General features: G+C 41.2%; 55 protein-coding genes and 1 tRNA gene (2 of these 56 cut by a window edge). 18 read left to right on the forward strand and 38 right to left on the reverse strand.

What is annotated here, in order from left to right; translation table 11 throughout:
* The 3 genes in view from B9T24_RS12985 to B9T24_RS12995 are tightly spaced (at most 36 nt apart) and all read left to right on the forward strand, a layout consistent with a single transcriptional unit that may run on beyond the window.
* Positions 1-565 carry the 3' portion of a glycosyltransferase family 25 protein gene (locus tag B9T24_RS12985; protein WP_086166161.1) on the forward strand. Its footprint begins 281 nt before the window's first position, so only the last 565 of its 846 coding nucleotides appear in the window; its start codon lies beyond the left edge, outside the window; its stop codon occupies positions 563-565.
* A gap of 1 nt (position 566) precedes the next feature.
* Positions 567-1,673 (forward strand): glycosyltransferase, encoded by a 1,107-nt coding sequence (locus B9T24_RS12990; RefSeq protein ID WP_086166162.1) that lies wholly within the window; start codon positions 567-569, stop codon positions 1,671-1,673.
* A gap of 36 nt (positions 1,674-1,709) precedes the next feature.
* Entirely contained in the window at positions 1,710-2,600 is an 891-nt protein-coding gene (locus tag B9T24_RS12995) for a hypothetical protein (protein ID WP_086166163.1), read from the forward strand.
* On the opposite strand, the gene B9T24_RS13000 is transcribed toward B9T24_RS12995, so the two are convergent.
* From B9T24_RS13000 to B9T24_RS13040, 9 genes are all read right to left on the reverse strand, one after another.
* Positions 2,601-3,635 carry a glycosyltransferase gene (locus tag B9T24_RS13000; RefSeq protein ID WP_086166164.1) on the reverse strand — a complete coding sequence of 345 codons (1,035 nt, stop codon included), beginning with the start codon at positions 3,633-3,635 and terminating at the stop codon, positions 2,601-2,603.
* Positions 3,632-4,411 carry a glycosyltransferase family 2 protein gene (locus B9T24_RS13005; RefSeq protein ID WP_086166165.1) on the reverse strand — a complete coding sequence of 260 codons (780 nt, stop codon included), beginning with the start codon at positions 4,409-4,411 and terminating at the stop codon, positions 3,632-3,634. Before B9T24_RS13005 ends, B9T24_RS13000 begins: the two co-directional genes overlap by 4 nt.
* The gene (locus tag B9T24_RS13010) at positions 4,405-5,160 is read right to left on the reverse strand and encodes a polysaccharide deacetylase family protein (RefSeq protein WP_213032953.1); all 756 of its coding nucleotides are present in this window, start codon (positions 5,158-5,160) and stop codon (positions 4,405-4,407) included. Before B9T24_RS13010 ends, B9T24_RS13005 begins: the two co-directional genes overlap by 7 nt.
* Positions 5,157-6,185 carry a glycosyltransferase gene (locus B9T24_RS13015; RefSeq protein WP_086166166.1) on the reverse strand — a complete coding sequence of 343 codons (1,029 nt, stop codon included), beginning with the start codon at positions 6,183-6,185 and terminating at the stop codon, positions 5,157-5,159. Before B9T24_RS13015 ends, B9T24_RS13010 begins: the two co-directional genes overlap by 4 nt.
* A 5-nt stretch (positions 6,186-6,190) precedes the next feature.
* Positions 6,191-7,081, reverse strand: a complete 891-nt coding sequence (locus B9T24_RS13020; protein WP_086166167.1) for an ELM1/GtrOC1 family putative glycosyltransferase — start codon at positions 7,079-7,081, stop codon at positions 6,191-6,193.
* A 101-nt stretch (positions 7,082-7,182) separates the two neighbouring features.
* Positions 7,183-8,109, reverse strand: a complete 927-nt coding sequence (locus B9T24_RS13025) for a branched-chain amino acid transaminase (protein WP_086166168.1) — start codon at positions 8,107-8,109, stop codon at positions 7,183-7,185.
* 25 nt (positions 8,110-8,134) lie between these two features.
* Entirely contained in the window at positions 8,135-10,885 is a 2,751-nt protein-coding gene (gene glnE / locus B9T24_RS13030) for a bifunctional [glutamate--ammonia ligase]-adenylyl-L-tyrosine phosphorylase/[glutamate--ammonia-ligase] adenylyltransferase (RefSeq protein ID WP_086166169.1), read from the reverse strand.
* Positions 10,886-10,968: 83 nt separating this feature from the next.
* On the reverse strand, positions 10,969-12,240 hold the full coding sequence (locus B9T24_RS13035) for a sensor histidine kinase (RefSeq protein ID WP_086166170.1): 1,272 nt from the start codon (positions 12,238-12,240) through the stop codon (positions 10,969-10,971).
* Positions 12,241-12,480: 240 nt separating this feature from the next.
* A tRNA-Leu gene (locus B9T24_RS13040) sits at positions 12,481-12,567 on the reverse strand.
* A 195-nt stretch (positions 12,568-12,762) separates the two neighbouring features.
* Here B9T24_RS13040 and queA point away from each other — a divergent pair.
* The 7 genes from queA to secF all read left to right on the forward strand — a co-directional run bounded on the left by queA (position 12,763) and on the right by secF (position 20,291).
* A complete protein-coding gene (gene queA / locus B9T24_RS13045) occupies positions 12,763-13,800 on the forward strand; it encodes a tRNA preQ1(34) S-adenosylmethionine ribosyltransferase-isomerase QueA (protein ID WP_086166171.1) in 1,038 nt (345 codons plus the stop codon).
* Between the two features lie 25 nt (positions 13,801-13,825).
* Complete coding sequence (locus B9T24_RS13050) at positions 13,826-14,854, forward strand: hypothetical protein (RefSeq protein ID WP_086166172.1); 1,029 nt, start codon at positions 13,826-13,828, stop codon at positions 14,852-14,854.
* Between the two features lie 28 nt (positions 14,855-14,882).
* The gene (locus tag B9T24_RS13055) at positions 14,883-15,449 is read left to right on the forward strand and encodes a LemA family protein (protein WP_086166173.1); all 567 of its coding nucleotides are present in this window, start codon (positions 14,883-14,885) and stop codon (positions 15,447-15,449) included.
* 346 nt (positions 15,450-15,795) lie between these two features.
* Entirely contained in the window at positions 15,796-16,926 is a 1,131-nt protein-coding gene (tgt, locus tag B9T24_RS13060; RefSeq protein WP_086166174.1) for a tRNA guanosine(34) transglycosylase Tgt, read from the forward strand.
* Between the two features lie 102 nt (positions 16,927-17,028).
* Complete coding sequence (yajC, locus tag B9T24_RS13065; protein WP_004650211.1) at positions 17,029-17,358, forward strand: preprotein translocase subunit YajC; 330 nt, start codon at positions 17,029-17,031, stop codon at positions 17,356-17,358.
* Between the two features lie 51 nt (positions 17,359-17,409).
* Positions 17,410-19,311 carry a protein translocase subunit SecD gene (gene secD, locus B9T24_RS13070; RefSeq protein WP_086166175.1) on the forward strand — a complete coding sequence of 634 codons (1,902 nt, stop codon included), beginning with the start codon at positions 17,410-17,412 and terminating at the stop codon, positions 19,309-19,311.
* An 8-nt stretch (positions 19,312-19,319) separates the two neighbouring features.
* The gene (gene secF / locus B9T24_RS13075) at positions 19,320-20,291 is read left to right on the forward strand and encodes a protein translocase subunit SecF (protein WP_086166176.1); all 972 of its coding nucleotides are present in this window, start codon (positions 19,320-19,322) and stop codon (positions 20,289-20,291) included.
* Positions 20,292-20,403: 112 nt separating this feature from the next.
* Here the strand turns inward: secF and B9T24_RS13080 are convergent, their stop codons facing one another.
* The 23 genes from B9T24_RS13080 to cysM form a co-directional block, all read right to left on the reverse strand.
* The gene (locus B9T24_RS13080; RefSeq protein WP_086166177.1) at positions 20,404-20,838 is read right to left on the reverse strand and encodes an excinuclease; all 435 of its coding nucleotides are present in this window, start codon (positions 20,836-20,838) and stop codon (positions 20,404-20,406) included.
* Between the two features lie 21 nt (positions 20,839-20,859).
* The gene (locus tag B9T24_RS13085) at positions 20,860-22,080 is read right to left on the reverse strand and encodes a beta-ketoacyl-ACP synthase (protein ID WP_086166178.1); all 1,221 of its coding nucleotides are present in this window, start codon (positions 22,078-22,080) and stop codon (positions 20,860-20,862) included.
* Positions 22,080-22,805 carry a 3-ketoacyl-ACP reductase FabG2 gene (locus tag B9T24_RS13090; protein ID WP_086166179.1) on the reverse strand — a complete coding sequence of 242 codons (726 nt, stop codon included), beginning with the start codon at positions 22,803-22,805 and terminating at the stop codon, positions 22,080-22,082. Before B9T24_RS13090 ends, B9T24_RS13085 begins: the two co-directional genes overlap by 1 nt.
* Positions 22,802-23,239: a 3-hydroxylacyl-ACP dehydratase gene (locus B9T24_RS13095; protein WP_086166180.1), complete on the reverse strand. Its 438-nt coding sequence runs from the start codon at positions 23,237-23,239 to the stop codon at positions 22,802-22,804. The genes B9T24_RS13090 and B9T24_RS13095 overlap by 4 nt, the downstream gene beginning before the upstream one ends.
* Positions 23,236-24,435 (reverse strand): beta-ketoacyl-[acyl-carrier-protein] synthase family protein, encoded by a 1,200-nt coding sequence (locus tag B9T24_RS13100; protein WP_086166181.1) that lies wholly within the window; start codon positions 24,433-24,435, stop codon positions 23,236-23,238. The genes B9T24_RS13095 and B9T24_RS13100 overlap by 4 nt, the downstream gene beginning before the upstream one ends.
* Before the next feature lie 12 nt (positions 24,436-24,447).
* Positions 24,448-25,005 (reverse strand): DUF3261 domain-containing protein, encoded by a 558-nt coding sequence (locus B9T24_RS13105; protein WP_086166182.1) that lies wholly within the window; start codon positions 25,003-25,005, stop codon positions 24,448-24,450.
* Between the two features lies 1 nt (position 25,006).
* Positions 25,007-26,305 carry an NAD(P)/FAD-dependent oxidoreductase gene (locus B9T24_RS13110; protein WP_086166183.1) on the reverse strand — a complete coding sequence of 433 codons (1,299 nt, stop codon included), beginning with the start codon at positions 26,303-26,305 and terminating at the stop codon, positions 25,007-25,009.
* Positions 26,306-26,316: 11 nt separating this feature from the next.
* Complete coding sequence (locus tag B9T24_RS13115; protein ID WP_086166184.1) at positions 26,317-28,650, reverse strand: MMPL family transporter; 2,334 nt, start codon at positions 28,648-28,650, stop codon at positions 26,317-26,319.
* On the reverse strand, positions 28,625-29,272 hold the full coding sequence (locus tag B9T24_RS13120; protein WP_086166185.1) for an outer membrane lipoprotein carrier protein LolA: 648 nt from the start codon (positions 29,270-29,272) through the stop codon (positions 28,625-28,627). The genes B9T24_RS13115 and B9T24_RS13120 overlap by 26 nt, the downstream gene beginning before the upstream one ends.
* Positions 29,273-29,277: 5 nt before the next feature.
* On the reverse strand, positions 29,278-29,697 hold the full coding sequence (locus B9T24_RS13125) for an acyl-CoA thioesterase (protein WP_086166186.1): 420 nt from the start codon (positions 29,695-29,697) through the stop codon (positions 29,278-29,280).
* Between the two features lie 10 nt (positions 29,698-29,707).
* Positions 29,708-31,249: an HAL/PAL/TAL family ammonia-lyase gene (locus B9T24_RS13130; RefSeq protein WP_086166187.1), complete on the reverse strand. Its 1,542-nt coding sequence runs from the start codon at positions 31,247-31,249 to the stop codon at positions 29,708-29,710.
* Positions 31,249-32,145 carry an acyltransferase gene (locus B9T24_RS13135; RefSeq protein WP_086166235.1) on the reverse strand — a complete coding sequence of 299 codons (897 nt, stop codon included), beginning with the start codon at positions 32,143-32,145 and terminating at the stop codon, positions 31,249-31,251. Before B9T24_RS13135 ends, B9T24_RS13130 begins: the two co-directional genes overlap by 1 nt.
* Positions 32,146-32,185: 40 nt before the next feature.
* Complete coding sequence (locus tag B9T24_RS13140) at positions 32,186-32,920, reverse strand: glycosyltransferase family 2 protein (protein ID WP_086166188.1); 735 nt, start codon at positions 32,918-32,920, stop codon at positions 32,186-32,188.
* Between the two features lie 12 nt (positions 32,921-32,932).
* The gene (locus tag B9T24_RS13145; protein WP_086166189.1) at positions 32,933-34,603 is read right to left on the reverse strand and encodes an AMP-binding protein; all 1,671 of its coding nucleotides are present in this window, start codon (positions 34,601-34,603) and stop codon (positions 32,933-32,935) included.
* An 11-nt stretch (positions 34,604-34,614) separates the two neighbouring features.
* Complete coding sequence (locus B9T24_RS13150) at positions 34,615-35,169, reverse strand: septation protein IspZ (RefSeq protein ID WP_086166190.1); 555 nt, start codon at positions 35,167-35,169, stop codon at positions 34,615-34,617.
* Positions 35,166-35,414: an acyl carrier protein gene (locus B9T24_RS13155; protein WP_086166191.1), complete on the reverse strand. Its 249-nt coding sequence runs from the start codon at positions 35,412-35,414 to the stop codon at positions 35,166-35,168. Before B9T24_RS13155 ends, B9T24_RS13150 begins: the two co-directional genes overlap by 4 nt.
* A gap of 9 nt (positions 35,415-35,423) precedes the next feature.
* Positions 35,424-35,684: a phosphopantetheine-binding protein gene (locus B9T24_RS13160; protein WP_086166192.1), complete on the reverse strand. Its 261-nt coding sequence runs from the start codon at positions 35,682-35,684 to the stop codon at positions 35,424-35,426.
* A complete protein-coding gene (locus B9T24_RS13165) occupies positions 35,668-36,480 on the reverse strand; it encodes a lysophospholipid acyltransferase family protein (protein WP_086166193.1) in 813 nt (270 codons plus the stop codon). Before B9T24_RS13165 ends, B9T24_RS13160 begins: the two co-directional genes overlap by 17 nt.
* On the reverse strand, positions 36,474-37,112 hold the full coding sequence (locus tag B9T24_RS13170) for a beta-ketoacyl synthase chain length factor (RefSeq protein ID WP_086166194.1): 639 nt from the start codon (positions 37,110-37,112) through the stop codon (positions 36,474-36,476). The genes B9T24_RS13165 and B9T24_RS13170 overlap by 7 nt, the downstream gene beginning before the upstream one ends.
* Positions 37,113-37,503: 391 nt before the next feature.
* A complete protein-coding gene (locus B9T24_RS13175; RefSeq protein ID WP_086166195.1) occupies positions 37,504-39,810 on the reverse strand; it encodes a RelA/SpoT family protein in 2,307 nt (768 codons plus the stop codon).
* A gap of 17 nt (positions 39,811-39,827) precedes the next feature.
* Entirely contained in the window at positions 39,828-41,231 is a 1,404-nt protein-coding gene (rlmD, locus tag B9T24_RS13180) for a 23S rRNA (uracil(1939)-C(5))-methyltransferase RlmD (protein WP_086166196.1), read from the reverse strand.
* 6 nt (positions 41,232-41,237) lie between these two features.
* Positions 41,238-42,059 (reverse strand): 3'-5' exonuclease, encoded by an 822-nt coding sequence (locus B9T24_RS13185; protein ID WP_086166197.1) that lies wholly within the window; start codon positions 42,057-42,059, stop codon positions 41,238-41,240.
* 23 nt (positions 42,060-42,082) lie between these two features.
* Entirely contained in the window at positions 42,083-43,012 is a 930-nt protein-coding gene (cysM, locus tag B9T24_RS13190) for a cysteine synthase CysM (RefSeq protein WP_086166198.1), read from the reverse strand.
* A gap of 153 nt (positions 43,013-43,165) precedes the next feature.
* On the opposite strand from cysM, the gene B9T24_RS13195 reads away from it, so the two are divergent.
* The 5 genes from B9T24_RS13195 to rsfS all read left to right on the forward strand — a co-directional run bounded on the left by B9T24_RS13195 (position 43,166) and on the right by rsfS (position 49,101).
* Positions 43,166-45,976, forward strand: coding sequence for an ATP-binding protein (locus tag B9T24_RS13195; protein WP_086166199.1), 2,811 nt, complete (start codon positions 43,166-43,168; stop codon positions 45,974-45,976).
* A gap of 126 nt (positions 45,977-46,102) precedes the next feature.
* Entirely contained in the window at positions 46,103-46,891 is a 789-nt protein-coding gene (locus B9T24_RS13200) for a crotonase/enoyl-CoA hydratase family protein (protein ID WP_074947412.1), read from the forward strand.
* A 36-nt stretch (positions 46,892-46,927) separates the two neighbouring features.
* Complete coding sequence (locus B9T24_RS13205; protein ID WP_086166200.1) at positions 46,928-47,794, forward strand: NAD(P)-dependent oxidoreductase; 867 nt, start codon at positions 46,928-46,930, stop codon at positions 47,792-47,794.
* 33 nt (positions 47,795-47,827) lie between these two features.
* Entirely contained in the window at positions 47,828-48,622 is a 795-nt protein-coding gene (locus B9T24_RS13210; protein ID WP_086166201.1) for a hydroxypyruvate isomerase family protein, read from the forward strand.
* Between the two features lie 77 nt (positions 48,623-48,699).
* Complete coding sequence (gene rsfS, locus B9T24_RS13215) at positions 48,700-49,101, forward strand: ribosome silencing factor (RefSeq protein WP_074947409.1); 402 nt, start codon at positions 48,700-48,702, stop codon at positions 49,099-49,101.
* Positions 49,102-49,207: 106 nt separating this feature from the next.
* Here the strand turns inward: rsfS and B9T24_RS13220 are convergent, their stop codons facing one another.
* From B9T24_RS13220 to B9T24_RS13240, 5 genes are all read right to left on the reverse strand, one after another.
* On the reverse strand, positions 49,208-49,816 hold the full coding sequence (locus B9T24_RS13220; protein WP_086166202.1) for a hypothetical protein: 609 nt from the start codon (positions 49,814-49,816) through the stop codon (positions 49,208-49,210).
* A gap of 11 nt (positions 49,817-49,827) precedes the next feature.
* Complete coding sequence (locus tag B9T24_RS13225) at positions 49,828-51,165, reverse strand: ammonium transporter (RefSeq protein ID WP_086166203.1); 1,338 nt, start codon at positions 51,163-51,165, stop codon at positions 49,828-49,830.
* Between the two features lie 450 nt (positions 51,166-51,615).
* Positions 51,616-53,070: an NAD(P)(+) transhydrogenase (Re/Si-specific) subunit beta gene (locus tag B9T24_RS13230; protein WP_086166204.1), complete on the reverse strand. Its 1,455-nt coding sequence runs from the start codon at positions 53,068-53,070 to the stop codon at positions 51,616-51,618.
* Complete coding sequence (locus tag B9T24_RS13235; RefSeq protein WP_004650250.1) at positions 53,071-53,397, reverse strand: proton-translocating transhydrogenase family protein; 327 nt, start codon at positions 53,395-53,397, stop codon at positions 53,071-53,073.
* Between the two features lie 11 nt (positions 53,398-53,408).
* Positions 53,409-54,536, reverse strand: coding sequence for a Re/Si-specific NAD(P)(+) transhydrogenase subunit alpha (locus B9T24_RS13240; RefSeq protein WP_086166205.1), 1,128 nt, complete (start codon positions 54,534-54,536; stop codon positions 53,409-53,411).
* A gap of 975 nt (positions 54,537-55,511) precedes the next feature.
* Between B9T24_RS13240 and B9T24_RS13250 the strand changes: the two genes are divergently transcribed.
* Entirely contained in the window at positions 55,512-56,438 is a 927-nt protein-coding gene (locus B9T24_RS13250; RefSeq protein WP_086166206.1) for a DMT family transporter, read from the forward strand.
* On the opposite strand, the gene soxR is transcribed toward B9T24_RS13250, so the two are convergent.
* On the reverse strand, positions 56,435-56,947 hold the full coding sequence (soxR, locus tag B9T24_RS13255; RefSeq protein WP_086166207.1) for a redox-sensitive transcriptional activator SoxR: 513 nt from the start codon (positions 56,945-56,947) through the stop codon (positions 56,435-56,437). The genes B9T24_RS13250 and soxR overlap by 4 nt on opposite strands.
* Before the next feature lie 71 nt (positions 56,948-57,018).
* On the opposite strand from soxR, the gene B9T24_RS13260 reads away from it, so the two are divergent.
* Both B9T24_RS13260 and B9T24_RS13265 read left to right on the forward strand, forming a co-directional pair.
* Positions 57,019-57,447 (forward strand): RidA family protein, encoded by a 429-nt coding sequence (locus B9T24_RS13260; RefSeq protein WP_086166208.1) that lies wholly within the window; start codon positions 57,019-57,021, stop codon positions 57,445-57,447.
* Positions 57,448-57,467: 20 nt separating this feature from the next.
* Positions 57,468-57,671 carry the start of an MFS transporter gene (locus B9T24_RS13265; RefSeq protein ID WP_086166209.1) on the forward strand. It continues 987 nt past the right edge of the window, so only the first 204 of its 1,191 coding nucleotides appear in the window; the start codon lies at positions 57,468-57,470; its stop codon lies beyond the right edge, outside the window.

A 57,671-nucleotide genomic window follows, 5' to 3' on the forward strand; every position in this document is an offset into this window, starting at 1 on the left:
TTATGCCGAATATGACCGCATCATCATTTTAGAAGATGATGTCATCGTCAATCTTAACCACATTACAGAAAAGCTAAACTCCTTAATCACCCTCAATCCTGATTTTGCCTTTCTAAGTGGCAATACAGAGCCTTCTCGTCGGCGTATTCGCGGTTTTAACAGTGATGATCATCTGTATTTCAATCTGACTGGACCGAAAGATCTTTACACTGGGGCATATGCCTATTCCCTCACCCCAGAAAAAGCACAGTTTTTTATCGAAAAACAAATTAAAAAATTAACCTACTTGGATGATTGGACCTATTTACTTAAGTCATCAACCACTACCCCTTATTACTATTGCTTTGAACATGATGATGAAATGCAAAGTAATATTGCGGGCGACCGTAAAATTTTTATGAAAAAGCCAAATCGATTTAAGAAAAATTTTAGAAAAATGAAAAATGATCTCGTTTCTCGTATTATTTCTTTATTTTTATTTAAAAAAATTATTCGTCTTTCTGCTTTTATCGCAGCAAATAAAAACAGCTTAAATACACCAGTAAATAATAAGAGCAAGGATTAAGATGAAAAAATACCTTTTTATTCAAGATCATTTATATGGTGGTGGTGCAGAACAAATCTGTATTGATACCGCTGTTGCGCTTAAAGAAAAAGGTCATGATGTGACTGTATTGTTATTAGATTCAAATCATATACGCACAGCCTATCCTGAAGACTTAAATCTAATCAAATTCGATATAACACCAGCTTTCATGCAAGGCAGTATCAAGAAAAATAAGTTAAAAAGTGTTCCTTTAGAACAACAAGCTGAACTGATGCAAATCATTAATGACTTAGCACCAGATACCATTATTGCGGGTCATTCACATGCTTTTTGGTTATCGCCAATTCTGACAGGGAATGTTTGGTTTTGGGTACATGGTGATTCATTAGGTTTGGTACGTAAACAAAATTTAGGTTTCTTTAAATATTTAGAAGCGCTGAAGAAGTTTATGCAATGTAAAAAAGCCTGTAATTACCTATTTAAAAGCAAGCAACTTATTGTTGTTAATCAAGATATTGGGAATCTTATCCAACAGCATATTCAAGAGGCTACAGTCAAGGTCATTCATAATGGTATTGATGTTAAACGGCTCAAGAGCAACTTGCTAAATGATGAAAGTAGCATTATCAAAAAATGGGATGCAATTTTCGTCGGACGTTTATCTGAAGAAAAACAGCCCGATGTGGCAATAAAAGCTTTTGCTGAAAGTGGTCTAACTGGACGTATGGCAATCGTCGGTGATGGGCCATTGTTAGATGAATTAACTCACCTTGCTGAAGCCTTAGGATTGACAGAACGTATTGATCTTTTAGGCTGGCAAGATCAACCCAATCGTTTTATTCAACAAAGCCATTGCTTAATTTTACCTTCCCGTACCGAAGGTTCACCGCTCATTGTTGCAGAGTCCCTTATTTTGAATGTTCCTGTTGTTGCTTTTAATTGCTGCGAAGGCGTAGAACACCAACTTTCATCAGGTGAACTCGCTCAAGGTCTAGTGACTTTAAATGATATGCAAGCTTTGTCCCAACGACTTTATCAAGTGGTCACCCATCCCTATGTGATTCGAGAACAAGACATACAACGCTTAAATATCTCAGAAATGGTGAAAGCCTTTGAAGAATTATAAGCCCCACTATTTAACCTTTGATTTGAGCAAGTCATCATGTCTATCTCGCGCATAATTCTCAAAAAATGGTACAAACACCAGCAGAATCAACAGAATAAAAAGTTTGATTCACATTGGTATATTCGTTTTGGTTGGCTGGGTGAACCGCTGAATAACCAAGACCAATTAAAAGACCTATTTGAAATCCATTCGCCTAAAAAGTTCACTTTTGCGGACTGTTTTTATGTAGAAAATCAGGGTCGTCATTTTATTTTTTTTGAAGAAGTCGATGACCAGCATCCTGTTGGTTTTTTATCAGTTTTAGAAGTCTTTAAAGATGGTCGCTATACCGAACCACAAACCATCTTAAAGCTGGATTACCATTTATCTTATCCATGTGTTTTTAAAGTTGAAAATGACTGGTATATGATTCCTGAAAGTAGTGCCAATAAAACGGTTGAACTCTGGAAATGTACAGATTTCCCGACGCAATGGGAAAAACATTCCAACCTTTTAGAAGGCATTGAAGCGGTTGATACAACGCCTTTTTATCATGATGGCATGTGGTATTTATTTACCTCTACACGTAGGAACTGCAAGAAGTTTGGTGATCGCTTAGATTTATTCTTTACTGAAGATATTCTAAATCCTCACTGGCAAGAACATCCTCAAAATCCTGTGTGTAAAGGACAACAACAGTTTCGTATGGCGGGTAAACCATTTATATACCAAAATAAATTGGTTCGTCCTAGCCAAGACTCCTTAAAACGCTATGGTGGCAACATTGAGCTTAAAGAAATTACCCGATTAAGCCCAAGCGAATATCATGAACAATTATTGGAAGTGGTTGTACCGCATTGGAATAATGCAGATGACGGCTGCCATACCATCAATGCTGAACATGACTTTGTGGTACTTGATGCGATTCGCTTATCCCCCAAAGCATAATTATGAAGACAGCAAATGCTGATAAATCTGTAGTGTTTGCTGTGTCATCGCTTCAACCGTTAACTCAGTTTTAGCACGGGAAAATAAAGGTTGAAAATCTAATTGAGATGTAAGACTTAGTGCATTTTCAATAGCAGTCTTTAAACCTTGTGCATTCCCAATATCTGCTAAATACATCTCAGGCAACCATTCAATAACACCATTGACTTTGGTCGATGCCATGACTTTATCGCTTTGCAGCGCCTCCACCATGACCAAAGGAAAACCTTCACGATCTGAAGACAACGCCACAACATTGGCCAGTTGCAATAAATCACGTGCATCGGTTCTAAAACCCAAAAATGCGACCCGATCTTGCATCTGTTGTTGCCTCACTTGCGTTTCAAGTGATTGGCGCAATGAGCCATCACCCAAAATCCATAGATTTGCATCCATTTCCTGCATCGCTTGAATCAGTAAAGCAATATTCTTCACTGGTTCTAAGCGACCAATACACATCACTATTTTTTGGGTTGAATCTAGACGTGGAAATTGTTGATCAATGCTGTGTTTTAGCTTTTGCTTTGCCTCTATAGACAACGCGCTTTGCGGATACACACCATTATAAACAATATGTGCTTTGGCTTCTGGAATCCCCTGTGTCAGTGCCTTGCTTACAGCGATCACGGCATCGCCAACTAAATAGGCGGACTTATTCTTTTTTGTGCCATGCACAGTAGTCACAATTTTCACATCAGCTAAAAATGGGCGAATTCTTGCAATCAGTTCCGAAGCCTTACCCGCTTGGGCATGTACAATTTGGGGCTGAATGGTTTTAATTAATTGGGCAAGTTGCCAGAGTAACATAATATTCCAACGGCTGCGCGCAAAATCAACGGCATGAAAAATCACCTGCGGATTAAATTTGTCCGCATAACATGGGTGCGCAATAATATGCACCTCATTCGATAAAGACAGTTCATTCACAAGGTTAAACGTGTGTTGTTCTAAACCACCCACACCGCCACTTGTTGCTAAAACTTGAACGATCTTCATACATCATCTCGTTTATGCTTATTCGCTTGTAAATGCTGTTCAAATAACTTGGCTTCTTTTAAAAAAGCATAGAAAGCATTAATCATGCTATTTACAAATCCACGCCAACCATTCAAACAACTACGTCGAATAAAATACGACTTTAAGAAGGTGACCGGCATCACCAAAGTTAATTTTAATACACTCGGTTTTTTACCTTTTTGAAATTTTTCAGCGGCTTTTAAGTTAGAGTATTGGTTATTTTTTTCAACTTTGACAAAAATACTCGACTCACCATAGTGATAAATATCACCGCTGGCACGAACACTTGTTCCTTCAATAATCACATTTTCATGGACTTTATTTGCAAGATCATACTGTCCTTTGCTTTTACGGAAAAAGCGTACTTTGGCATGTTTTTTTGTATGCTTACTATTCGGTACAGCTAAAAATACATCATTAATCGGGGTGATTAAGGCATCAATATGATTGGCTTGAATGGTTGCCTCAATCTCTTGTTTTAGCTCATCAGATAAAACTTCATCACCATCTAAATTCAGTACCCACTCTTGCTGACATTGTGCCAAAGCGAGGCTTTTTTGTGCTGCATAACCTTGCCAATCTTGATGGCTAATGCGTACATTTGGAAAGCTTCGGGCAATTTTATACGTATCATCGCTACTGCCTGAATCTAAAATGACCACTTCTGCAAAATCAGCAACACTGTTTAAAGTGTCTTCAAGCCAAGCAGCACAATTCAAAGTAACGATATAAACACTACATGGAATACTCATAATTTATAACGTCCTTTGGCTAAAGCAATACGCATTTGCACCGTATTCATTGCCCCATGAGTACTTACGCGGGGGATATTAAATTGATTGAATTCAGTATAGGCTTCAACTTTTTTACGGGTTGAGACTGCATTTTTAAAGCCAATCTCTTTTGCCATCTGTTGATGTTTTTCATTAAAACGCCCAAAAGGATAGGCAAAACTTAGGCAACGTCCCACAAGTGCTTCAACATCTCGTTTTGAATTTTGCATCTCTTGATAAGCTTCATCATCACTTAATTTCAGTAAGTTCACATGATGCTGGGTATGTGCACCAAACTCAATTAAGCCTGATTCTGACATTTCACGAATTTGTTCAGGTGCTAATTTTTCAATGCCTTCAATTTGCGTGGCTAAATAAATGGTCGCTTTGGCATGGTATTTTTTGAGTAGCGGATAAGCATATTGATAGTTATCCAAGAAACCATCATCAAAGGACAAAGCAACAACATGCTTTTGCCCCTGATATTGATCAAGCTCAGAAACAAAACAAAAGGTACTGCCCTTTTTCACTAAATACTGTAATAGCTGTTCAAACTTCTGTGGTGGCATATTCATACCCGAAGCATCTTCATGTGGTGTTACCTGATGCAACATCACAATTCTAGGTAACTTTGCGCTGCGAAAAGGCAACCAAAAAGTATAGTTACCCAATAAATATAACAACGCGGCTAAAGCAATGAAACCCATTACAATATAAAGCAACCAAATCATGCATAGACCTCATGTGCCCATTCATAGGCTTCTGATAATGGCTGATCAAAAGTGACTTCGACCATGAATTGAGTAATCCGTTTACCATTGAAACTGGCGCGTGTTTTATGCCAACCCGCTTCGGCTATACGTTTCGCATCTTCAGGATGTGCAGCATAGAATTGAATTTTTTCAGCTAAATCGAACTGATCATCAAAATAAACCACTTCTTGTTCCGTATAGAGTTTATCGAAGCTCGGAATACGTGGACTAAACGTCAATAGTCCATTACCTGTGAGTTGCACAATTCGGTCTGAACTATATAAAGTCACATCATTTTTACGTGAATAATTTAAGCCCATACGCGATTGGGAAAGAACTTTGTAATAGCCTTTCCCATACACTCCGGGTTGCTCAAAACAACCATAATATTGATATTGAACATGATTATTTTTTAAAGTATCGGCCAAGTCTTTTAAGAATTTTTCACGCTCAGGTTCTTTATACACCACCCCACAGAAAATAAATTCTTTATCAATATTGGTCGATTCAAATTGCTTTAATTGTTCCACATTACGATGCCCGACATTTGGCATATACGCCACTTTCAAATGCGGTTGCTTGAGTTTTTCAAGATATTCGCCACCCGTGGTACAAAAAATTGCATCAAGATACGGGGAAAAATCACGAACGAAACCCAGTTTATGCTCTAGATATAATGGATCGACATACCAAAAGGCTATTTTAGTTTTTGGATAGTGTTGCTTAATTTCTTTTAGAACATTCGGACTCATTAAATCACTATGACCAATCAGCACTAAATCCGGCTCAATATTATCGACAATTTTTAAAATTTCTTTATTGGCCCAAGTTGCACCCAATTTTTTAGTTTTAAATATCGTACCCATTCGCGCCATATCACGAAAGCTAAAATCATAAACAAAATGCCCATTTTCAATGAGACCTGCGGAAATTTTACGATCTGTACAGTAAAAATGAGCCCCGTGTTTATTAAAACCAAAATTCGCAATATGTAATATTTTCATTTAATTTAAACATCTCTATTTTTCAATAAAATATGAGCAATTCTATCTGCTTCATTCAATTGAAGATTAATCAGACCTTGCTGACTCTCCTCAACATAAGGTAAAGATAATAATTTATCTATCATTTGCGTAATTCTATCAGATTTCAAACGGTCAATTTCAATCACCCCAACCTTACACCCTGCAGTTAATGCCTCAAAAATCATCGAAACACTGTCTTCAGTAACCCAAACGGCTTCTGCTTTTTGCATTTCTTCAAAAATCCAGCCTTGCGGGGTGTGTTCAACAGGAAATATATGGAGATGAGATGCCAATGGAGTCTCATTCAAATGAGTTAAAAATACGTTCGGTGTACGCCGTGAAGTGGTCAAAATAATCTCAGCTTGAGGATGATTCTTCACGATTTCATCAATTGAAATTAAAACCTTTTTTTCATTCCATTGATGGCGTTTCGATGATCCACCTAGGGCAATTAAAATTCTATTTTTCTGGTGTCTTTGCTCATTCACAATCGGATTGAGCGCACCTTTGGTGGTGATAACATGAGCAGATGCTTCAACGCCATCATGTTCAGGAATAATCGCATAATTAAACCAAGTAAATGGAAAATTCGGCTTCATCATAATCACGGTTTTGGCTTGCGGATACACTTTCCCCAGCAATAAAACACGTAGCTGAGTATGGCTGCCTACACCCAAAATATAATCGGGTGACTGAGCAATAGCCGACGTGCTTTGTTTAAATGTCGCCAATAACAAGTTCAAAATGGGCAATTGATCAATCAGAATCTCTTCAAAAGTCACCGCTTCTATACTTTGTCTTTGCATTGCCTGATACAAACCAATTGCTTGTGAGCGATGCCCCGCCTTTCCATCACTAACATAGACAATATGCATAAAAATGTCCTTCGAAAAGAATTAACCTAAACCTAGAAAAGATATAACCAATAAAAAAAGGCGAAAACCAAGTTTTCGCCTTTTTATCTTAACTGATCAGCTTATTTTACGTAAGTTAACCAGTGTGCATATTTAGGGTCTTTGCCTTGAACTGCATCAAAGAATGCTTTCTGGATTTTCTCTGTAATTGGACCACGCGAACCACAACCAATTTCACGGTCATCATATTCACGAATTGGGGTTACTTCCGCAGCAGTACCGGTAAAGAATGCTTCATCACCAATATAGAACTCATCACGGGTAATACGACGTTCAACCACGTCATAACCCAAGTCTTTGGCAATAGTGATAATGGTTTGACGGGTAATACCATCTAATGCACCACCCGAAATTTCTGGTGTATGCAGCACGCCATCTTTCACTAAGAATACGTTTTCGCCTGAACCTTGGCATACATAACCTTGTGGGTCCATCAACATTGCTTCGTCATAACCCGAGTGTGCCACTTCCTGATGTGCAAGAATAGACAAGGTATAGTTACCCGATGCTTTTGCTTTACACATAGTCACGTTTGGATGGTGATGGGTAAATGATGACGTTTTAACACGAATACCTTTCGCCATTGCTTCATCACCAAGGTAAGCACCCCAGCTCCATGCAGCAACAGTGGCATGAATGGTATTGTCTGTTGCAGCGATCCCCAGTTTTTCAGAACCGATAAAAATAATTGGACGCAAATAGCAAGAAGCCAATTTATTTTCACGCACAACATCAATCTGAGCTTGCTCTAATGTTGCTTGATTATATGGAACTTTCATTTGATAAATTTTTGCAGAATTCAGCAAACGTTTAGTGTGATCTTGCAAACGGAAAATCGCGGTTCCATTCGGAGTTTCATAGGCACGGACACCTTCAAAAACACCCATACTGTAATGTAATGTATGAGTTAAAACGTGAATTTTCGCTTCACGCCAATCAACCATTTGTCCATCTTGCCAAATAAAACCATCACGATCAGCCAAATTCATGACACAAACTCCAATTTTTATACAATTATTCACGTTCCAAAGCGAAGGTCGCCGTTGGATCAATTAATCTCTGCCATAGCTTGCAAACCACCTCTCGGGTATCGAACCAATCCGCAGCATTCACTTGCATCGATTGATTGGCAAGGGCTAAACGGTGGCTCTCAGCGCGTTCACTTAAATAGGCTTGAATCAATGCTGTCGCGTCGTCACTGGATAAGCAACCGGCGTTTGCGGCATCCTCAAGGATTCTTACATTGTCGGAATAATGGGCGAGATCAGAATTCGCCCCACTCCATGCGAGTACCGCATACTGTGCCATAAATTCAATATCAACGATACCACCTGCATCCTGTTTTAAATGAAAAATTCCATCTTTTTGCTGTTCTTTTGACGAGCCTAAATGGTCTTTCATTTTCTGACGCATTTTCAGCACTTCTTCACGAACTTTGGCTTCATCGCGCGGCTGAATCAAGATACGACAACGCAATGCTTCAAATTTATCGCGCAAACTTTGCTCACCCGCAATCGAACGTGCGCGAACCAAAGCCTGATGTTCCCATAACCATGCATTCTTTAATTGATATTGCTCAAAGGCTTTTAAACTGGTGACCAAAAGCCCTGCTTCACCTGATGGGCGTAGACGCGTGTCAATTTCATAAACACGCCCATCCAAAGTCTGCGTGGTCATGAGTGACATAAATTTCTGTGCTACGCGTATCGCAAATTCAAAACCACTGATTTTTTTCTGACCATCTGTGTCGCTCTGTTCATCCATATAGTGAATAAACACCAAATCCAAATCTGAGCCATACCCCATCTCAATGCCTCCTAGCTTGCCATAACCCGCTACCGTAAATGCTGTATGATCGGTTGAACAACGCTGCCCTTCTACATCAAGTGGAAAACCATGTTTTTTTGCCGTAATTTGATAAGCTAAATTTAAAGTTGCATTGACCGAAACTTCCGCAATATCGGTTAATGCATCAGAGACTTTCATCAAAGGACTTTCAGCCAAAACATCACTGGCTGCAACAGCCAAGACATTGGATTTTTTAAACAATCGTAATACACGGAGTTGATCTTCGACTTGATCAATCTCAATACGCAACAATTGTTGGCGTAATGAGTCTTCTAGATCTTGGCGTTTTGGCAACTCAAAATCCATCGATAAAAACTCATCCAACAACACAGGATAATGGGTCAATTCTTCACAAATCCACGGACTGACCGTTGCCATTTTTACCAGTCGTTGCAATGCACCTTTACTTTCAATCAGCATCACCAAATACACAGTACGGCGCAGCACCGACTCAACCAAAGGCATCAGGCGTAAAAGTGCAATTTGAGGTTTATTCGACTGTAAAATTGCTTCAATCAAATGCGGCCAAAAGGTTTTTAAGCGTTGTACTGCTTTCGCGGGTAATTTTTTTAAGGCATGACCATACCAGAACTCATGCACCAAATTTTTTGCACCATCATCCAGTACCGCTTCCAGTTGTTTTTCTAATTGGCTAAAGCTTTCAATTAAAGGATCAGGTTCTTTTTCTTTAATCAGGTGTTCAAACTGATGAATAACTTTGGCTCGTTTAGCATTCAGCGTTTCAAGGAATGCCTCCCAATCGCTAAAAGCTAAAGTATCCACAATACGTTGACGCAATTCAGGCTCGGTAGGTAAAGATTGGGTTTGTTGATCATTCAATGCTTGAATGGCATGTTCTACACGGCGCAGAAAAAGGTAGGCATCTTCCAGTTCAATGACCGCTTGTGTATCCAAAAGCCCAACTTCACCCAAATGATGCAGACTGACCAAACACTGGCGATCTTGTAACTCCAATTTAGAGCCACCGTAAATTAGCTGAAAAACCTGCACAATAAATTCAACTTCACGAATCCCACCTGCGCCAAGCTTGATGTCATCTTCAATATTACGACGCAGCACTTCACGCTCAATCATGGCTTTCATTTCGCGCATGGCTTCAAAGGCGCTGTAATCGACATACTTTCTAAAGACGAAGGGTCGGGTCATATCCAGCAGTTCTTCACCCTTTTGACCGCCCGTTACAATACGTGCCTTAATCCATGCATAACGCTCCCACTCACGTCCATGCTGGCTTAAATATTTTTCTAATGCGACATGGCTAATCGCAAGCGCCGAGCCATCTCCCCACGGGCGTAAACGCATATCCACACGAAAAACAAAACCATCTGCACTAATATGATCCAGCAGATAAATTAGTTTTTGTCCCCAGAGAATACAGAATTGCTGTACATCAATGCATTTTCGACCATTGGTTTCGCCCTGTTCATCAAAGGCAAAAATAAGATCAATATCACTGGAAAGATTCAGTTCTTGTGCGCCAAGTTTCCCCATCGCCACAACAATCAAATCCTGTACTTTGCCATTATAACCAATAGGCTCACCATGCTTCGCCACCAGCGGAATTCTGGCAAAGTCTTTTGCTGCACAAATTGTCGCATCAGCAAAATCTGACAGCTCACGTGTTAAGGTCACCACATCGGTCAGTTGATTGGCATCCTGCCAAATCCAACGAAACATAAGACGTGCGCGAAGAATACGAAGTTCTCGCATCCATTTCGCTTCATCGGCAAGGTGATCTAAAGATGTTTGCACAACGTGCTGAATTTGTTGTGTCGTTAAAGGATTTATAAATTGGTCAATTGCATAATCTTGTTCTAAAAATATACTGTGATTTCCCAATACCAGTTCTGCATATTGGCTCGCACGTAATGTCTTCTGCAATTGTTCCGCATTCATTTCTAAACCTTCAGCCTCGTTTTTTTCTAGTTATATCAGCTACAAAGAAATAGGGGAAAAGAAATTTAAGCTTCTGTTGTTTTTTATTCAGTGATCGCCTGTTTAATACTATCTAATGGTAAAGCTTGATGCGTATTCACAGCGATGGGTAAAGAAACTTTAAAGATCGTTCCCTCGCCTTCTTTTGACTGTACCGAGATTTCACCTTGATTCAAATCCACAAAGCGTTGACATAACACCAAGCCTAAACCCATGCCTTTCTCACCCGCTGTTCCCTTAAAACTGACCGTTAAGCGCGGTTGAAACAATTCATCGATTTGGCTTTGCGTCATGCCGAGTCCAGTATCTTCAATATAAATATCAACACTATGTTTTGATTTTTCGGCAGACATGATGACTTTCCCCGTACCATCAACATAGGTAAATTTCAGTGCATTAGAAACCAGATTTTGTAAAACTGAGGTCACCATATTAATATCAGCATAGACTTTTAAATCATCGGATATTTGATCAATCAATTGGATATTTTTCTTAATCGCCAAGGTATTTAAGACATCAAAAACAATTTTTGAAGATTGTTTTAAATTGAAATTAATGGGATGGTAAATAAAACGCCCCCCCTCAGCCATGGCCCAATTTAATAAACTTTCTAACAGATTATAGGTTGATTGCGAGGTATCTAATAAATAATCGGCAATACTTTGAATGTTTGAATCATCAAGCGTGGCTCGCTCTTGCGCCAAAACTTCAGAGAAGCCAATTAAGCCATGAAATGGTGCACGCAAATCATGCGCAATAATTTGAAAAAACTTCGTTTTACTAGAATTTAAAGCGCACTGTTGTTCATATAATTCTTTTAGCTCTGCATAATCTGAATGCAATTCAATAATTGCAATCAAACTCATGGCAAGTTCATGCACAAGTTCTAAATTCTTCTCATTAAATTCTTCACACTGTTCATCAAATAAAATAACGTGCCCAATAGACTCTGTTTTATTTATTTTTAAATCAAAAGCCACAATTCGCTTATGTGCAACACCTAAATCATGCACATATTGAGAAAAAGCAGCATAATTTTTATGCTTGGCGCTCAGAATCATCTCGCCTTCAAAAAATGCGGCTAAATTGGCTTCTTTTTTTGAGTGAAAGGCTTTAAACCATTTGGGTGAGGCATACCAAATGTAGGGTTCATTATGAAAACCAAGAATGCCACAATCGGTTTGTAAAATGCCACGGGCAAATTTCAAAAAACCTTCGACACGATTATCTGGAGTAAAAACACCAAGCAATAATGATATTTTACAAGCACTGAGCTGCTCTGTTGCTGAGCCTATTTCAAGTAACTGCATTTTCATCTCTGCCTCGTAAATTTTTTTACCCTCTATAGTTAAAAACAACTATGCCCTATCCATTCTATTAACAAACTTTTACATAGAACACAATAAAAAAAAAGGCACAAACAGACCAAAAGTGACAATTTCCGACAGACTGTTTTTTATCGTCGCTAATTTAACCTTAAACGCTAGAATTTAATCAATTTTTTAAGCATAAAAAAACCCCAAGCTTTTTGTACCGGCTTGGGGTTTTTTTGAATCTGGTCCCGAGGGTCGGACTCGAACCGACACATCATCTCTGATAGTGGATTTTGAATCCACCGCGTCTACCAATTTCACCACCTCGGGAAAGGGGCTTACAAGCATATGAGCTTGTGGTCGCTATATTACTATTAAACTTAGAATTGTCAATTATCTAATCCAGTCAATTGCTCAATTTTAAAGCAAAAGAAAAAGCTTTGGCTTAAAAAACATCAGATATCATCTCGTTCACCCTTTTCGGGACTATAATGCAGACGTTTTTCTTATTGTTATACATTAAAGATGCAACTTTCCGACTTTAACTTTGATCTCCCTGACGAGCTGATTGCTCGCTACCCTTTAGATACCCGCAGTGCTTCACGCCTTTTGCATTTAGATCAGCAAGGGCAATACCACGACTGCCATTTTACTGACATTTTTGATTTACTCGATGCGGGTGACTTACTCATTTTAAATGACACCAAAGTGATGAAAGCACGGCTAAAAGGAAAACGTGCAACGGGTGGTGCTGTTGAAGTTTTAGTAGAACGCATGCAAGATAAATTCATTGCACATTGCCACATTAAAGCCAGTAATTCACCTAAAGCAGGTGCTGAACTTTTTATCGGTGATGATGAAATAAAAGTCACAGTGCAAGGTCGCCATGAAAACTTATTTATTGTTGAATTTTCCCAACCCATTTTAGATGTGCTCGATCAATATGGTGCCTTACCCATTCCACCGTATTTTAACCGCGAAGCTGAAGCGATTGATACCGAGCGTTATCAAACGGTCTTTAATGATCCGACTAAACTGGCAAGCGTTGCAGCACCAACAGCGAGTTTGCACTTTGACCAAGACTTATTGTCAAAATTAGCCGCCAAAGGCATTCAAAGAAGCTTTGTGACGCTGCATGTTGGCGCAGGGACATTCTTACCAGTACGCACCACAGACATCCAGAACCATATTATGCATAGCGAATGGTGTGATGTTCCTGAACAGACTGTTGAACTGATTCGTCAAACCAAAGCACGCGGCAATAAAGTAATTACTGTGGGCACAACGGCAACACGTGCCATTGAAAGTGCCGCACAAGCGCATGGTGGAACATTGGCTGCATGGACAGGTGATACACAAATTTTCATCTATCCTGGTTATGATTTTAAAGTGGTTGATCGGTTAATTACCAACTTCCATCTACCTGAATCTACGCTATTAATGCTCGTTTCAGCCTTATCGAATCGTGATAACATTTTGCATGCCTATCATCATGCTGTCGAAGCAAAATACCGCTTTTTTAGTTATGGTGATGCCATGCTGGTGGATAAAATCACAGCTTAACCTTTGCTGATAAAAGAAGAACCCCATGCCGCTCGATAGTGTTCAACATTCGATTCATATTCGACGTAAAAAAAATGAACGTGTTTTTCAAAATATCGCGCGGCTACAGGATCTTGGACGTAAAGCACAAAGCCATCAGGACATTTTAGACGGTCTGCATCCGTGGAATGCACCGATTGTACTTAAGTTCGAAAATGTCTTGCCTCTGCTTTTAGCAGCGGCAGGTTTATTTTTTATGCTGCTGATTTTTATTGACCCCAGCAATATTTGGATGCAACTGGGTCTGATCAGTGGCCTTTTAATGATTTTTTGGGCCTATATCAGTTATGAAGACAAACAACCCATTGATGACGTGATTGAATTTCTAGAACAACAAAGCATTAATAAAAAATACCAGTTGGCTTTGCATCAGCAACCCCAACATATCTCGGTTCCATTACAACCTGTTTTATTGATTGCACATCTAAAACGCCTATTTCCCGTGTTTAATCAAGGTACGATTTCCAATGATCTGCCCTACTATGCCAGCACTGTCTGGGAAGATGAAGCGGGTCAACAACACCAAGTCATGGTCTTTCAATATCACTATGTCAATGAAATGCTTGTGCGTGATAAAAATGGTGATGATGTCAGAGTCAAAGAAATTCATAAAGACTTATGGGGCGTGTTTGTTTTTGATGTAGAAACGCAAGGGCTTGCCATCACCACGGCAAACAAAGATTTTTATTATCCTTATAGTTTTCCTTGGCATACCAGCGACATCCAAACCAATCAAAAGCTAAATATTTTTGGTAGCGATGAAATGCAAACAGCAAAGCTCCTGTCACCTGCATTTGTACTGAGATTGGCCGATTTTTTTGCCCAGCGTCAGGGCGATTTAATGTTCCATCCAAGCAGTCATACGTTATGCTTTTTAGGGCCAGCGAATTTATTTAAAATATCCACACAAGCAAAAAACATTCAAGATATTTCTGCATTACGTGGACACTTACGTACTTTTAAATTACCTTATCTAGAAAGCTTACAGCGTGATTTAATACATTTTTTAAAATAGAAATTATTCATATTTTGGGGACTTATCAATGGGGTTGTTGATTTTTTTACTCTTAATCATCGCTGCAATTGTCGCATGTGTCATGATTCGAAATAATATTGTTCGCCATCACAACGCCTCTATTCGAGCTTGGTCAGATGTTGCTACTTATGAACGTCAGAAAATTAAAATTTTAGATGGTCTACAACCACTTGTTGAGCAATATTCAAACTTTGAAAAAGGCACTTTAGAAAAAGTCACTGAACTACGTCAAAACATTTTAAATCTTAATGTAAACAATACCGATGTTTCACAATTACAACGCATTGAAAGTTTAAATAAAGAGCTGATGCATAGTTTAAATGTGGTGGTGGAAAACTATCCTGAACTAAAAGCCAATGAAATTTATCTTAAAATGATGAATGAAATTGAAGAACAAAATGAAAATGTCGGTGCTGCCATTACCATCTTTAACCGTAATGTAGAATTATTTAACAACCACATTCAAATTTTTCCCAATAACATTGTCAACACCATGACCCTCGGTAAAAAAGCCATTCGCCCCTTTCGTGATCAAGCGGCAACGCAAAATTTTGACTACCGACCGAATTTTTAACCTCTCCAGACCTCTTGCATCCTTTGCCATGAAAGATGCAAGACGCTCTATTTAAAAATATTTTTATTGTTCTTTAACCGTCACCTGCATTAAAAAATCAAAGCCAGCGACATATTAAAAAACAAAATTACTCCCAGTTAAATACCTCATTTGTACCAAGCACTTAGCAACTTTGTTGCTTTGGACTTTATTTTGTCAACGACCTTTAATCGAGAAAGTATTGAGTTAAAACTCGACAACACTGGTGTTTATCTGCGTAATCTAGGAAAATAGCCAACTTTTAGCGGCGAACTGTTTTTTCGCTCTTGCACTGCACGCAGTGCTTTGCTCTTGTTCAGGATATTTTATGAAGTTTGAAAAATTAGGTCAGTCGGGTCGTGCCCGTCGTGGTCGTTTAACCCTTGAACATGGCGTGATTGAAACGCCCGTGTTTATGCCTGTCGGTACTTACGGCACGGTTAAAGGCATGTTGCCACGTGATATTGAGGACATTAAAGCGCAAATCATTTTAGGCAACACCTTCCATCTTTACTTACGTCCAGGTTTAGATGTGATTCGTGAACATGGTGGTTTACACGAATTCATGAAATGGAATAAACCGATTTTGACCGATTCAGGCGGTTTCCAAGTTTTCAGCTTGGGTGCAATGCGTAAAATTAAAGAAGATGGTGTAACCTTCCGCTCACCGATTGATGGTTCAAAAGTCTTTTTATCACCTGAAATTTCAATGGATATTCAACATACCCTGAATTCAGATATCGTGATGATCTTTGATGAATGCACGCCTTATCCAGCGACACATGAAGAAGCACAAAAATCATTACAGCTTTCACTGCGTTGGGCAAAACGCTGTAAAACCCAACACCACGATGTACTAAAAAATCGCAATGCGCTGTTTGGTATTATCCAAGGTGGCATGTACGAAGACTTACGCAATGAATCGCTCAATGGCTTAAAAGAAATTGACTTTGATGGCTTTGCCATTGGCGGTCTTTCAGTGGGCGAACCGAAAGAAGAAATGATCAAAGTTTTGGATTATCTTCCTGCACTGATGCCTGAAGACAAACCACGTTACTTGATGGGTGTCGGTAAACCAGAAGACATCGTTGAAGCGATTCGTCGTGGTGTCGATATGTTTGACTGTGTGATGCCAACCCGTAATGCACGTAACGGTCATTATTTTGTGACTGACGGTTTAGTCCGTATTCGTAATGCCAAATATCGTCATGACCAAAGTCCACTCGATTCAGAATGCGATTGTTATACCTGTCAAAATTTCACCCGTGCGTATTTATTCCACTTGGAAAAATGCGGTGAAATGCTTGGTTCGATGCTCGGCACTATTCATAACCTACGTTATTACCAAAGATTTACACAAGACATTCGTGATGCGTTAGATAATGGTACTTTTGATGCCTATGTCCAAGATTTTTATGCGCGTCGTGGTCTAGAAGTTCCACCTTGCCCTGAAGATTAATCTTTCAGTGTTTGCGCTGAAGAAAAAGACAAGGTAAATTGCTGAACAAGTTAATTTATTATCATATTGTTGATATACAGTTTTTTATTTTAGGAAAATGAAATGAGCCTTTTTATTTCTACTGCTCACGCAGCGGGTGAAGCTGCAAGCCAACCAAGTTTGGTGACTAACCTTTTGATGATTGCGGTATTTGTCGCAATTTTCTATTTCCTCATTTGGCGTCCTCAAGCAAAACGCGCTAAAGAACACCGCACTTTAGTTGAAAGCCTTGGTGTGGGTAGTGAAATTGTTTTTGCTGGTGGCCTTATGGGTAAAATCCTGAAAATTGAAGGTGATTTTGTCGTGGTTGAATTAAGCCGTGGCGTAGAAATAAAAGTTCAACGTGCCAGTGTGATTTCAGTTCTTCCTGAAGGCACATTAAATAATCTCTAATCAAAAAGAGTCGTGCCCTAGCACGACTTTTTCATTTTAAGAAGAAAATAAATGCGTTACCCAGCATGGAAATATCTGCTGATCATCATTGTTCTGGTGATTAGTACATTATATGCCCTGCCTAGTTTGTATCCAGATGAACCTGCTGTTCAAATTTCGGGTGCCAAAGCTGGTACTCAGATTGACCAAAGCATCGTACAAAAAGCAGAGCAGTTATTAGAAAGTGAAAAAATTCCAAGCCATGACAACAGCTTTAGTAATAATGCTGCCCTTTTACGTCTTGATTCTTCTGAAGCGCAATTAAAAGCCAAAGAAGTATTACGTCGTGGTCTTGGCGACAATTATGTTGTTGCTTTAAACCTTGCGCCAACCACGCCTGAATGGCTCCAAAAAATTGGTGCAAAACCAATGAAATTGGGTCTAGATTTACGTGGTGGTGTTCACTTCTTACTTGAAGTGGATATGGATAAAGCCATCAGTCAGCGTCTGGAAACCTCCGCAACTGATTTACGTCGTCAACTGCGTGATAACAAACTGAAATTCAATAGTCTTGCGTTGAATAACAACACGATTACCATTCAGTTTGCCAACAACAGTGACCGTGATGCGGTGATGGATTTCTTACGTCGTAATGGCAATGAGTTCAATCAACAAGCCGTTGCATCAGAGTCAGGTTCAACTTTACGTTTGAGCTATACCGATGTACGTAAGCAAGAAATTCAGTCTTATGCGGTAAATCAAAACTTAACCACGTTACGTAATCGTATTAATGAGTTAGGTGTAGCAGAAGCATTGGTGCAAACCCAAGGTAGCAACCGTATTGTGGTTGAATTACCAGGTGTTCAAGATACCGCTGAAGCAAAACGTGTTTTAGGTCGTACTGCAAATCTTGAATTCCGTTTAGTGTCTGATTTGAATGACCAATACATTGACCCTTATACAGGCAAGTCAAATGGTCAAGCAGTACCACCAGGCACGGAACTGTTTGCTTATGAGTCGCTGGATAGCGGTCGCCAATTACTGTTAAACCGTAACCGTATTTTAACTGGTGAACGTGTACAAAACGCATCAAGTGGCTTTAGCCAAGATACCGGTGGCGCTGAAGTAAATATTACTTTAGACAGTGCTGGTGGTAAGTTGATGGCTGATGCGACACGTAGTGCGGTTGGTAAACGCATGGCGGTATTGTTCATTGAGAACAAACAAAGAATCAGCTATGTACCCGACCCAGTCACAGGTGCACAAACTGAAGTCCGTACCCCTTATACAGAATCTGTGGTCATTAATGCTGCAACCATTCAAGCGGTATTGGGCTCACAATTCCGTATTACGGGTCTAGATTCACCCCAAGAAGCGGCTGAACTTGCGCTCATGCTTCGTGCTGGCGCACTGGCTGCACCAATGTACTTCGTTGAAGAACGTGTGGTTGGCCCAAGTCTTGGTCAGGAAAATATTGATAAAGGCGTATTGTCTACTCAGATCGGTTTCTTACTGGTTGCGCTTTGGATGGTCGCATTCTTCCGTGTATTCGGTTTAATTGCTAACTTTGCCCTTGTGGTTAACCTTGCAATGCTGTTGACGGTTATGTCATGGATTGGGGCTTCACTTACCCTTCCTGGTATTGCAGGTATTGTAATCACCATTGGTATGGCAGTCGATGCCAACGTCCTGATCTGTGAGCGAATACGAGAAGAAATAAAATGGGGGGCTTCGCCCAAACAGGCGATTGTTGCCGGTTATGATCGAGCCTATAACACTATTTTCGACTCGAACTTAACCACGTTCCTCGTTGCGTTCATTCTCTTTGCCATTGGCACAGGACCGATCAAAGGTTTTGCCGTAACACTGATGATTGGTATTGTTTGCTCAATGTTTACTGCAATTACAGTAACCCGTGCAATTGTACAACTCATTTATGGCAAAAAACGTAACTTGAAGAAGTTGAGCATATAAGGAGATCGATGATGACTGACATGACTCAACCTGATTCAAAAAAATACGGTCGCCCAGATGACGAACGTGTCATTCCGTTTATGAAAATTGCCTTTCCAGCAGCAATTATTTCCATCATTCTAACCATTGGCAGTCTTTTCTTTATTGTGACCAAAGGTTTGAACTTGGGGCTGGATTTTACTGGTGGTGTTTCTGCCGAGTTAAATTATGCGCAACCTGCCAATCAGACTGAAGTGGTTAAAGCTTTAGACCAAGCAGGCTTTCATGATGCTGTAGTACAAACGCTCGGTAGTAATAAAGACCTGATTGTACGTATGCCCGTTCAAGACGTTGAAGTTGAAGATTTGACCAACGCCATTACCAAAGCAGCCCAATTACCAAACAATCCTGCTGAAGTACATAAAGTAGATTCTGTTGGTGGTCAGGTCGGTAATGAGTTATATATTCGCTCAGCGGGTGCTGTTGCACTTGCGCTTCTTCTCATGCTGGTTTACGTCACCATCCGTTTTGAGTTCAAACTTGCGATGGGTGCTGTGATTTCCCTGTTCCACGATATCATTGTCACCATTGGTATTTTTGCCATGATGCAATGGCCGTTTGACTTAACCGTACTTGCTGCTGTTCTGGCATTAATCGGCTTTTCGTTAAATGATAATATTGTGGTTTCGGATCGTATTCGTGAAAATTTCCGTAAAATTCGCGGTGCGACACCTTTGGAAATCGTCAATATTGCATTGACTGAAACCTTACGCCGTACCATCCACACTTCAATGACCCTGTTGCTTGTGGTACTTGCCATGTTGTTTATGGGCGGTGATGGTCTGAAATGGTTCTCTGTGACCATGTGTATTGGTATTTTTGTCGGAACATATTCTTCAATTTATATCGGTACTGCATTCGCCTTATGGCGTGGCCTGAACCGTCAAGACTTCATTGTTCAGGTTAAACCTGAATTTGAAGAAGAAGAAATCCCTCAATAATAGCGTTACATTGAGCTAAAAAAGCCCATCACTTGATGGGCTTTTTTATTGTGCTCATGATTGCACATCAATGCTTATTCAGCTGCAATGGCTCATATATTTAGGCTTAGATTTAGAACTTAACCAGATCGCCTTTTAAAGCTACGCTTGCCACAGCCGTGCCTTTAAAACACTGATAGCTGGTGCTGCTTTTACTTTCATTCGATTTAAAGTAACTGACAATATTGGTTACTGCATTTGCACCTTTCGCTTTTGCTGTATTTTGCAACTGAATCAGTGCTGAACGCAAAACATGATCACACGCAGTTTCTGCCGACTTAGCAAAACCATTGGTTTTTTTATTGGTCACCGCATCTTTTTGCAAAACTTTACCGCCAGACTTGGTGCCTGCTAAATAAAATTTTACTGAACCATCCAAAGTTCCATCGGCAACGGCACGTTCAACGGCACTTTTAAAATCAAAATTATGTGCAGTATCAGCAGCCTGTGCAGAAACCACCCCACCCAAAGACAATACAGCAGTCAATACTATTTTTTTCATGAACATGAGTTTACCCTCTCGTTGTTGTTAAACCCGTTTAAAAATCAGGGAGGTATTAATTCCTCCAAAAGCAAAATTGTTGCTCATCATCATATTGGCATTCATGTTTCTAGATTGCTTGACGATGTAATCTAAATCGCCGCATAAAGCATCTATTTCTTCTAAATTTAAGGTGGCAATAAACTGACTGCGCAACATCATTTCAATACTCAACCAAGCTTCTATCGCACCGCAAGCGCCTAAAGTATGACCAAAATAACTTTTGAGTGAACTAATCGGTTTCTTGCCCAAAATACTTGCCGTTGCCTGACTTTCGGCAATATCCCCTTGATCGGTGGATGTGCCATGTGCATTGACATAGTCAATTTGATTTGCCGAAATTTGCGCATCAGATAATGCCAATTCCATACAGCGTCCCATCATTTCCGAATCTGGGCGGGTGACATGCTGACCATCACTATTGCTACCATAACCAATAATTTCAGCATAAATTTTGGCACCGCGTGCTTTGGCATGTTCATATTCTTCTAGAATCAAACAACCTGCCCCTTCGCCAATCACTAAGCCATCACGCTTCGCATCGAATGGACGTGGTGTTTTTTCTGGGTGTTCATTTTGACTGCTGGTTGCCAACAAAACATCAAATACAGCCGAACCTGCTGCACTCAGTTCTTCTGCACCACCTGCCAACATCACAGTTTGCTTGCCATATTTAATTGCTTCATAAGCCTGACCAATCGCCATTGAACCTGAAGTGCAGGCACTAGATGTCGGCAAAGTTAAACCTTTTAAGCCAAAATATACCGTCATATTCACGGCGCTGGTATGTGACATCATACGAATATAGGTGGTGGCATTGAGTTTGTTCATATTGTTATCGTGCAACATGCTGCCAAACTCACGAATGGCATCGACACTTCCCGCGGATGAGCCGAATGCCACGCCTGTTTGCCCACTGCTTAATATCGGATCATTCAACAGTGCCGCATCTTCTAATGCTTTTTCAGCACAGACCGTCGACATTAAAGCCACACGTCCCATACCACGTGTCACTTTACGATTAAAATGTTTGGGAACAGTATAAGACGCTACAGGCCCTGCTAATTTACTGCGTAAATCAGTGAACTGCTCCCATTCTGGCATGTAGCGGATACCGCTATTGCCCTGTTCAAACTGAGCAAATATTTGATCCGCAGTTTCACCCAAAGAGGTAATTCCTGCCATGCCCGTGACAACAACACGTTTCATCACATCAAACCTCCATTGACCGAAATCACCTGACGGGTGATATAACTGGCGTCATCACTGCATAAAAACTTCACCACTTTGGCGACTTCATCGACATGCCCCATCCGTTGTAAGGGAATCATTTTCAAGGCATGTTGTTTGACTTCTTCGGTCACCATTTCGGTTTCAATTAAACCGGGTGCAACACAGTTGACGGTAATTTTTCGCTTCGCCAACTCGAGTGCTAAAGCTTTGGTTGCGCCAATTAAGCCTGCCTTTGCAGCACTGTAATTGACCTGCCCCCGATTGCCCATTAAACCCGAAACAGAAGATAAAGTGACTATGCGTCCGCCTTGTTTCAAACGAATCATCGGCATCACCAATGGTTTTAACACATTGTAAAAGCCATCCAGTGAAGTCGAAATCACCTCATCCCAATCACTATCGGTTAGGGCTGGAAATGCTGCATCACGGGTCAGTCCTGCATTGAGTACCACCCCATAAAATGCACCATGTTCTGCAACATCTTGCTCCAGCAATTGCATGACTTTTTCACGATCATTCACATCAAACATTAAGACATGACTTGACTGTCCTAAAGCCTGAATCTGTTGTACCACTTGCTCTGCTTCTTGTTGTCTGGAACGCGCATGTACGGTGACATCAAAACCTGACTGTGCCAATTGCAAGGCAATCGCTTGACCAATGCCACGGCTTGAGCCTGTGACTAAAATTCTTCTACTCACGCTAAATTCCTAATATTTTCTTTAATTTCTGTGGGTTCAAATACACTCAACATGGCACAAATACGATGTTCTCGGTACTCAATTTCACAGTTAAACTGCCCCAAACCCTCATGTAAATAGCTTTGTTCTGCTTTAATACGCACGCTTTCACCCAAGGCAAAATAAGGCACGGGCAACTGCATTTTACGCGTGCCCAATAAAAAACCAATTTTTGGTGGCAAGCCTAACATTTGCCCTTTATGCCCAGCATAAGCACTGATGGTTTGCGCCATCAATTCAATGCTGCTCCACGTTGGCAAACCGTGTGCATCACAAAACATTAAGTCAGGTTGAATCAATAATTCTGCAATCGCAAAATTTTCATTCGCTTCTATTAAATGATCAACAAAAACCATCGGTTTTTCATGTGGAATAAACTGTACGGCATCCATCATTTCAGCTGCGTTCCAAAAATCAAACTGATATTACTTCCGCCAAAAGCGAAAGAATTACTCATCACATAGTCTATTGGCTGTGGCAGCTGTGCATTCAGCACATAGTTCTGCTCATCTAATTCTGCATCAATGCGACCCGATTGGTGCAGGGGTAACCACGACTGATCGGCTAAAACTTGCTGACAAATCACCGCTTCTATTGCCCCAGCAGCGCCTAAACAATGCCCTGTTTTATGTTTGGTACTGCTGAGTGGTACAGCATGATGCTGAAATACCGTCTGAACAGCTTTAATTTCCATGGCATCATTTTGCGGTGTCGCTGTGCCGTGCATATTTAAGTAACCAATATCCTGTGCGGTCAGACCCGCCATATCTAAGGCTTTTTGCATTGCCTCGGCCGCGCCTTTCCCTTCTGGATGCGGTGCTGAAATATGCCATGCATCCATCGACTCGCCTGCTGCCATTAACATCACGGATGCTGCTTCTTTGGACAATAAAAATAAGCCCGCAGCCTCACCAATATTAATGCCATCGCGTTGTGCCCCACAGGGCTGACAAAGACCATGAGACAAACTTTCTAAGCTACTAAAACCATTCAGGGTCAGCTGACATAACGTATCCACCCCACCAACCAAAACGGCATCGGCTAAATCGGCATTAATCAAACGCTGTCCTGCTGCCATTGCTTTAGCACTGGAAGAACAGGCGGTAGAAATGGTGTATGCAGGCCCTTCCCAGCCCAAATACTGCTGTAGAGCTTTAGCTAAGCTGCCCATTTCCTGTTTACCATGCACGACTTCAACATCACTCTGATTGACAAAGTAGGACTTAAGGACTTTTTCATTATCAGCAATACCAGAGGTCGATGTGCCCAAAATAATCGCTAAGCGTTTAGGCTCAAATTGCGCTGTATAGTCGCGTATTTCAGCTTCTATTGAAGTTAAAGCGGTTAAAGCAAAACGTAAATTGCGTGAATCGACAGCGTGTAAAAAGTCAGGAACACTTTCAATTAAAGGCTGTTGATAAGCACCGACCCAAAGCTGTTTTTCGGGAATAAATCCTGAACTTAAACTTAACGTATTTTGCTGTGTCGCCAATGCCTGTTTCATCTGTTCAGGCGTATGACCTAATGCAGATAACCCCACGCTAAACTGAATGCCTACCGCAGGATGTTGTGTACTGATTTGCTCACTCATCATCATCCTCCTTTATTCAGTTGTTTCTAAACGATCATGCAGAGCACTGATGACCATTTGATAAGGCACTTGCAGATTATCTAATTCAATCACAGCATCCTGATGCAGGATATTTAAAACATGCTGTTGATTGATAAAAATAGACTGCGTCTGAGCCACACTTTTAACCTGAACAGTTTTAACCTGAACATTGTGCGGCTGTAATTGGGCAAAATTTGGATAAGTGGCATATAAAATATCGCGTACCACAAATTCAAAAGGTAATAATTTCATTTGCTCAATGCGTTGTTCAACCTGCACTTTCTGACCATTAAAACTAAGCTTAAATAACTGCTGTCCCGTCAGAGACAAGGCCAGCATGTCCAGTTTTTGCCCTTGTTGCTGCTGATACAACAGAAAACTAAAACTATGCTTATTCCATTGCACTTCAAGCTGATCCTGACGCTGATACTCTTGAGCATGCCATGTTGTGGTCGCCAAACCCTGTGCTTGGGGCAGCAGAGATTGACAACCACTACAACCCAATAGCACAGCAAGTAATAGCCCCGTCCATTGCCATTTCGCTTGCATATTAAGCACCATGGGCGATGGCTTCACTGTGCTGTGGCTCACGGCAATATTCAGCCAAGGTACTTAAGCGTTTTTTGGCATTTTTATGGATAGGATTCGTGGTATCCCATGCATAACCTGCCAACAAGGATGCCACCATACGACGAATTTTTTCATCTTGCTGAGTCGAAAACACCACATCCTGAAACTCACCTGAATACCATGATTCCACATAAGCGCGGAACACTTGAATCCCTGCACGCAGCGGTTTCTCATATTGTTCCATCCAGTCCACCGTTTGCCCGTTCAGCACTTGATCCACCAGAGGAATGGCTAAGCTTGAAGATTTTAAAGCAATGGTGACCCCTGAGGAAAATACAGGATCTAGGAATTCACCGGCATTGCCCAATAAGGCATAATTACGATCCGCTAAATGTTTAACATTGGCAGAATAGCCCACCAAAGTTCGTACTGGGGTATCAAATTTAGCGTTGCGCAGTACATGCGACAAACTTTCATCATCGGCTAAAATACGTTTCAGCAATGCAGCTAAGTCCATATCTTGCTGTGCATCAAAACCATAGTGTACAAAGAAATCGTGTTCTGCCACTACACCAAAAGAGCAACGACCATCGGCAAAAGGAATTAGCCAATACCAAGCACGACGATCTTTGGCGTGCACTGTAATCAGGATTTTTTCCCGATCAAATTCAGCATCATCCAAAATACCATCTTCAATATGGGTAAATACGGCACGACGAACGGGAAAATCGGATGGACTTTCCAAATCTAAAAACTTCGGCAAAATTCGACCAAAACCGCTGGCATCGAGTAAAAACTTGGCTTGAATTTGGTAAACCTGTTCTTGCTCATCTTTCACGGTCAAAATCGGCTGATTCGAGTCTACATCGACATCAATGACTTCATGACCAAAGCGAATTTCTGCACCATATTGTTCAGCTTGCTGCGCCAGTAAATGGTCAAAATGGGCACGGCGAACTTGCCAAGTTGTGCCCGGACCATCGCTAAACTTTTCGGTGAAGTCATAAAAACTGCGCTGCTTGCCCCTTAAAAAAGCGGCGCCATTTTTAAATTGAAATCCAAATTCATCTACATGCTGACGTACGGTATCAAGCAGCCCCGCTTCTTCTAAAAAAACCATGGCTTGCGGTAATAAAGACTCGCCAATCGAAAAGCGTGGAAAATATTGTTTTTCAATTATCGTGACCTGATGGCCTTTTTGACGCAGCAATGCTGCCGCAGAACTCCCCGATGGTCCTGCACCGATAATCAATACATCTGTATGTTGCATGGTGCTCATTGCACTCTACCTTAATCTCTCAGCTTCTTTGGCTGATATTGTTGAAGTACAACATGTTTGGCATCGGAAGATGTCAACAATGTTGCATAAATAAATGAAAAAATAACCCCAAGGAGTACAGTCAAACCAAAGCAATGAATGGCATAAGTTTGGCTAAACGATAATAACCCGAAACCCAATAAGGTCGACATCATACATAGGAATAACGCCATGCCCACCACTTGCGGATGGTCATGTCCGTGTCGATAAAAAATCGCGTAGTCCACGCCAATCCCAATAATCAGGAAGGTCCCCATAATGCTGAATAAATTAATTTCAACCCCAAACCATGCCTGAACAGCAAAGGTGGATATTAAAGCTAAAGTAACGGGTAAGACCAAAGGTAAAATGGACTTTATGCCATAGATGATGCCTAAACCCAGCGTTAAAGTCAGTACAGCAAAAACCAATAACCATTGGGCTTGAATGCGATGTTGTTGAAAGAGTTCAGACAGTTGATTCACTGGACGTAACAATTGTACCTGTGCGCTATTCAGCTGTTCTAAAGCAGCCACATGATGCACATTTTGTAATAGTACCAAACGTTCCGTCGGACTGATTTGTAAAAATGCCAACGGATGCTCTGCCATTTCACTTGGATGCAATAACGGCTGCTGTGGCAGTTGCTTTTGCCACGCTAAAACATCCGCTGGATTGAGCTGCAATGCCACCGCATAATCCTGCAAAACCTGCGCAGGAATGCCTTGTAAGAGTTGAAGATTATGCTGTTGCTGTTGAATCGACGGCAACCATTGTCCTAAAGCCTGAAAAGCATCTAAAGCACCTTTGCTTTGCAATACTTGTAATTTTTGAATCAATTGCTGTTCATTGTGTTCAAGCTCTGCGGCAGTCTTGCCATGCACCACAAAATATTCACTGCTTTGTTGCTGCATAAAGCGTTCACGGACGTATTGGTCTTCTTGCTTTAAGCTGTGATCCATACTTTGCAAATTACGGATATCATCATTGCTCTGCAACAACATCAAACTACTGCCTGCCACCACGACAATGGCAGCAATTAAGCCATAACGGAGTGCTGTTCTTGCCTGTACAAAAGTGCGCGCTTGACCAATAAAACGTAAGCTGCGAATCGCAGGTTCAGCATTTAAGGCAGGTAAACGAGGGAGCAATAAAACACTGGTGATCCATGCCGCAGTCAGACCCACCATAGAAAAGACCGCAATCTGTTTAAAGCCGGGAAATGGGGTAAAACTTAAGAAAATATAGGCAACCAAAGTGGTCATTAAACCCATAAACAAGCTGGGCAATAACGGTTTTAGCACCGCAAAACCATGGATATGCCGATGCTGTGATTGCATTGCCATAAAGTAAAAAGAGAAATCGACACACACTCCGACCAGACTTGCACCAAATACTAAGGTCATGAGGTGAATTTCCCCAAAAACCCAATGCGTGATAGCAAAAGCCACCAAACAACCTGTGCCCACAGCCACCATTTCAGTCAACATTGGACGAATCGAGCGGAAACCAAACCAGACCAAAAGTAAAATGCCAAAACTTGAACCCAAACCAATGGTGGAAATTTCTTTTTCAGCCGAAGTGGTGCCAAATTGAGCAAACAATAAAGTACCCGTCCAATGCGGTTTCACCTGCATCTGGCGTAGTTGCATATCGAGTTGCTGAATCCATGCTGAAGTTTGTTTTTGATATTCAATATTATAAGGACTATTTTTCAGCTCTAAAACCAATAAACGGGAAATCCCCTGCTCATCTCGAATCGTGGCAAAACCATCTTCTAAAGCAAGATCAGAATGACTTTGTAAACCCGCTAAACCCATGGCATAACGTGGAAATAACAACAATGGATCTTGTTGTAATAACGCGGCTGTAACGGGCATGCCCGGACTCATAATTTGCAATAAACTTTGTTCGGTCAGTGCAGCATAATCTTGTTGTTCCAGTATTTTTTGATCATCTAATGTCAATAAACCGGCACGATGTTGATAGAGCACCTGTGCAAATTTGTCACTGTCTAACTGAGCATGCAAAGGTTGCCACAAATCACTTTTGGCCACCTGCTGTTGCAATGCGGTGGTTGCTTTAGTTAAGGCAGCATCATCTTGAGCATCTAACACCACAAACACTTTGTCATTCAGTTGTTGGCTGACATATTGCTGCGCCCTTTCAAGCCGTGGATCTTGGCTGGCTTCAGGCAATAAGGCAAAGATATTGGTTTGAATATGGATCTCTTTTTTGAGCCATGCCGTGCCTAGCGCAATCGCAATCACGCTTAAAATAATCAGCCACAGAGCCGTAAATTTATTTTGCCAGTTGGAAAAGTGCATTTTCCTCAGCCGTTAAAGTTTGTGGTTGAGTCGTTTGTTGACTAAAACGAATGGTCGTGGTGTTATTGGCTTGTTCACTCAATACAATGCGATCAACATAACGCTGCCCTTGTGCATCCACGCGAACAAAGAGTTTTTTAAATAAACTGCTTTTCGGGGTTAATGCCACATTCCATTGCGCAGGACTATAACTGGCTGAAACAATATTGAAATTTTTAGCCAATGCGGTTTCATTGCCTGACATCAGCTGTAAAAACATGGTCGCCACAGAACCATAAGGTGATTTATCAATTTCAATTTGACTATATGTGCGCTGAGTTTTTTGTACTAATTTATATGGAGTCACAATCAAATCCGCTTTCACTGGACTTTGAATGTTCCAGATTACGCCTTGTGATTTGGAAAATAATACCGTGCCTTTCGAGACAAAAGTTTTGTTCAGTGACGCTAATTTTTTTTGCTGTTCAAACTGAGCACGTACAATCGGGGTTGCAGCAAGCTGAGTAAAAATTTGTTTGAGCTGTGGATTTTGCGCATGTACAGGTCGTGACAACACCGACATCAAACACAACACAGCCGCCAAAAACAGCCAGACTGGACGGGATAAATTGATTGCTTTCATTGACTTTACTCCGCTTTAAATGCTGGCCAAGCGTGCAATTGTTCTAACAGCACTTGCGGCGATTGAAAACACATTTCACGGCTTTCAATACCAACCGCCACTTGGCTGGTGTAGCCTTTGGTCAGCTTCCGACCACTGTCTGCATCAAAAATTTGATATTCAATTTTTAAGCGGTTTTCCCATTCTTTTAAAATGGCACGCACGCGAATTTTTTGTTCAAACTCAATTCCCTGCACATAGCGAACATGGCTTTCAATCACCGGCCATGCATAACCAGATTCAAGCATTTGCTTATAGTTATAGTGAAATTGATCGAGCAATTTACAACGCGCAATTTCAAAATATTTTAAATAATGTCCATGCCACACGACATTCATGGTATCGACATCATGAAATGGCACTTCAATAATTACATCGGCATGCATCGTCTGCCTCCTATCCTATTGAGTGAACACGTTCAGGATTCAATAATTCTAAATTTTCGAAACGATCGACCAGTTGTTGCAATTCATGTTGCAATGGTCGATCTTCCACCACGTAATCAAAGGTCTGCAATACCCACGTCTGAAATGCGGCCAATACTTCAGCCAACGAACCGTCTAAAGCTTTTAACTGAATGGCTTGTACACTGGCACAGCAGAGCGCTGCAATCACTTGTTCAGTCAGCACGATCACGCGACTGGCATCCCGCGCAGCAATGGTGCCCATACTGACTTTATCTTGGTTATGACATTCGGTTGAGCGTGAGAAAATAGAGGCTGAAAGCGTTTGTTTTAAAGCTTCTGCCGTCCATGCCGACACCGCAATTTGCACAGCTTTAAAACCATGATTTAACGGTAAGCGTTCTGCTGTTGCACCCGTTAAATTGCGTGGTAAACCATTGTTCATTTTATAGTCCACCAACTGTGCCAATTGACGATCCATCAGATCAGCAATATTGGCGATCATGATTTTCAGACTATCCATGGCTTGGGCAATGTGTCCGCCATAAAAATGACCGCCATGTAATACGCGCAAATTCACAGGATCAATCAATGGATTGTCATTACTTGAGTTAAGTTCATTTTCAATAAATTGACGTAACCACATTTTAGAGTCTTCAAATACACCAATAATATGCGGCGCACAGCGTAAAGAGTAACGATCTTGCAGACGTGAATTCTGATGTTCGGTTTGCACCTCACTGTTCAGCCAAGTTCTGAGTTGTGCCGCAATATTTTGCTGCCCTGAATGGGGCTTTTGCGCAAACAGCACTTCATCAAAATGACTTGGATTGCCTTCCAAAGCCAAAACATTCAGTGCCGTAACACAAGTACTGGCCAAAGCAATTTGTTCCGCTTTTTTATAATTTAAGCAGGCAATAGCAGTCATTACCGCTGTACCATTCATCAGTGCCAAGCCTTCTTTCGGACGTAACACTAAAGCCTGCATGCCCTTTTCAGCATACACCGCACTAACAGGCACAATTTGACCTTGATCATAAACATCACGTTCACCGACCAAAGCCCCTGCAATATAAGACAATGGGGTTAAATCACCACTGGCACCCACTGAACCTTCCGATGGAATGACAGGAATGACATTTTCATTCAGCATCCATGTCAGGCGTTGTAACAATGCATGTGATACACCTGAATACCCTCGTGCCAGCGAACACAAACGCGTCACCAACACCGCACGTGCCGTGATTAAATCCAAATTTTGACCTAAGCCACAGCCATGAAAACGCAATAAATGCAACGGCAGTTCATTGACTTGATGCGCGGGAATTTCCACCAAACAAGAGTCACCATAGCCTGTGGTCACGCCATAAATGACGCCTTCATCTTGTAACAGTTGATCTAGAAAATCTGCACCGCGTTGAATCAGATCGCGCCATTCAGTGGATACTGGTAAAGCCACAGATTTTTCCTGACGTGCCACAGCCACCACATCTTCAATTGAGAGCGGTGTTTCCCCAACAACTAACACTTGCATTATTTTTTGTTCCAAAAATTATAAAAATTAAACCATTGATACGGCGCACGAATACAGTGCTGTTCAAGTAAGCTGACATATTGACGCATGGTACTTTGCAGTGCCTGCATACGGATTTTTCGAGGGAAATGAAGCTGTTCAGCAATCGCGTGAATATGCACTTCAAAGCCACTGCCAACGCGATAACAAAAGACCGCCAGTACAGGCACTTTCAATAAACTGGCTAAAATCCATGCGCCTTGCGGCCAATTCGCCTCTGCGCCTAAAAAGGTAATCGGCTGCACCCGATCAGACTCAACAGGTACACGATCTGCTGCCACAATCACCCATTCGCCTTGGTCAAGTTTTTCTTGCAAAATCAAAGCAGTTTCAATACCCAGTTCATCCACCGAAACCAAATTAACATCGGCATGTTTATTGAGTTTCTTTAAAAACTGATTAAATTGAGTGGCATGTTTTTGATAAACCAAAACATTAATTTTTTGTATATGTTCTGATTTAATCGCCCGTAATAATTCAATATTGCCAAAATGCGACACAACAATGACCGCACCTTTTTGATAATGTGCACGGAAATATTCATGTCCATGTAAAGCCAATTGCTGCTCAGGGATTTTGCCCAGCCAACCTTCAATTTTATCTAAAATACATTCGCCAAATTGCATTAAATGCTGATAGCTATGACTCAGACTCGGCTTTGTGATAAAGGGTGATTGTTGCCCTGCAAAATGATGTAACTTGGTTAAATATAACAGTGATGCCTGACGTGCGGTGACTGAAAAGACCCAGTACCACAAAATAATAAAATACAGCACCACACGGCAGAGCCAACGCCCCCCTAAACGATAAAATGCCAACATGAGCGTCAGTGACCACATGCCACCGCGTTCTTTCATGTCATTCCACTGGGTTTGCTTGAGCTGCTCAGTCACGCCATTAACCTTTCATTTTCTGTGACACTAATTGAGGCAAACGTAGCAACATCCCCCCCAATAAACGTACATGTGCCTGACTCATGCCAAGGTTGTCGCGCCATACATTAAAATGAGAAATCCCATCTTCAGGATAAACAACTTGGGTCGGCACATTGATAAAAGGAACATTCGCCCACTTTAAGCGCACTAAAATTTCACTATCAAAACCCATGCGCGGCTGAAATTTTGCCGAATTTAGAGTTTGAATGGTCTGGGCCAGTGGATAGACCCGAAATCCACACATACTGTCTTTAATATCGAAAGAGAGACTGTTAATCCAGACCCAAATATGCGTGGCATAACGACCATATAAGCGTTTTTTCGGCACGCTCTCATCAAAAATTGGCTGACCAATCACCATCGCGTCTGGATGCTGCTGAGAAATGGCTAAAAATTTGCCGACATCCTGCCAATCATGCTGACCATCAGAATCAAGTTGCAAGGCATGACTAAAGCCTAAAGCATGGGCATGGCGTAAACCACTCATCACCGCCTGCCCTTTGCCTTGATTGTGCGAATGTTCAACCAACTCAACACATTTATTTTGCGCTTTCAAGTCATGTAAAAGTGCGCTACATAGCGCATCACTGCCATCATTGACTAAAATAATCGGCAACTGAAACGGCTTTAAATGCGCAATCAAAGCCTCAATATAATGCGGATGGTTATAAACAGGAATCACAAAACAATGCTGCATAGACATCCTCTTTTAAACCTGCTTAGTTGGCGTTTTAAACAACAAACGCCCCGATGCCAAGGTCTGATCTGCATGGGTCAATTCAAAACTCACTTTGTACAATTTTCGTGACAGTTTGAGTTGCAGTACCATATATGGTCGAATCAGATCTTGAAACTTCAATTGTTCAAAACCATTACACCACTCCAGATCGGCCCAAGTTTGACGGGAAAAATGCTGAACAAAAGCAATCTGCCCCACACCGGGGAAAATCGGAAACTCTGGAAAATGCCCTTTAAAACATTCCAGCTCAGCAGAAAATTCAAGCTGATAAACGGCCTGATCGGGCGCGTTCTGTTGTGCCAATACAATAGGCAACAACATCGGTTGAAATAAGGATTTCATGTACTGTTTATTCAGTTTAGATTGTGCATTTTGTGGTAATTGGGTCAAAAACCGCCACTGCCTTGGAATGGCAATGCCTTCCAGTTTGAATTGTAATTGCGCTTTAATTGCCGCCACACATTGCGCTTTGTTGCCACTTTGCAGCTGTTGTCTTGCAGGTTCAGACAACACCGCAACACAGGCTAAAATCTGCCGATGTTCACGTTCTAAAATTAAAACATGACACTGGGCAATCTCATCGAGTTCTATTATTTTGTGTTCAATCGCATCTAAACTTAAGCGTTTTTCTTCCAGTTTCACAATCCGATCCAACCGTCCCAATAAACGAAACGGACTTTTAGGGTTTGTCACGTCAAGCATTTCAACTTTATCGCCGGTTAAAATCCAGTTTTCACTAAAAGCATGATTGGCTTGCACGGCCAATTCTTGTTGATCGCTCACTTGAATACCTACATTGGCAAAGGGTATCCATAACGCATCATCTTGTTGTCGATGTGCGATCCCCCCCGTTTCTGAGCTGCCAAACACTTCGTGAATCGGGCGGTTTAAATAAGGGCGCACACCCGAATCCAATTTACCACCCGATGAATATACGCTTAAACAGTGCTGTAGTCGCACCTCTGGCGTCCAGCGTTTTAATAATGCAGGACTGGAAATAACATAATTTTCAATGTTTAAAGGCGCTAATTTTTTTTGAATATCGGCAACATCTTCAGGGAAAGCCAACTGGGTTTGATAAAAACAGCGCCCACTGGCTAAAGGCCACAACAGCTTGAACAATAAGCCATAAATATGTTGATGGCTGACCGTCGCGATAGCGATGGCCTGTTCAGGTAACTGAAAACTGGCATCTAAACCTTGCACTTCATTCAAAAGCTGACGCAAAGTCCGCGGGATTTTTTTCGGTTGCCCAGTAGAACCTGAAGTATAAAAACAGAGCTGAGCCTGATTTAAAAAGGCATCATCCAGATTTAGTTCAACCTGCGGATCTGCTGTAGCCGATACAGGCTGACGCTGTAAGAACAGAATATTCTGCTCAGCCAATTCTTTTTCTAAATCACTGACTCGATTGGGCGGCAATAGCACCTGTTTTTGCGCTAAAAGTGCCGCAAACAACAGCACTAAAAACGCATAGCTATCGGGTTCCCACAACGCCCAACAGCTCTGTGATAACAACTGGATTGCATGACTTTGTTGTATCACCTCTTGCCAAAAATCCTGAAAATGGATTGGGCTTAAATCAGCCTGAAGACACAGTGGTTTCAGTGAATGAATATGATTCTGAAAATGACACAACATAACAATCCGTTTTATTCCTGAAGTTGATTTAAGCGTTGCTGACGCTTACGCAATATAAATTCGCCCAGCAATAACAGCCCCATCAACAGATAGGAAATAAAACCGTTATAGAGCACCCACAGCTGCATTGAAGCAAACAACACCGTGGCTAAAGCAATCAGGGCATTGAACACAAAGAAAACACACCAAACTATAGTGACCTTACGCGTCCAAATCACCCCTGCTTCGGGTAAATTCGGTTCAGCCAAACGGGCAAAACGCTCAATCATAGAGGGTGGTTTTATTAAAGTCGCTGCAAAAATAGCCAGCGAACCCAGACTCATCAATACCGGATAGAGTTTCAGCCATGCTTGATCTTTTAAAATCAAACTCAAGCTGCCACATAAAATAGCAAAGCCAGTTAAGGGCCAAAGTAAAGCATTGCCTTTACTGAATAGGCGCAACACGCCTAGAACAATCAGCAAACCACTGACCCAGATATATTGACCCTGCGCTAAGCTATAGCCCACTAAAAAGGGATAGAGAATCAAACCGATGACCACTATCCCTTGGAAGACCCATTTCATGCAGCAGACATATTCTGAATCACAGTCACAACATCTTGCACTGTACGTACATTTTTAAAATCTTCAGGATTCACTTGCTTACCCGTCAATTCTTTAATTTTGACTACAAGATCAATGGCATCAATACTATCGACATCCAAATCTGTAGCTAAATTTGCATCGAGCTGCACATCTTCTGGATTAATCTCAAACAGATCTTCCATCCATGCTGTTAATTTTTCGAGTACTTGTTCCTGAGTTAACATCACAACCTCTTATGCCGTTTTCTGTGCTTCAACCAAAGCCACTAGACTTTGAATTGATTTAAAATATTGTTTGGTTTCTGCCGATTCAGCATTCAAATGAATGTTGTAACGCTTTTTCAAGGCCAAACCAAGTTCCAAAGCATCAATTGAATCTAGACCTAAGCCATCACCAAATAAGGCTGCTTCCGTTTCAATATCATCTCTGCTGATGTCTTCTAAGGCCAAAACATCAATAATCATTTGCTTTAATTCATCAGCAAGATTGCTCATTTTTAGATAACTCTTGGTTAAAAAATTGGTGTAATTGATGATTTAAATGACGCACATTTTTCGGACTGACCGTGGCATCCTCTAAAATATCATCGACTTGAATGGCATCCAGTACTTTCACATGAATATGAAAGGGCTGTGAAGGAATGTGATACCACTTTTCATTTTTAGTTAAAGTTGAAGGCGTACAGGTCAGCAATACTGGACGAATCGGTACATGAGCACGAATGGCAATATTCGCCGCGCCACGTTGAAATTCATTCAACAACTCGCCTTTTGCAGTTCGGGTGCCTTCAGGAAAAATCAGCAAAGATGCTGCTTGATCTAACTTTAGTTTGTCCACACAGTCCTGAATAAATTGTTCAGAACCTGCATTTAAAATATAACCTGCATTTTGCACTGGCCCTTTGGTAAATGGATTGGCCCATAATGCTTGCTTGACCACACAATTTGCTTGTTCCATTAAACCAATCAAGATCACCACATCCACCAATGTTGGATGATTGGCAATAATCAGTTCCTGTCTACTGTGCTGTAATTTTTCTAGACCTTCAATGTCATAGGTCATAATTCCAAGCTTTACCATCATTTCAGTAAAACCTTTGAAACTATAGCGAATCACATTTTGTGTACGCTGCTGACGTAAGCTTTGATTTTGTGTCGATAAATTTACCAAAGGTGCAACCAAACCACCGATGGCAACACCACCGATGCCAAAACTGGCAAAACTAAATCCTGTCGCACCGACACGCCATAGATAATTGGCTTTTTGTTTAATTTGATCCAGCTTTAACATTTTTGCCACGCCTGCATATGGGAGTCATCTGGGTTCTGCTGAGATTGCTGCCAGAAATCATAAAAATTTTGTGCATCCACATATTGATGTCGATGCTGTGCCAAAGCATGCAAATCGAATTGTAGATTGGGAGCATCAAGGCTGATCAACGCAGACATGGCAAAACCACCAAAAGGCTGAAATTCCTGATAAAGCGCAGGTAGTGCTTCATCGTAATACACCACCAACACCCGTGAATGGAGTTGTTTTGTGGTTTTTAACCAGGCATAGGCTTCAATCAGTGCTTCACTCCACGACGCGGCCAAACTGGTCGACGGTGTGGAATCCTGACATAAAATTGAATACAGCCCAGCAACGGCATTGTGGACAGAGGTCGAAAATTGGGTGGGTGATGGCGTTTGATCTTGCAGTACATCGGCTAAAATTTTCAGCGTTTTATGTTCATCACCATATTGCGAAGCCCAGACAATATAATCCACTGATTCAGCATTCAGCGAGCGAATGGCGCTATTGATTGCCAATTTTGCAATACCAGATAATCGTCTACGCTGCATTGCAGGGATTTTTTCTAAGGCAGGAACAGTTTCATCGGCACGACTGATATACAGTTGAGATATATTTATTTGAATCATTACCGAAATTTTCCGTACCCTAAGAATATTTTTAGCTCAAGGCTATTTTATTCGCGGGATTATAGCACCTGTCATAAAAATTACACAAAAAGTATCTTGTACTCATTGAATTACATATATTTATCATTTTGATTTAATTCTATATTTAGGGTCTGTTGATATTTCACAGATGCTTGCGACAGAGGACATTTTTAGACGGTACAAGGCATGTTTTGCGAAATTTAGTCATTCTAAATGATGAGCAGTGACTAAAGCTGCGCAAGATAACGCAGTAGCGGCAAAAAATATCAACAGACCCTATTATTTTTAGTCCATAAAATAATCATTCATAAAAAAACCAGCAACATTTGTTGCTGGTTTTTCAACTATCATTGCTTAAAAATTTGGCTGATTAATTACCTTGTACCAAACGACGTGCACTAATAATCCCTGGTTGTTGCTCCAAACGTGCCAACAAACGTGATAATTGTGCTAAACCTTTTACCTCAATCAATAATTTCATATTGGCAATACCATCTGATTCTGAAATAGTATTGACCTGACGAATATTAATTTGATCAGAAAAAATGACTTGGGTTAAATCTTTTAACAAACCACGGCGATCATACGCTTCCACCACAATTTGCACACTTTGACCACGCGTCGGTTGCATTTCCCAATCGGCTTCTACCGCACGTTCAGGTTCTTGCGTAATCATCCGGCTATAGTCTGGACAGACCACTTTATGAATACTCACCCCACGATTAAGCGTGATATATCCACCAATCGATTCACCATGCACAGGTTGACAGCATTGAGCAATATGAAGTTCCACATTATCCAAACCATCAATCAGAATGCCATGCGCAGAAAGTGTATGACTGGCACGTGGATTCAAGGTCGGCTTTAGCACCAGTTCAGGTTCATCCTGCCCCAAATGCATATGACGATTGACCTGATTGATCAAGGAATGCAAACTAATGTCGCCATTGACCAAACCAATCAGAATATCTTCACCCAATTTGACATTAAAATGATTACAATAATCACTTAAATCAATACTTTTGGGATGAATCGCCAAACGTAAAAGTTCTTTATTTAGAATTTCACGGCCAACTTCCAAGTTTTTACTGCGATCTTGCTGTCTAAACCAATGACGCAATTTATCCCGCGCACGCGAAGTCTTAATATAACCCAGTGAATTTACTAACCAATCACGATTCGGATCACGATCTTTTTTGGTTAAAATTTCAACTTGTTCACCAGTTTTTAGCGTGTAGGTTAATGGTACATAGCGCTGATTGACACGCGCGGCATAACATTTATTACCCACTTCTGTATGCACATGATAGGCAAAATCTAAAACCGTTGAACCGCGTGGCAATTCTTTAATATCACCATCACGGCTAAACACATAAATCTTCTCAAACCCTTCAAAGTCTTGAATTTGTTCAAAGTTTTCCGCATCTTCACCCGATTTATGCGCACTGGCATCATTACGTTCTTGATAATGCTCTAAGACTGCGCGTAAAGAATGTAATCGGTGATTAAAGGAATGATCGGTGTTCTTACCGCCTTCCTTATAATTGAAATGCGAACACACCCCAAGTTCAGCTTCTTCATGCATGGCCTTGGTACGAATTTGCACTTCCAGCGATTTATTTTCTGCAATGACAGCGGTATGTAAAGAACGATAACCATTGGCTTTCGGATTGGTAATGTAATCATCAAACTGATGCGGAATATGTCGCCAAATTTGATGCACAATACCCAGTGAGTGATAACACTCAGGCACACTTTTGACCAAGACACGTACAGCACGAATGTCATACAACTGGTCAAAACTCAGGTCTTTACTTTTCATTTTTCGATAAATCGAATAAATGTGTTTAACCCGTCCAGTGATCTCCGCTTCTATATCATAGACAGCCAGTTCTTTTTTCAGTTTATCAATGACAAATTGAATATATTGCTCGCGCTCTAAACGTTTTTCATTCAGTAACGAGGCAATTTCTTTATAGCGTTCTGGCGCTAAATAACGAAATGCTAAATCTTCAAGTTCCCACTTCAGCTGAGCAATGCCTAGGCGATGTGCCAGAGGTGAATAAATCGTCAGAATTTCGCGAGCTACACGCTCTTGACGTTCTTTAGAAGAGTTGGCCAGTTCCCGTAAAGCATAGGTACGCTCTGCTAGCTTAATGAGTACGACACGAACATCTTCGGTCACAGAAATCAGCATTTTATAAATGCCGCTTAAATGTTCGCGCTGATTGTTATTAAAATGATCTTCTAGACGTTTGTTCTTTTCAATGAGTTCTGAAAGTTTCCCCATAGCCAATGTCCCTTGGACTAGACTATGGACTTGCTCTCCAAAATGTTCACGAATTTCTTCAAGCGTCATCACGCCTTCACGAACACTCCGATACAACATCGCCGCAGATAAGGTGTCTTCATCAACATGTAAATGTGCCAAAATATCAGCCATTTCAATACCGGTATAAAAGGTATTGGAACGATGATTAACCGTGGCTTGCAGCTCTTTATGTAAAGTTAAATGAGCAACTTCTTCGAGTTGTTCAAGCGTTGCGCCATCTAAGATGCCACGAACACGATTCAGCCATTCAGTTAAATCATGTCGAGCTTGTTCGGCATGTTCTACAGTCGCTTCCTCTGACAACTCATTGAGTCGCCCAGGAAGTTGTTCACGTACTGTGACCATACCCTTCTCCTACCTCTTTACTTATCATATTCTAAATCGTTTATTTCATTGTATTTTTCGAATAAGGCAATAGACTCAACATGTCCCGTATGGGTAAACATATCCATTACCCCAGCCTTTTTTAATCGATAGCCATGTTGTACCAACACACCCGCATCACGTGCCAATGTTGCAGGATTACATGACACATAAACGATTTTCTTTGCACCAAATTTAGGTACATAATGCATGACTTCCTCAGCACCCGCACGCGGAGGGTCAATCAATAATGCATCAAATCCTTGATTTGCCCAAGAATGATGCGAAAAATCTTTTGTTAAATCTTGTGAATAAAAATGAGCGTGAATTATACCGTTAATTTCAGCATTTTCCGCAGCACGGCGGACCATTTCTTCACTTCCTTCAACACCCACCACTTGTCCAGTTTCTCCCACACAACGCGCAAGCGGCAAAGTGAAGTTACCTAGACCACAAAATAAATCTAGAACGCGCTCGCCTTGCTTCAATTGAAGCAAATCACATGCCAGCTTCACCATCTGTGGATTAATCGTCGAATTGACTTGAGTAAAATCAAGCGGACTAAAGCCAAACTTGAGGTCAAAATCATCTAAAGCATAATGCAAACGCATTGCAGCCGTTGGATCATCCACACGATGCAAACTCTCTGCACCTTCAGGTTGCAAATACAACTGCCACTGTTTGTTTAACGCAAATTGTTTTAATTGGTTGACATCCTGTTGTGATAATTTTTCAGTATGACGAACCAGCAATGCAATTTCATCATCGCCCATGGCCAATTCTATATGACCAATGGCTGCTTTGGCTTTTAGACTTTGGAGTAACTGTTTCAATGCAGTGATGGAACCAAATTCACGATCCAACACCAGACAACGGTCAATCGAAATCAATTTATTGCTTTGGTTCTCACGGAATCCCACCACCAATTTGTCTTTCTGTGGAAGATAGCGCACCCCTATACGGGCTTTACGGCGGTAATCTTCACGGCTTGAACGTAAAGCAGGGAGCCATTGCTCAGGCTGGATGCCAGCAAAATGCTCTAAATGCGATTTTAAAACCTCTTGCTTGAGCCGAATTTGTTCATCTAACTGAATGTGCTGCATATTACAGCCACCACACACGGTAAAATGTGGACATTTCGGCTCAATACGTATTGCAGCGGGCTCACTTAATAACGCAATGCTATCCGCTTCTTCTAAACGTTTAGCCACATGGGTAATTTGCGCGCTAACGGTTTCCCCCGGCAAGGCATAACGAATAAATACTTTTTTGCCTTGCTTCTCACTTGGATGATCAGGGTGTGATCCATAGTGTGCTATCCCCCGTCCTTCATGTGAAAGTGACTCAACCTGAAAAGTATAAATTGGCTGTTGAGCTGGACGGGGCTTGGTTCTATGTTTCATGAATACCTAGAGTGTGGGAGAGAGAAAGTCAATCGATGTAAATTCAGTACGCTGTGAAGTTTCACGCCATACTGCTAAAAAATCGCGATGTTGCGGTTGAGTGGATAAAAATTGAATGGTGCGCTGAATAACATCACGATAATCATTGATTAACAGCTGACCTTTTAATAACGACCAACGCAAATAAACCAACCATGTATTGAGTACATCCCCTTCGCAATATGCAGTCAGTTTTTGCCATTCTTGCTGACGTACATACTCGGGTACATGATAAGCACCATCACCGCGTTTACCGGGATAACCCAGTAAATGTGCGATATCATCCAGTTTTTGAAAATTCCGACCATTAAACATCGCCATCACATCCATTAAATCGACATGACGATGGTGATAACGGTTCTGATAGTTATTATAGCGCTTTTGCTGATCAATTTCGCCTTGATCGAATAAACTTGGTGCAGACAAACCATGATACATGGCGCGAAAAAGAATCACAGGCAAATCAAATTGTGAACCATTCCAACTGACTAGGGTTGGATTGCGCTTATCAAAAATGGAGAGGAATTTGGTTAAAATTTCCGCTTCACTATGCTGTTCTCGACTAAACGAGAACATTTTCATGCCACCCTGTTCATCTAACCATAAGCCAGAAATACACACAATTTCATGCAAAGCAAGGCGTTGAAAATCCATGCCCGATTCTTGACGACGTAATTTAATTAAGGCCTGTTCTAAATCTGCATCTGGCAAATCTAAACCATACAAATGCGCCCCCGACTTTAAATCGGTCAAGGTTTCTATATCGAAAATTAAAACAGGTAAGCGCATGTAAAACTCACAAAATTGCAGATTTATTCAGGGTCTTGAACTGAGAATAAACCTGTAGAAAGGTAACGATCGCCACGATCGCAAATGATACAGACAATAACCGCTTCAGGATTTTCTTGCGCCAATTGAATAGACGCCCAAACTGCGCCACCAGATGACGTACCCGCACTAATGCCTTCTTTTTGTGCCAGTTTACGCATGGTTTTTTCCGCTTCAATTTGTGGAATATCCATAATGCGGTCAACACGACGACGATCAAAAATGGTAGGTAAATATTCTTCTGGCCAACGACGAATACCCGCAATACTTGAACCATCTGAGGGTTGCAAACCAACAATTTGAATCTCAGGGTTCATTTCTTTTAAGTATTTAGAAACACCCATAATGGTGCCCGTCGTGCCCATTGAACTGACAAAGTGTGTGATTTTCCCACCCGTTTGCTGCCAAATTTCAGGGCCAGTGGTTAAATAGTGCGCTTCAACATTATCAGGATTACCAAATTGGTTCAGCACCAAACCTGTGCCTTCTTTTTCCATCTGCAAGGCAAGATCACGTGCGCCTTCCATGCCTTGTTCTTTGGTGACTTCAATCAGTTCAGCACCATAAGCCCGCATTGCATCTTTACGTTCTTGGCTCATATTATTAGGCATGATCAAGGTCATTTTGTAGCCACGCATTGCGGCAACCATGGCTAAGGCAATCCCTGTATTTCCGCTTGTCGCCTCAATTAACGTATCACCTGGCTTGATTTGACCACGCTTTTCAGCTTGCATAATCATATTATATGCAGGACGGTCTTTGACCGAACCTGCCGGATTATTGCCTTCAAGTTTTGCCAGTACTGTTGCTTGAGTGTGACTTGCGAGACGCTGTAAACGCACTAAAGGAGTTTTTCCTACATAGTGATCTAACAAAAATTCGTCTGCTTGAAAATCAGGGGAGATATTACTCATTATTTGCACCTAGATCGAGGTGCGCCTATTGTATGAAAAAATGCTAGGCGCTGCACCCATTTAACAGGCTTTTTATTGAAAGTGATTAAAGCGCAATCAGTTTCAAATAAAGCATGCTAAACTGCCGTGCATAGGAAATAAACTGCTTTAACCATGTCAAATATCAATAAAAAGTTATTTAAGCGTCTACACTTAAATCATGCTTATGGACAATTAATTGCACTGATTTTTGTGCCAATTACGATTTTGGCATGTGTTGGTGCATTGTTGGTTTTATCCGAAACGTCAAACGCATCACGTGCGCAGCAAAAACAAATGGCAATTGCCATTATGACGCGCTACCAACCCACAGCTGAAGCTGCACTCGACTTACTCAATCGTTATCCTTGGCAATATGATCAAGCGCGTAACGCCATGCAAAGTATGTTAAATGAAAAACATGTCATTCGTGCCGCGATTATTGATCCTAAAGGTCGAAACCGTTTAAGCATTGGTTTTCAAGACCAAGACCCTTGGCCTGCAATTCACTCCAAAGCCTCTTTTGTTGGCCCTATTTCTTATAATAAAAATAATATTTACGCACTCAATATTAATGAAAACACACCCTCATCTGCACAACTGGTGATTGAACTCGACAACCAGCCACTCGAAATTGCACGCTATCGTGTCATGATTGTATTGGTGGCGACTGGTCTACTGACTTTATTGCTGCTGTTATTATGTTTGAATTTTTATTCACGGCGCTGGATTGCACCGATGTATGAAATTCGTATGCAATTACAACGCTTAAATGCCGACACACTAGACCAGCACATGGTCATTAACAGTACCGGTGAATTACGTTTACTCCAGCGTGATATTGCCAATGTAGTCAAGCGCCTGCATTTTAGTTTTTTAGAATTGAAAGAACATACCGAACAGACTGAAGATGATTTACGCCGTACTTTAGACACCTTAGAAGTGCAAAATATTACCTATCGTCAAGCACGTGACCAAGCCATTTCAGCAAATCAGTCTAAATCGGTCTTCTTAGCCAATATCAGTCATGAATTACGCACCCCATTAAATAGTATTGATGGCTTTATTCATTTGTTGCTGCGCCAAGGCAATTTAAGCAATGAACAAAATTTATATTTACAGACCATTCGTAAATCATCTGCCCATCTTTTGGCACTGATTAATGATGTGCTCGATTTCTCGAAAATTGATGCCGGTAAATTAGAATTAGAAACCGCACCATTTGACCTAGAAGAAGCCATTTTTGATGTGATGGATATGCTCTCGCCATTGGCTGCACAAAAGCATATCGATATGGCCTTTTATTATGCCGACAATATACCGACCCAAATGGTGGGTGATGCACTACGCTTCAAACAAATTCTGACCAACCTCATTTCCAATGCCATTAAGTTCACCCCAGACGGTGAAATTATTGTCCGTGCACGCATGGAACATGATGATATTGGTCACTGTTTATTACACTTTAGCGTACAAGACAGCGGGATTGGTTTAAGTGGTACTGACCGTAAAAAACTGTTTGAATCTTTCTCGCAAGGCGATGCTTCAGTCACCCGCCAATTTGGTGGTACAGGTCTAGGTTTAGCCATTTCCAAGCAGTTAGTGCATTTAATGCAAGGTCAAATTGGTTTTGAAGATAACCAAGAACGCGCACCCACTGAAAAAGGCTCAACCTTCTGGTTTACCGCTCGGTTTGCTGTAGATGACGAGATTGAAATTGAGCATCCAAACTTTAATAAAATGCAGGTGGTATCGTATTTAGCACATCCTGCAACGGCAAATATTTTACGGCATTATCTGGAAAATTATGGTGTCCATCATGTCGAAACCAGCTCGATTCTAGATTTATTTAGTCAACTGAAACGATTCTCGGAAAGTGATGAAAACACTTGGCTGATTGTCGATCATAGTGGTGATGGCGAAGCATTATTAAAAGAAATTCGAAATCGCTATTCTGGCAACATTGCCGTCTACGGTTATCAAATGGCACTCGATCCCAATATGTTAAGCGAATATCGGGCGCGACCAATGTATCAACCGCTCAGTCGCAGCGCATTAATTCAACTGCTCAGCAATCAACCTATTTTTGAGCACGATATCCATGAAGAATTTAATGGACAAGGCTTACATATTCTTGCGGTAGATGATCATTTACCGAATTTAATTGTTTTAGAAGCGCTATTGGGTGAACTGAATGTCAAAACTACCAAAGCATTAAGTGGTCAAGAAGCGCTTGAAATTATTCAAAAGCGAATTGAAAAAGGCTTGGCTGCATTTGATGTGGTGTTCATGGATATTCAAATGCCTGTGATGTCCGGTATTGATACCACACGTGCGATCCGCTCACTAGAATCGACGTTAGAAAACCATAAACGCCTGCCGATTATTGCATTGACGGCACATGCACTGGCAGATGAAAAACAAAAACTGTTACAGGTCGGTATGGATGATTACGTCACCAAACCGATTCAAATGGAACAAATTATTCAAATTTTGACCCATTGGACGTCAGAAAGCTTTAAAAAAGCCAAAATTGCCGATAAAGCCATCCTGATTGAAGCACTCGATCCGCATATTTTAGATTGGCAACAATGTTTGCAACTGGCTGCCAACAAAGAAGATTTGGCGATTGATTTACTAAAAATGTTGGTCGATAGTTTTCCAACGGAAATCAATGAAATACAACAATTGATTGAACTGGAAGATTTTCCGCAACTCGAACATGTCCTGCATCGTTTATATGGTGCAACACGCTATGTCGGTGTGCAAAACCTACAAGAGGTTACAGGTGGATTTGAACAGTTTATTTCTTCTTTACGCAAAGAACGGCGTAAAGCCGATGACAGCTTTATTCAAGAGACGCTAAAACGCTTGGATGAATTACAGTCCGTTATTCAACTGGTCGAACAGGCAGCGCAGCAAATTTTAAACAAAACAAATCTCTAGGGTCTGATGCAAATCGTGGCAGTAGCGTCTAGATTTAGATGTGACTCGACTGTCATGTATCATGACATGTATCAGAGAAATGACCGTGTTATGCTCAAAACAATCTAAAAAATAGAGGTCTATCTCATGGCGTTACTTCGCATAGAAAAAAACAATGGCATCGCAACCGTATCTTTAAACCGTCCAGAAAAACGCAATGCCATGAGCTTTGCTTTGCTACGCGAATTGGTCAATGCAGCCAATCAAATTAAAAAAGACCGTTCGATTCGCTGCGTGATTTTAACGGGTGAAGCCCATGTCTTTAGTGCTGGAATTGACCTTGCCGATTTAAATGCCCCGAAAAATACCGCCTATGCAGCATGGGAACTGATTAAACCGGGACAAAGCCTATTTCAAAAAGCCTTCCTTATTTGGCAAGAACTACCTGTTCCTGTGATTGCGGCACTGGAAGGGTATTGTCTGGGTGCAGGCATGCAATTGGCACTGGCTGCGGATATTCGCATTGCCCATCCTGATACCCAAATGTCAATTATGGAAAGTCGTTGGGGATTAGTTCCAGACATGGGACTGACGCGTTCAATTAAAGGTATTATTAGTGTCGATCTTGCGAAAGAACTGACTTTAACAGGTCGAATTTTCAATGCCACGTATGCCAAAGAAATTGGTTTGGTGACCCATTTAGACGAATCGCCAATCAGCAAAGCCCAAGCCATTGCAGAAGAAATGTTACAACGCTCTCCTGATGCCTTAACCGCAGCTAAACGCGTCCTTGATGCCATGGAACATGAACCGAAAAAATCTTTACGCCTCGAAAAAATCTGGCAACTGAAATTACTTTTAGGTAAAAATAGTAAATTAGCGCGTAAAAAAGACAAGAACCCCGAAGTTCAATTTTTACCGCGCCAATATAAGTAAACCATTGAAATAACAACATTGTGCAGAGAAAAACACATGAGTTTTGATCGTAATACAAAAATTGCATTTTTAGGTATGGGGCTCATGGGTAGCCGAATGGCAACTCGACTCATTCAAGCGGGTTTTACCGTGGCGGTGTGGAATCGAACGGCAGCCGCATGTGACGTTCTGATTGATATGGGTGCCACGGCATTAGAGCTGCAAGATATTGGGCAATATCCAGTTATTTTGACCTGTTTGGCTGATGATGCGGCGGTGCAATCTGTTTATGATCAAATTCAAGCGCAATTATGTGCTGAGCAAGTGATTGTGGATTTCTCTAGTTTATCGGTCGATCAAACCAAAGCCTTGGCAGGGCAAGCGCAACTACATCAAGTGCAGTGGATTGACTCCCCTGTCTCGGGTGGGACGGCGGGTGCTGAACAAGGCACACTGGTGATTTTTGCTGGGGGTGATCTACAAACCATTCAGGATTTATCGCTGATTTATAACGTGCTTTCACAACGCGTCACCCGAATGGGTGAAACAGGCACTGGACAAGCCACCAAAATATGCAATCAACTGATTGTGGCTGCAAACAGCACCTTAATTGCTGAAGCGGTTGCTTTAGCTGCTCAAGCCGGCGTAGATACCACTTTACTGGCTCCAGCATTGGCAGGTGGATTTGCCGACTCAAAACCGTTTCAAATTTTAACCCCGCGTATGGCGACCCATACTTTTGAACCCGTGCAATGGAAAGTGCAAACCCTGTCCAAAGACTTAAATAATGCCGTTCAGCTGGCAGAACAATTCCATTTAAATATTCCCGTTGCAAAACAAGCACTATCACAATTGCAAAGCCATCAAAATAAAGGCTATGCTGAAGCTGATCTTGCAACAGTGATTCAACTGGTTGAATCTTAAGCAGCTCACTTTTAACCGACAAGGAGTAAAGGCATGATTAAGTTGGCTGTCAATCTATCGATGATTTTTACCGAAGTACCCTTAATTGAGCGCTTTGCTCTGGCTCAGGCACAGGGTTTTAAGCATGTTGAAATTCAATTTCCCTATGAACTCAGCATCGAACAAATTCAAAGTCAACTCACCATGCATGACCTGACTCTTTGCCTGATTAATGTACCTGCTGGTGACTTAATGCAAGGTGGCAATGGTTTAGCTGGTGTCCCGGGGATGGAACTGGAGTTTCACCGTGGTTTAGAACAAGCCATTCAATACGCCACTGCGCTGAATGTGCCTAGTATCAATATTTTAGCGGGTAAACAACCCCTCGACTCAGACTTACTGCCTTGTTTAAATACTTTATCGAGCAATCTTAAACTTGCCTGTCATATGCTATCCGATCATCATCTTCAACCTGTTTTTGAAATGATTAATAGCACCGATATGCCACGCTTTTTAGTGCAAAATATTGCTCAAGCACAAGAAATGTTAGAAGCTGTGCAACACCCTGCCCTTAAAATGCAATATGACTGTTACCATATGGCAATGATGGGTGAAGATGTACTGGAAGCCTTAAAAGAAAATATTCACGATATTGGGCATATTCAATTTGCCGACTGCCCCGGACGGCATGAACCCGATAGCGCACAAATACATTTTGCAGAAATTTTTCAATGGCTCAATCAAAGTGCATACAGCGGCTATATTGCAGCCGAATATAGACCACAAGCCCATTCCAGCCATTCCTTTGCATGGAAAGATAAATATTTTGCAAAACATCCGCAAAGTTAAATTATGAACAGAATTGAAATACGGCACTAAAACCGCTATATTACACGATGAGTTATTGTCTGGAAATAAAACCCTTTATGAATTTAGAACCATCGCCCAGCGCTTCTAATTCTCTCGATATCGCAATGAATTCTCAAGCTCAAGATGTACAAGCTTGCTTAAAAGTTGTACATGAAGCCCTATTAGATGTAAAAGCAAAAGATATTCTTGAAATTGATGTAAGCGCAATTAGTAATGTGGCAGATGCCATGGTGATTGCTAGCGGCACATCAACGCGTCACATTAAAGCCCTTGCAAATAATGTTGCTGAAGAAGCACGTAAAGCAGGTTTTCGCCCTCTTGGTGTTGAAGGTGAACGTGATGCAGAATGGATCTTAATCGACCTTGGTTTTGTGGTTGTCCACGTTATGCTTCCAGCGGCACGTAAATTTTACGACCTTGAAAGCTTATGGCGTGCCACTCCTGAATCGATAGCGTAAAGAAAAAAAGCGACCTTAAGGTCGCTTTTTTCATCTTAGGACTTTTGTTTTAGCATGGAGTGCTGACCAACAAACTCAATCACAGCAGCAATATGATCCATTACAACTATAATAATTGATGTAAATCAACATCAGGATATTTGGTTTTAATCTCCATTTTTGCCCTTGCATAGACTTGATCTGCCTTGGCTGGCCCATAAAACTCACAATAACATTCATATATGATGGTAATCACTTGGGCATAAAGGGTCAGTGGTAAAACCTCGATAAAAGCAGCAGTATTAATTTTTACCGATGTCTCAATCGCTAAGCCCATGTCTTGTAGCTGTTGTTTAACTTCATCATTAAAGTCATTCAAATCCGTTGCTGTAACAGTTAACATTACTGCATCAACCAAGCTAAAGAACGCATCGGCAATCTCTATTGAAATAAGTTCTTCTGGCTCTAGTTTCGGTTTGATTTCTAATAAAACCTGCTTCTCCACAGCCGACATTTCAGACAGCACTTTTCTTAGCATCTCTTTGCGATAAAAACGCAATTCATCGGTATTACAAATTTCACTTAAAAAGCGATTGAGCACAAAAGAAGGCTGATCTCCATATTCTTGCTCCCAGTAATTCAGTACGCGCTCCAATACCGTAGCATTCATATAGTCACTGAGACCACGTTCAATCGCTTGTTTCTTTTGTATCACACTGAGTAATTCATTCGGCATTGCTCAACTCCTTAGTGGCGTTTGGTCATATCGTCCGTTTCAAAAGTCACATCACGCTGAAATTCTGGATAAGACAGCTCGGCATGTTCGCTATAATCCAAACCACGTTGTTCATGCTGTTTACTCACACGCAAGCCACCTAAAAGTTTGTCCAACACTTTAAAGACCACGAATGCAATGCCGAAGCCCCAAACAAATGCAGCGACCACACCTAAAACCTGAATCGAAATAATATGTGAATTAAACAAATCTGCTTCAAAAAATAAGCCTGCCGCCACCGTTCCCCATGCCCCACAAAAACCATGTACAGTCACCGCATCGACCACATCATCCAACTTTAATTTTTCCATTAAGCTTGGCATGACACTGACAATCAAACCCGCGGTTAAGCCTGTAATAACAGCAAATAATGGTGACATGGTTGCACAGCCTGCGGTAATTCCAACCAAACCGCCCAATGAAGCATTAATGGTGGTTTTCATTAGAATCGCTTTGCCACGAATGAGCGCATACAGCATATAAGCAACTGCGCCAGAGCATGCAGCCAAATGGGTATTTAGGGCAATTCGACCAATACTGACACTGGCATTCACTGTTGACGCGGCATTAAAACCAAACCATGCAAACCAAAGGATAAAGCCACCTAAAGCAACTAACGGTAGGTTATGTCCTGCCAAATGGTGACTTTGTCCATTTCGACCAAAACGTCCTAAACGAGGACCCAAGACAATAATCCCTGCCAATGCCACCCAACCACCGATTGAATGCACCACAGTTGAACCAGCAAAGTCGATGAAACCCAAAGCTTTTAACCAACCTTCACCATCAAAAAGACTGCCCCATGCCCAACTTCCAAAGATCGGATAAATTAAACCACTCACCACTGCTGCACTGACCACATAAGCAACAAAGTGAATGCGTTCAGCCATAGCACCGCTGGCAATAGTGGTTGCTGTTGCTGCAAACATCATTTGGAAAAACAATAAATTCCAATGCCAGTCATCCATCACATTGGGTGCAAAATGGCTTGTCCCGATCCAACCTGAAGTATTCACCCCAAACATTAACCCAAAACCGAGTAACCAAAAGACCAGTCCACCCAAACATGCATCCATATAATTTTTCATCAGCACGTTAACGGTATTCTTACTGCGCACAGAACCGCTTTCAACCAATGCAAAACCAGCCTGCATAAAAAAGACCAGAATTCCCCCCATGACCACCCAGACACTATCGAGAGATAAGCGGATTTCTTGAATATTTTGAGCTGGAGTTGCTAATGATTCTGCGGCAAAACTTGGCAAGGCAATGCAGCATAACAACAAGAGTAAATATTTTATTTTTTTCATGAATAATCCCCCACAGATTATTCATCTAAATAGCAAAATCAATGCCATAAACCAAAGCAATGATTGATGTTGGATCACATCCTTCGAAGCAGCTTTCTTTTAGGCAACTTTATTTAAAATAGGCGAAGTAAAAACATTATTTTTTTAACAATAATTAAAAAAAATAAGATAATGCTACTTTATGTCGCACTTTATTGAGTACATAACAATATTGCGCCAAATGGCGTAGAAAAATCAGCAAGCATGGTTAATTTGAGATGCCCTCTCAGATGAACGAGAATCTCAAAATTTGATTATTTTTATCACCCCGTATGACCCAAAGCATTAAAGCTAAAATTGCTTCACATCTATAGCATTAAGCCAAAAAATTTCGACAATAAAAAACCACCCGAAGGTGGTTTTTAATCTCCCTAAATCCCTCTTTATCAAAGAGGGACTTGAGACTTTAATTTAGTGGCCAGAACCATTAATTGCTTTGGTCATATCTTCAACCACTTTCTTGGCATCACCAAAAATCATCATGGTTTTATCATTATAGAACAAATCATTGTCTAGACCTGCATAACCTGTCGCCATTGAGCGTTTGATCACCATAATGGTTCGAGCGCGGTGGGCTTCAAGAATTGGCATGCCATAAATCGGCGATGTTGGATCATCTTTTGCCGCAGGATTTACCACGTCATTTGCACCAATCACCAGTACCACATCTGTTGCTGGGAAGTCAGAGTTGATTTCATCCATCTCTAAGATATCTTCATAAGCAACATCTGCTTCAGCCAGCAATACGTTCATGTGGCCTGGCATACGACCTGCAACAGGGTGAATGGCAAAACGCACCGTTACACCTTGTTCTTTCAAGATATGCGCAAGTTCTTTCACTGCATTTTGCGCACGACCTTGTGCCATACCATAACCCGGTACAATTACAACGCTATCGGCATTCGACATTAAGAAGCCTGCATCATCCGCAGAACCTGAACGGTGATTACGCTGTACTTTATCGCCTGCTGCTGCTGTCGGTGCTGCTGTGCCACCCATTGCACCACCAAACAATACATTGATGATTGAACGGTTCATGGCTTTACACATGATGTAAGACAGAATTGCACCCGATGAACCCACCAGTGAACCTGCAACAATCAACATGTTATTTTCAAGCGTGAAACCAATCCCCGCTGCCGCCCATCCAGAGAATGAGTTTAATAGCGATACCACAACGGGCATATCACCACCACCAACGGGTGCAATCCAAACCCAACCCAATGCCAATGCCAGAGCAGTCATTGCCCAAAACGCTTGCATATTACCGGTTGAAAAAAAGATGAAACCACAGACTAACATAGCAAGGAAAATGCTGGCTTGTAGAGGTTTAACCCATGCCCCTGAAATGGTTTTCGCCCATTTTTTTGCAGCCAATTTACCATAAGCAAATACAGATGCTGTAAAGGTAATCGCACCGACAAAACAACCAACAAACAATTCAAATAAATGAATTTTACTCATGTGTACATGTTCAACGCCTGCTGCTGTTAAAGCGGCTTCGTTTTCCACAAACAAGGCTGTGAGTTGGTTGTTATGTAAAATTGCAGCAATCGCAATCAATACCGCAGCCAAACCCACCAATGAGTGCATTAATGCTACTGTTTCAGGCATTTGTGTCATTGGAACTGTACGCGCACGTGCAATACCAACAACCCCACCTAAGACCATTGCACCGACAATCATCCAAACGACAGGATGATTCGCCACAAAGAACGTGGTGATTACAGCAATCGCCATCGCGATCATACCGTAACGGTTACCTTGAATTGCGGTTTTAGGACCTGACAAACCACGCAGCGTTAAGATAAAAAGAACGGCACCTACTAAGTAGAACCAATCCGCATAGTCTCGAATAAATTCCATTTATGAACCCTCTTTTTTCTTTTGCTTAGGCTTAAACATTTCCAGCATACGTGCAGTTACTGCGAAGCCACCGAAAATATTGATACTTGCCAAGAACACAGCAACCGCACCCAAAATGCTCACCACGTTAATGCTTTGGAAAGCCACATTTGCATCAAGCCCAATACTTGGCATACCCACAGTCTGAATCATTGCACCAACGACAATAATTGAAGACAAGGCATTGGTTACAGCCATTAATGGTGTATGTAAAGCAGGTGTTACCCCCCAAACCACGTAGTAACCTACGAAGATGGCAAGGACGAAAATTGTAATCGTTTCAACCATGATCTATCTCCTTAACCACGCTTTAACAGCACTTGGCCGCCATGAGTGACGAGTAGGGCTTTCTGAATTTCTTCTTCCTGATTTAAAACAAAGTTTTTATCAGCATCAAAAAGTGTTTCTAAGAAATTAAAGACATTACGTGCATACAGTGCCGAAGCTTCTGTCGCAACAGTTGCTGGAATATTTGGAATACCTAAAATAGTCACGCCATTATCGGTCACCACATTTTCACCGCATTTTGAGCCTTCAACATTACCGCCTGATTCAACTGCCATATCAAGGATGATTGAACCCGGTTTCATTTTGGCAACCGTTTCAGCACGAATTAAACGGGGTGCATCACGACCTGGCAAAAGTGCTGTGGTAATCACGATATCTGCATTGGAAACAGCTTTGTCGACAATTGCGGCTTGGTCTTTGATGTATTGCTCACCAGGCATCCAGCCATAACCATTTTTTGCAGCATCGGCAGCTTTTTGCTTTTCTTCTTCAGACATCGGTACGTCTAACCACTTACCGCCTAAAGATTCCACTTGATCGCGAGCTGTTGGACGTAAATCCGTTGCTTCAACCACTGCACCTAAACGCTTTGCCGTTGCAATGGCTTGCAAGCCTGCAACACCCACACCCATAATCACCACACGAGCTGGTTTTACCGTTCCAGCAGCGGTCATAAGCATCGGGAACATACGTTGATATTCTGCCGCAGCCAAAAGCACAGATTTATAACCAGCTAAGTTGGCTTGAGAAGACAGGACATCCATGTTTTGTGCGCGAGAAAGCGTACGGGGTAAAAGCTCTAAAGCAAATGCAGACACCTGTGCAGATGCAAATTGGTCAAGTTCAGTATTACGATACGGATCAAACATTGCGATTACAGCAGTATTCGCTGCAAGCTTTTGAATTTCATCGCCTTTAGGGGCACGAACTTTCAAAACAATTTGGCTGCCGGTATAGGCATCATCTGTAATTTTAGCACCGACCTGTTCATATGCACTGTCAATATAAGCGGCTTTCACGCCTGCTCTACGTTCAATGACGACTGTATGACCAGCACTGATCAACTTCTTTACTGTTTCTGGCGTTGCTGCCACACGATTTTCACCGAGAACAGTTTCGGTTGGGATTCCGATCTGCATGAGCCTTCCTCAAGCTAGTTTTTCTTAAGTAAACATCGCTATTCGCAATGTTTCCCCCTAGATGCATTTTTGTTGAATTTTTGGATTCTAATTGAACTGTTTTAAATTACCACCCAATATTTATTTAATAAATACCCATATATTGAACTGGTGATTCACAAAAATTATCATGCGATAGCGCATTTATTTTTTTCGCTTTCATTAAAATTACTTTTATCAGCTTAATTGCCATTGCAGTACTTTCTTAATCTTTATATTTAAGTGCTTGTCATTATTGCTTGAAATTGATTTAAAAATAAACATTGATCATTCTGACAATCAGCAGTTTTATTGCCAAGCGAGTTCTTACATAAAGATGTTCTTGTTGAGCACTAAAATGGCACATTTAGCTTCTACTTTTTATGAGATTGACTAAAGTGACACAATAAAGAAAATCCGCCAGCTAAAAACCCAACTGTTTTTTTCCAGTTGATTTAAAAAAAATAAGCGACCAAGCAAACATTCCGCTATTTCTATTTTTCTCCATTTCTATGGTTATTTTTAATAACAGCATCTATTCACCATAAGTCTAATTGGATCAAAAAATAATTACATTTTTTTTAATTGCCATTTCGGTAGGTGATGATTTAGCCTTTATTTTATCTATTTGAGTATTTTTTGCACCACTTTAGAGCAAATTTTAACTATTTTTATCAATATCCTGATTACGCCTAAGCAAAAACGTCATTTTTTTGCATTTTCGCCTTGGTTAGGGGCTAAATTTTTTTAATATTTTAAATAAAATCGTGATTCAACTCATTTCAACTAAGTTTTATCACGACTGAATTAAAATAAAATGCAAAAATTTGAGGACTCATTCCAAACTGGAATCGTAGTCATCATCTTTTTGCATTTCAATTCTGCTGATAAAAACTTTATCATTCACATTTCTACACTGCATTACAGAGCGCAATAACACTTCGCCAAGTAGGTAAAATGAAAGGTTTTTTGACAGCAACACAAGTAGGGTCTTTATGCGCAATTGGTGCTGCTTTTTTATTTAGTACCAAGGCCATTATTATTAAACAGGCCTACGCACTATCGCCACTGGTCGATGGCACAGTCCTTATGGCGCTCAGAATGCTTAGTGCACTGCCCTTTTTTTTACTGCTCTGTTGGTTCAATCGGCAGCACAATCAAAATATCGCGCCTAAAGACTGGATGCTACTAATTTTGGCAGGCCTGATTGGTTATTACTTGTCTAGCTGGTTAGACTTTGCAGGCTTAATGTATATCAGCGCATCACTAGAGCGGATTATTTTATTTTTATATCCAACCCTTACCGTACTTGTCTCTAGCGTCATTTATAAACAGAAACTCAGCCTAAAAAGTGGAATTGCAATTGCACTGAGTTATGGTGGTACGGTTATTGTGATGTTGCAGGAACAAAGTAGCGTAGCGCATGAAGGCAATTTTTGGTTGGGTGTCAGTTTAGTCTTTGCCAGCGCCATCAGCTTTGCAAGCTATTTATTATTAACCCCGCGTCTAATTCATAAATTTGGCTCATGGAATTACACTGGGTTAGCCTTAAGTATTGCTTGTTTGGGCACACTCACCCATTACTTTATTGCCATTCCCAAGCCAATAGCATTACTCACGCAATTGCCCATCGGGGTGATTGGTTATGGCATTGCATTAGGTTTACTGGTCACGGTACTTCCCACCATTTTGATTGCCCAAAGTATTTCACGCTTAGGTGCAGCGCAATCGGCAATGATTGGTTCAATTGGCCCCGTGTTAACCATTATTCTGGCAGTGGCTTTATTGGGTGAACACATGAATGCCATCCAATGGTTTGGTTGCTTGCTCAATATTGTTGGGGTCATGATGATTACGCTATCGAAAAAGAAACTGGCGCACTAATCATCGTCTACACACGGCTGCTGAATGGTGAAATATTGTGGCTTTTCTTCAAGTTGCAATAATATCTGCTGAAAATGAGCGCCCGCAGATTGATCTGCCATTTGATCGTTTGGATTACGCAATGGACATTGTTGTAAAGACAAACAGCCACAGCCTATACACCAATCGAGTTGTTGCCGGAGTTGCAACAAACTGACAATCTGCACATCTAAACTGGCTTGCCATTGTTGCGACATTTTTTGCCAATCGGCCTTGCTGGCCACCTTATTTTTTGGCAATACCGAAAAAGCTTCTTTAACTTGCTGCAAGCGCATACCGACTTGCTGTGCGACTTTAATAATGGCCACACGGCGCAGCATGGCACGTTGATAACGACGTTGCTTGCCTTCGGTACGAATGCTCCAAATCAATTCTTTTTCTTCATAAAAACGAATCGCGGGGACACTTACACCACTGCGCTGTGCCAGCTCACCTATCGTTATCCATTGATGTGCATCTTTTTCAGTCACAAGGCTTGACCTCAAGTTAACTTCAGCTTTGATACTAGCAAAATTAACCGCTCATTTCTGGACGATCGTGCATGAATTCAAGTATTGAACAGCCATCCAAAGCTTTTGTACTCCTTAACCCAAAGACACTTTATAACCCACTAGCTTTTGCGTATAGTCACATTGCCGAAGTGACACAGTTTCAACGTATCCTTCACATTTCAGGACAAGGTGGTGAAAACCAACGAGGACTTTTATCTACAGATTTTGCGGTACAAGTCAGACAAGCCTTTCAAAATATTGAACTGGCTTTAACTCATGTACAGGCAACACTGCAAGATACTGCTGTTTTAAGAATTTTAGTGGTTGATCACAATCCCCAGAAACATCAGTTTTTAATTCAGGAAATGCAAAAACTTTGGAAAGATCAGCCTTTCCCTGCGTGTACGCTAATTCCTGTCCCGTGTCTTGCACTAGCCGGTATGCTTATTGAAATTGAAGCAACCGCTTATTGTCAGTAAAACAAAAGCAAGGGACTTTTATGAACACCTCTCTCGACATCAGCCAAGATAAATCTTTGCTCTGGTTGATGGCTGTTGCCTGCGGTTTATGTGCAGGGGCAAATTATTATTGCCAGCCTTTAATCCATTCGATACAACAATATTTTAATGTTCCTGAATCTCAAGTGGCGTTAACCGTTACCTTTGCACAAGTGTCTTATGCCTTAGGTCTGCTCTTTATTGTG

This window comes from Acinetobacter sp. ANC 4654 (assembly GCF_002135425.1).
Taxonomy (GTDB): domain Bacteria; phylum Pseudomonadota; class Gammaproteobacteria; order Pseudomonadales; family Moraxellaceae; genus Acinetobacter; species Acinetobacter kyonggiensis.

What these genes read in the sequence shown, in the direction of transcription:
- B9T24_RS12990 (WP_086166162.1), top strand. Translation starts at nt 567, where the DNA reads ATGAAAAAATACCTTTTTATTCAAGATCATTTATATGGTGGTGGTGCA.
- B9T24_RS12995 (WP_086166163.1), top strand. Translation starts at nt 1,710, where the DNA reads ATGTCTATCTCGCGCATAATTCTCAAAAAATGGTACAAACACCAGCAG.
- B9T24_RS13000 (WP_086166164.1), bottom strand. Translation starts at nt 3,635, where the DNA reads ATGAAGATCGTTCAAGTTTTAGCAACAAGTGGCGGTGTGGGTGGTTTA.
- B9T24_RS13010 (WP_213032953.1), bottom strand. Translation starts at nt 5,160, where the DNA reads ATGATTTGGTTGCTTTATATTGTAATGGGTTTCATTGCTTTAGCCGCG.
- B9T24_RS13015 (WP_086166166.1), bottom strand. Translation starts at nt 6,185, where the DNA reads ATGAAAATATTACATATTGCGAATTTTGGTTTTAATAAACACGGGGCT.
- B9T24_RS13020 (WP_086166167.1), bottom strand. Translation starts at nt 7,081, where the DNA reads ATGCATATTGTCTATGTTAGTGATGGAAAGGCGGGGCATCGCTCACAA.
- B9T24_RS13025 (WP_086166168.1), bottom strand. Translation starts at nt 8,109, where the DNA reads ATGAATTTGGCTGATCGTGATGGTTTTATTTGGCAAGATGGACAAATG.
- glnE (WP_086166169.1), bottom strand. Translation starts at nt 10,885, where the DNA reads ATGAATGCGGAACAATTGCAGAAGACATTACGTGCGAGCCAATATGCA.
- B9T24_RS13035 (WP_086166170.1), bottom strand. Translation starts at nt 12,240, where the DNA reads ATGAAAATGCAGTTACTTGAAATAGGCTCAGCAACAGAGCAGCTCAGT.
- queA (WP_086166171.1), top strand. Translation starts at nt 12,763, where the DNA reads ATGCAACTTTCCGACTTTAACTTTGATCTCCCTGACGAGCTGATTGCT.
- B9T24_RS13050 (WP_086166172.1), top strand. Translation starts at nt 13,826, where the DNA reads ATGCCGCTCGATAGTGTTCAACATTCGATTCATATTCGACGTAAAAAA.
- B9T24_RS13055 (WP_086166173.1), top strand. Translation starts at nt 14,883, where the DNA reads ATGGGGTTGTTGATTTTTTTACTCTTAATCATCGCTGCAATTGTCGCA.
- tgt (WP_086166174.1), top strand. Translation starts at nt 15,796, where the DNA reads ATGAAGTTTGAAAAATTAGGTCAGTCGGGTCGTGCCCGTCGTGGTCGT.
- yajC (WP_004650211.1), top strand. Translation starts at nt 17,029, where the DNA reads ATGAGCCTTTTTATTTCTACTGCTCACGCAGCGGGTGAAGCTGCAAGC.
- secD (WP_086166175.1), top strand. Translation starts at nt 17,410, where the DNA reads ATGCGTTACCCAGCATGGAAATATCTGCTGATCATCATTGTTCTGGTG.
- secF (WP_086166176.1), top strand. Translation starts at nt 19,320, where the DNA reads ATGATGACTGACATGACTCAACCTGATTCAAAAAAATACGGTCGCCCA.
- B9T24_RS13080 (WP_086166177.1), bottom strand. Translation starts at nt 20,838, where the DNA reads ATGTTCATGAAAAAAATAGTATTGACTGCTGTATTGTCTTTGGGTGGG.
- B9T24_RS13085 (WP_086166178.1), bottom strand. Translation starts at nt 22,080, where the DNA reads ATGAAACGTGTTGTTGTCACGGGCATGGCAGGAATTACCTCTTTGGGT.
- B9T24_RS13095 (WP_086166180.1), bottom strand. Translation starts at nt 23,239, where the DNA reads ATGATGGATGCCGTACAGTTTATTCCACATGAAAAACCGATGGTTTTT.
- B9T24_RS13100 (WP_086166181.1), bottom strand. Translation starts at nt 24,435, where the DNA reads ATGAGTGAGCAAATCAGTACACAACATCCTGCGGTAGGCATTCAGTTT.
- B9T24_RS13105 (WP_086166182.1), bottom strand. Translation starts at nt 25,005, where the DNA reads ATGCAAGCGAAATGGCAATGGACGGGGCTATTACTTGCTGTGCTATTG.
- B9T24_RS13110 (WP_086166183.1), bottom strand. Translation starts at nt 26,305, where the DNA reads ATGAGCACCATGCAACATACAGATGTATTGATTATCGGTGCAGGACCA.
- B9T24_RS13115 (WP_086166184.1), bottom strand. Translation starts at nt 28,650, where the DNA reads ATGCACTTTTCCAACTGGCAAAATAAATTTACGGCTCTGTGGCTGATT.
- B9T24_RS13120 (WP_086166185.1), bottom strand. Translation starts at nt 29,272, where the DNA reads ATGAAAGCAATCAATTTATCCCGTCCAGTCTGGCTGTTTTTGGCGGCT.
- B9T24_RS13125 (WP_086166186.1), bottom strand. Translation starts at nt 29,697, where the DNA reads ATGCATGCCGATGTAATTATTGAAGTGCCATTTCATGATGTCGATACC.
- B9T24_RS13130 (WP_086166187.1), bottom strand. Translation starts at nt 31,249, where the DNA reads ATGCAAGTGTTAGTTGTTGGGGAAACACCGCTCTCAATTGAAGATGTG.
- B9T24_RS13135 (WP_086166235.1), bottom strand. Translation starts at nt 32,145, where the DNA reads ATGAAAGAACGCGGTGGCATGTGGTCACTGACGCTCATGTTGGCATTT.
- B9T24_RS13140 (WP_086166188.1), bottom strand. Translation starts at nt 32,920, where the DNA reads ATGCAGCATTGTTTTGTGATTCCTGTTTATAACCATCCGCATTATATT.
- B9T24_RS13145 (WP_086166189.1), bottom strand. Translation starts at nt 34,603, where the DNA reads ATGTTGTGTCATTTTCAGAATCATATTCATTCACTGAAACCACTGTGT.
- B9T24_RS13150 (WP_086166190.1), bottom strand. Translation starts at nt 35,169, where the DNA reads ATGAAATGGGTCTTCCAAGGGATAGTGGTCATCGGTTTGATTCTCTAT.
- B9T24_RS13155 (WP_086166191.1), bottom strand. Translation starts at nt 35,414, where the DNA reads ATGTTAACTCAGGAACAAGTACTCGAAAAATTAACAGCATGGATGGAA.
- B9T24_RS13160 (WP_086166192.1), bottom strand. Translation starts at nt 35,684, where the DNA reads ATGAGCAATCTTGCTGATGAATTAAAGCAAATGATTATTGATGTTTTG.
- B9T24_RS13165 (WP_086166193.1), bottom strand. Translation starts at nt 36,480, where the DNA reads ATGTTAAAGCTGGATCAAATTAAACAAAAAGCCAATTATCTATGGCGT.
- B9T24_RS13170 (WP_086166194.1), bottom strand. Translation starts at nt 37,112, where the DNA reads ATGATTCAAATAAATATATCTCAACTGTATATCAGTCGTGCCGATGAA.
- B9T24_RS13175 (WP_086166195.1), bottom strand. Translation starts at nt 39,810, where the DNA reads ATGGTCACAGTACGTGAACAACTTCCTGGGCGACTCAATGAGTTGTCA.
- rlmD (WP_086166196.1), bottom strand. Translation starts at nt 41,231, where the DNA reads ATGAAACATAGAACCAAGCCCCGTCCAGCTCAACAGCCAATTTATACT.
- B9T24_RS13185 (WP_086166197.1), bottom strand. Translation starts at nt 42,059, where the DNA reads ATGCGCTTACCTGTTTTAATTTTCGATATAGAAACCTTGACCGATTTA.
- cysM (WP_086166198.1), bottom strand. Translation starts at nt 43,012, where the DNA reads ATGAGTAATATCTCCCCTGATTTTCAAGCAGACGAATTTTTGTTAGAT.
- B9T24_RS13195 (WP_086166199.1), top strand. Translation starts at nt 43,166, where the DNA reads ATGTCAAATATCAATAAAAAGTTATTTAAGCGTCTACACTTAAATCAT.
- B9T24_RS13200 (WP_074947412.1), top strand. Translation starts at nt 46,103, where the DNA reads ATGGCGTTACTTCGCATAGAAAAAAACAATGGCATCGCAACCGTATCT.
- B9T24_RS13205 (WP_086166200.1), top strand. Translation starts at nt 46,928, where the DNA reads ATGAGTTTTGATCGTAATACAAAAATTGCATTTTTAGGTATGGGGCTC.
- B9T24_RS13210 (WP_086166201.1), top strand. Translation starts at nt 47,828, where the DNA reads ATGATTAAGTTGGCTGTCAATCTATCGATGATTTTTACCGAAGTACCC.
- rsfS (WP_074947409.1), top strand. Translation starts at nt 48,700, where the DNA reads ATGAATTTAGAACCATCGCCCAGCGCTTCTAATTCTCTCGATATCGCA.
- B9T24_RS13220 (WP_086166202.1), bottom strand. Translation starts at nt 49,816, where the DNA reads ATGCCGAATGAATTACTCAGTGTGATACAAAAGAAACAAGCGATTGAA.
- B9T24_RS13225 (WP_086166203.1), bottom strand. Translation starts at nt 51,165, where the DNA reads ATGAAAAAAATAAAATATTTACTCTTGTTGTTATGCTGCATTGCCTTG.
- B9T24_RS13230 (WP_086166204.1), bottom strand. Translation starts at nt 53,070, where the DNA reads ATGGAATTTATTCGAGACTATGCGGATTGGTTCTACTTAGTAGGTGCC.
- B9T24_RS13235 (WP_004650250.1), bottom strand. Translation starts at nt 53,397, where the DNA reads ATGGTTGAAACGATTACAATTTTCGTCCTTGCCATCTTCGTAGGTTAC.
- B9T24_RS13240 (WP_086166205.1), bottom strand. Translation starts at nt 54,536, where the DNA reads ATGCAGATCGGAATCCCAACCGAAACTGTTCTCGGTGAAAATCGTGTG.
- B9T24_RS13250 (WP_086166206.1), top strand. Translation starts at nt 55,512, where the DNA reads ATGAAAGGTTTTTTGACAGCAACACAAGTAGGGTCTTTATGCGCAATT.
- B9T24_RS13260 (WP_086166208.1), top strand. Translation starts at nt 57,019, where the DNA reads ATGAATTCAAGTATTGAACAGCCATCCAAAGCTTTTGTACTCCTTAAC.